This is a genomic window from Pseudescherichia vulneris (assembly GCF_902164725.1).
Classification (GTDB): domain Bacteria; phylum Pseudomonadota; class Gammaproteobacteria; order Enterobacterales; family Enterobacteriaceae; genus Pseudescherichia; species Pseudescherichia vulneris.
In genome coordinates, this window is record NZ_LR607338.1 from 4,056,125 (window position 1) to 4,102,873 (window position 46,749).

Annotated in this window: 44 protein-coding genes, 1 tRNA gene and 1 other RNA gene; 15 read left to right on the forward strand and 31 right to left on the reverse strand. The window is 58.0% G+C overall.

The window, feature by feature from the left end; all coding sequences use genetic code 11:
• Positions 1-38: 38 nt before the first annotated feature.
• The 7 genes from FN633_RS16790 to xerD form a co-directional block, all read right to left on the reverse strand.
• Positions 39-112, reverse strand: a tRNA-Gly gene (locus FN633_RS16790).
• An 80-nt stretch (positions 113-192) separates the two neighbouring features.
• Positions 193-894: an amidase activator ActS gene (gene actS, locus FN633_RS16795; protein ID WP_144818937.1), complete on the reverse strand. Its 702-nt coding sequence runs from the start codon at positions 892-894 to the stop codon at positions 193-195.
• A 189-nt stretch (positions 895-1,083) separates the two neighbouring features.
• Positions 1,084-2,601, reverse strand: a complete 1,518-nt coding sequence (gene lysS, locus FN633_RS16800) for a lysine--tRNA ligase (protein ID WP_154058510.1) — start codon at positions 2,599-2,601, stop codon at positions 1,084-1,086.
• A gap of 9 nt (positions 2,602-2,610) precedes the next feature.
• A protein-coding gene (gene prfB, locus FN633_RS16805) for a peptide chain release factor 2 (protein WP_106403885.1) occupies positions 2,611-3,709 on the reverse strand; the annotation gives its coding sequence in 2 pieces (ribosomal slippage) (positions 2,611-3,633 and positions 3,635-3,709; 1,098 coding nt in all).
• 88 nt (positions 3,710-3,797) lie between these two features.
• Positions 3,798-5,531, reverse strand: coding sequence for a single-stranded-DNA-specific exonuclease RecJ (recJ, locus tag FN633_RS16810; RefSeq protein ID WP_154058511.1), 1,734 nt, complete (start codon positions 5,529-5,531; stop codon positions 3,798-3,800).
• Between the two features lie 5 nt (positions 5,532-5,536).
• The gene (gene dsbC, locus FN633_RS16815) at positions 5,537-6,247 is read right to left on the reverse strand and encodes a bifunctional protein-disulfide isomerase/oxidoreductase DsbC (RefSeq protein ID WP_042388024.1); all 711 of its coding nucleotides are present in this window, start codon (positions 6,245-6,247) and stop codon (positions 5,537-5,539) included.
• 22 nt (positions 6,248-6,269) lie between these two features.
• Entirely contained in the window at positions 6,270-7,166 is an 897-nt protein-coding gene (gene xerD / locus FN633_RS16820; protein WP_042388027.1) for a site-specific tyrosine recombinase XerD, read from the reverse strand.
• A 100-nt stretch (positions 7,167-7,266) separates the two neighbouring features.
• On the opposite strand from xerD, the gene fldB reads away from it, so the two are divergent.
• A complete protein-coding gene (fldB, locus tag FN633_RS16825; RefSeq protein WP_042388029.1) occupies positions 7,267-7,788 on the forward strand; it encodes a flavodoxin FldB in 522 nt (173 codons plus the stop codon).
• 6 nt (positions 7,789-7,794) lie between these two features.
• Here fldB and FN633_RS16830 read toward each other — a convergent pair whose 3' ends face one another.
• A complete protein-coding gene (locus FN633_RS16830; protein WP_154058512.1) occupies positions 7,795-8,211 on the reverse strand; it encodes a protein YgfX in 417 nt (138 codons plus the stop codon).
• Positions 8,192-8,458: an FAD assembly factor SdhE gene (gene sdhE / locus FN633_RS16835; RefSeq protein WP_154058513.1), complete on the reverse strand. Its 267-nt coding sequence runs from the start codon at positions 8,456-8,458 to the stop codon at positions 8,192-8,194. The genes FN633_RS16830 and sdhE overlap by 20 nt, the downstream gene beginning before the upstream one ends.
• A 262-nt stretch (positions 8,459-8,720) precedes the next feature.
• On the opposite strand from sdhE, the gene ygfZ reads away from it, so the two are divergent.
• Positions 8,721-9,704: a tRNA-modifying protein YgfZ gene (gene ygfZ, locus FN633_RS16840; protein WP_154058514.1), complete on the forward strand. Its 984-nt coding sequence runs from the start codon at positions 8,721-8,723 to the stop codon at positions 9,702-9,704.
• A gap of 27 nt (positions 9,705-9,731) precedes the next feature.
• On the opposite strand, the gene trhA is transcribed toward ygfZ, so the two are convergent.
• Positions 9,732-10,388, reverse strand: coding sequence for a PAQR family membrane homeostasis protein TrhA (trhA, locus tag FN633_RS16845; RefSeq protein ID WP_154058515.1), 657 nt, complete (start codon positions 10,386-10,388; stop codon positions 9,732-9,734).
• Between the two features lie 289 nt (positions 10,389-10,677).
• Here trhA and FN633_RS16850 point away from each other — a divergent pair, with 289 nt between their 5' ends.
• Together FN633_RS16850 and FN633_RS16855 are read left to right on the forward strand one after the other, a co-directional pair.
• Positions 10,678-11,406 (forward strand): MurR/RpiR family transcriptional regulator, encoded by a 729-nt coding sequence (locus FN633_RS16850; protein WP_042388603.1) that lies wholly within the window; start codon positions 10,678-10,680, stop codon positions 11,404-11,406.
• A 128-nt stretch (positions 11,407-11,534) separates the two neighbouring features.
• Positions 11,535-12,968, forward strand: a complete 1,434-nt coding sequence (locus FN633_RS16855) for a 6-phospho-beta-glucosidase (RefSeq protein ID WP_154058516.1) — start codon at positions 11,535-11,537, stop codon at positions 12,966-12,968.
• Positions 12,969-13,025: 57 nt separating this feature from the next.
• Here FN633_RS16855 and FN633_RS16860 read toward each other — a convergent pair whose 3' ends face one another.
• The 8 genes from FN633_RS16860 to FN633_RS16895 form a co-directional block, all read right to left on the reverse strand.
• On the reverse strand, positions 13,026-13,769 hold the full coding sequence (locus FN633_RS16860) for an SDR family oxidoreductase (protein ID WP_154058517.1): 744 nt from the start codon (positions 13,767-13,769) through the stop codon (positions 13,026-13,028).
• Positions 13,770-13,839: 70 nt separating this feature from the next.
• Positions 13,840-16,713 (reverse strand): aminomethyl-transferring glycine dehydrogenase, encoded by a 2,874-nt coding sequence (gcvP, locus tag FN633_RS16865; RefSeq protein WP_154058518.1) that lies wholly within the window; start codon positions 16,711-16,713, stop codon positions 13,840-13,842.
• Positions 16,714-16,800: 87 nt separating this feature from the next.
• Positions 16,801-17,190 carry a glycine cleavage system protein GcvH gene (gene gcvH / locus FN633_RS16870; protein WP_042388045.1) on the reverse strand — a complete coding sequence of 130 codons (390 nt, stop codon included), beginning with the start codon at positions 17,188-17,190 and terminating at the stop codon, positions 16,801-16,803.
• A 25-nt stretch (positions 17,191-17,215) separates the two neighbouring features.
• Positions 17,216-18,310 carry a glycine cleavage system aminomethyltransferase GcvT gene (gene gcvT, locus FN633_RS16875; RefSeq protein ID WP_154058519.1) on the reverse strand — a complete coding sequence of 365 codons (1,095 nt, stop codon included), beginning with the start codon at positions 18,308-18,310 and terminating at the stop codon, positions 17,216-17,218.
• 408 nt (positions 18,311-18,718) lie between these two features.
• Positions 18,719-19,921: an FAD-dependent 2-octaprenylphenol hydroxylase gene (gene ubiI, locus FN633_RS16880; protein WP_154058520.1), complete on the reverse strand. Its 1,203-nt coding sequence runs from the start codon at positions 19,919-19,921 to the stop codon at positions 18,719-18,721.
• A 25-nt stretch (positions 19,922-19,946) separates the two neighbouring features.
• The gene (gene ubiH / locus FN633_RS16885; protein ID WP_154058521.1) at positions 19,947-21,125 is read right to left on the reverse strand and encodes a 2-octaprenyl-6-methoxyphenyl hydroxylase; all 1,179 of its coding nucleotides are present in this window, start codon (positions 21,123-21,125) and stop codon (positions 19,947-19,949) included.
• Entirely contained in the window at positions 21,122-22,438 is a 1,317-nt protein-coding gene (pepP, locus tag FN633_RS16890) for a Xaa-Pro aminopeptidase (RefSeq protein WP_154058522.1), read from the reverse strand. Before pepP ends, ubiH begins: the two co-directional genes overlap by 4 nt.
• A 31-nt stretch (positions 22,439-22,469) precedes the next feature.
• Positions 22,470-23,048: a YecA/YgfB family protein gene (locus tag FN633_RS16895; protein ID WP_131405985.1), complete on the reverse strand. Its 579-nt coding sequence runs from the start codon at positions 23,046-23,048 to the stop codon at positions 22,470-22,472.
• Between the two features lie 262 nt (positions 23,049-23,310).
• Here FN633_RS16895 and zapA point away from each other — a divergent pair, with 262 nt between their 5' ends.
• The 3 genes from zapA to FN633_RS16910 all read left to right on the forward strand — a co-directional run bounded on the left by zapA (position 23,311) and on the right by FN633_RS16910 (position 24,481).
• The gene (gene zapA, locus FN633_RS16900; protein WP_103818422.1) at positions 23,311-23,640 is read left to right on the forward strand and encodes a cell division protein ZapA; all 330 of its coding nucleotides are present in this window, start codon (positions 23,311-23,313) and stop codon (positions 23,638-23,640) included.
• Between the two features lie 41 nt (positions 23,641-23,681).
• Positions 23,682-23,865, forward strand: a non-coding RNA gene (ssrS, locus tag FN633_RS16905) — 6S RNA.
• A gap of 19 nt (positions 23,866-23,884) precedes the next feature.
• The gene (locus FN633_RS16910; protein WP_154058523.1) at positions 23,885-24,481 is read left to right on the forward strand and encodes a 5-formyltetrahydrofolate cyclo-ligase; all 597 of its coding nucleotides are present in this window, start codon (positions 23,885-23,887) and stop codon (positions 24,479-24,481) included.
• A 28-nt stretch (positions 24,482-24,509) separates the two neighbouring features.
• Here the strand turns inward: FN633_RS16910 and serA are convergent, their stop codons facing one another.
• Positions 24,510-25,742, reverse strand: coding sequence for a phosphoglycerate dehydrogenase (gene serA / locus FN633_RS16915; protein WP_154058524.1), 1,233 nt, complete (start codon positions 25,740-25,742; stop codon positions 24,510-24,512).
• 254 nt (positions 25,743-25,996) lie between these two features.
• The gene (rpiA, locus tag FN633_RS16920; RefSeq protein ID WP_154058525.1) at positions 25,997-26,656 is read right to left on the reverse strand and encodes a ribose-5-phosphate isomerase RpiA; all 660 of its coding nucleotides are present in this window, start codon (positions 26,654-26,656) and stop codon (positions 25,997-25,999) included.
• A 175-nt stretch (positions 26,657-26,831) separates the two neighbouring features.
• On the opposite strand from rpiA, the gene argP reads away from it, so the two are divergent.
• Positions 26,832-27,725 (forward strand): DNA-binding transcriptional regulator ArgP, encoded by an 894-nt coding sequence (gene argP / locus FN633_RS16925; protein ID WP_042388065.1) that lies wholly within the window; start codon positions 26,832-26,834, stop codon positions 27,723-27,725.
• 48 nt (positions 27,726-27,773) lie between these two features.
• On the opposite strand, the gene FN633_RS16930 is transcribed toward argP, so the two are convergent.
• The 6 genes from FN633_RS16930 to epd form a co-directional block, all read right to left on the reverse strand.
• A complete protein-coding gene (locus FN633_RS16930) occupies positions 27,774-28,550 on the reverse strand; it encodes an oxidative stress defense protein (RefSeq protein WP_042388066.1) in 777 nt (258 codons plus the stop codon).
• 105 nt (positions 28,551-28,655) lie between these two features.
• A complete protein-coding gene (gene argO, locus FN633_RS16935; RefSeq protein ID WP_154058526.1) occupies positions 28,656-29,285 on the reverse strand; it encodes an arginine exporter ArgO in 630 nt (209 codons plus the stop codon).
• 133 nt (positions 29,286-29,418) lie between these two features.
• On the reverse strand, positions 29,419-30,288 hold the full coding sequence (locus tag FN633_RS16940; protein WP_042388069.1) for a small-conductance mechanosensitive channel MscS: 870 nt from the start codon (positions 30,286-30,288) through the stop codon (positions 29,419-29,421).
• 216 nt (positions 30,289-30,504) lie between these two features.
• The gene (gene fbaA / locus FN633_RS16945) at positions 30,505-31,581 is read right to left on the reverse strand and encodes a class II fructose-bisphosphate aldolase (RefSeq protein WP_042388071.1); all 1,077 of its coding nucleotides are present in this window, start codon (positions 31,579-31,581) and stop codon (positions 30,505-30,507) included.
• Positions 31,582-31,647: 66 nt separating this feature from the next.
• Positions 31,648-32,811 (reverse strand): phosphoglycerate kinase, encoded by a 1,164-nt coding sequence (gene pgk, locus FN633_RS16950; RefSeq protein WP_154058527.1) that lies wholly within the window; start codon positions 32,809-32,811, stop codon positions 31,648-31,650.
• Between the two features lie 49 nt (positions 32,812-32,860).
• A complete protein-coding gene (gene epd / locus FN633_RS16955; RefSeq protein WP_154058528.1) occupies positions 32,861-33,880 on the reverse strand; it encodes an erythrose-4-phosphate dehydrogenase in 1,020 nt (339 codons plus the stop codon).
• Between the two features lie 365 nt (positions 33,881-34,245).
• Between epd and FN633_RS16960 the strand changes: the two genes are divergently transcribed.
• Genes FN633_RS16960 through FN633_RS16980 form a run of 5 tightly spaced genes read left to right on the forward strand, consistent with a single transcriptional unit; the run spans position 34,246 to position 37,309 of the window.
• Positions 34,246-34,674: a PPC domain-containing DNA-binding protein gene (locus FN633_RS16960; protein ID WP_154058529.1), complete on the forward strand. Its 429-nt coding sequence runs from the start codon at positions 34,246-34,248 to the stop codon at positions 34,672-34,674.
• A gap of 24 nt (positions 34,675-34,698) precedes the next feature.
• Positions 34,699-35,277 carry an ECF transporter S component gene (locus FN633_RS16965; RefSeq protein ID WP_154058530.1) on the forward strand — a complete coding sequence of 193 codons (579 nt, stop codon included), beginning with the start codon at positions 34,699-34,701 and terminating at the stop codon, positions 35,275-35,277.
• On the forward strand, positions 35,278-35,985 hold the full coding sequence (locus FN633_RS16970; RefSeq protein WP_154058531.1) for an energy-coupling factor transporter transmembrane component T: 708 nt from the start codon (positions 35,278-35,280) through the stop codon (positions 35,983-35,985).
• A complete protein-coding gene (locus FN633_RS16975) occupies positions 35,973-36,650 on the forward strand; it encodes an ABC transporter ATP-binding protein (protein WP_154058978.1) in 678 nt (225 codons plus the stop codon). The genes FN633_RS16970 and FN633_RS16975 overlap by 13 nt, the downstream gene beginning before the upstream one ends.
• The gene (locus FN633_RS16980; RefSeq protein ID WP_154058532.1) at positions 36,644-37,309 is read left to right on the forward strand and encodes an energy-coupling factor ABC transporter ATP-binding protein; all 666 of its coding nucleotides are present in this window, start codon (positions 36,644-36,646) and stop codon (positions 37,307-37,309) included. The genes FN633_RS16975 and FN633_RS16980 overlap by 7 nt, the downstream gene beginning before the upstream one ends.
• Before the next feature lie 45 nt (positions 37,310-37,354).
• Here FN633_RS16980 and tkt read toward each other — a convergent pair whose 3' ends face one another.
• Positions 37,355-39,346: a transketolase gene (gene tkt, locus FN633_RS16985; protein ID WP_154058533.1), complete on the reverse strand. Its 1,992-nt coding sequence runs from the start codon at positions 39,344-39,346 to the stop codon at positions 37,355-37,357.
• Positions 39,347-39,625: 279 nt separating this feature from the next.
• On the opposite strand from tkt, the gene loiP reads away from it, so the two are divergent.
• The gene (loiP, locus tag FN633_RS16990; RefSeq protein WP_042388086.1) at positions 39,626-40,384 is read left to right on the forward strand and encodes a metalloprotease LoiP; all 759 of its coding nucleotides are present in this window, start codon (positions 39,626-39,628) and stop codon (positions 40,382-40,384) included.
• Between the two features lie 47 nt (positions 40,385-40,431).
• Here the strand turns inward: loiP and speB are convergent, their stop codons facing one another.
• From speB to FN633_RS17010, 4 genes are all read right to left on the reverse strand, one after another.
• Positions 40,432-41,352: an agmatinase gene (speB, locus tag FN633_RS16995; protein ID WP_154058534.1), complete on the reverse strand. Its 921-nt coding sequence runs from the start codon at positions 41,350-41,352 to the stop codon at positions 40,432-40,434.
• Between the two features lie 176 nt (positions 41,353-41,528).
• Positions 41,529-42,344, reverse strand: coding sequence for a sugar phosphate isomerase/epimerase family protein (locus tag FN633_RS17000; protein WP_154058535.1), 816 nt, complete (start codon positions 42,342-42,344; stop codon positions 41,529-41,531).
• 50 nt (positions 42,345-42,394) lie between these two features.
• Positions 42,395-43,678, reverse strand: a complete 1,284-nt coding sequence (locus FN633_RS17005; protein WP_154058536.1) for an ABC transporter substrate-binding protein — start codon at positions 43,676-43,678, stop codon at positions 42,395-42,397.
• Between the two features lie 14 nt (positions 43,679-43,692).
• On the reverse strand, positions 43,693-44,871 hold the full coding sequence (locus tag FN633_RS17010; RefSeq protein WP_154058537.1) for an oligogalacturonate lyase family protein: 1,179 nt from the start codon (positions 44,869-44,871) through the stop codon (positions 43,693-43,695).
• A gap of 141 nt (positions 44,872-45,012) precedes the next feature.
• Here FN633_RS17010 and FN633_RS17015 point away from each other — a divergent pair, with 141 nt between their 5' ends.
• Positions 45,013-46,590 (forward strand): hypothetical protein, encoded by a 1,578-nt coding sequence (locus FN633_RS17015; protein ID WP_154058538.1) that lies wholly within the window; start codon positions 45,013-45,015, stop codon positions 46,588-46,590.
• The last annotated feature ends 159 nt before the right edge of the window (positions 46,591-46,749 follow it).

Genomic DNA, 46,749 nt, shown 5'->3' on the forward strand with positions numbered 1-46,749 from the left:
AAGCCAATTTTATCGAAGCATTACTACACGGGGAGTTTTGGAGCGGGCGAAGGGAATCGAACCCTCGTATAGAGCTTGGGAAGCTCTCGTTCTACCATTGAACTACGCCCGCTTTGAGGTGCGTAAGGCATTATAAACCTTACGCACCGTCTGGCAAGGCGCAAGCACGCTAACCGATGGTTAATTAATCAGTTAGCACTTCGGCGGGGTGCCCTGCGGCGGCAGGTAACGGATCGGATCGATGGCGGTGGCGCGGTAGCGCAGCTGGAAGTGCAGCTTCACCGAGTCGGTATCCGAGCTGCCCATCGTGGCAATCTTCTGCCCTATTTTTACGCTCTGACCATTATTCACCAGCAGCGTATCGTTATGAGCATAGGCGGTGATGTAGTCCTCACTGTGCTTGATCATAATGAGGTTGCCGTAGCCGCGCAGCTGGTTACCCACGTAGACCACCTTCCCTGACCCGGCGGCATAGATCGCCTGCCCGCGCGAGCCCGCAATGTCGATGCCCTTGTTACCGCCATCGGCGGAGGAGTACGGCAGTACCACGGTGCCGCTTGTCGGCCATCGCCAGCAGCGTTGCCCTACCGGTGGCCAGGAGGCTGGCGGCACGGTAACGACGCGTGAGGAGGAACCGCTGCTGCTCTTACCGGAGGTCTTTTTACCGGAACCGTTGGTTCGCAGCCGCTGGCCGATCTCAATGGTATAGGGCGGAGAGATACCGTTAAGGCGCGCCAGATCTCTGACGCTGGTGCCGGTCAGGCGCGAAATACGCGACAGCGTATCGCCACGTTTAACGACGTAAACATCTTCATCCGACAGCTTGTTCGATGAACAGGCAGCCAGCAGCATACCCAGCATCAGACAGATAATAAGGCGAAACGGTTTTCTCATCGGGCGTCCTGCGCTCAAAACGGATCCTCAGGTAATTGTTATGGGGTTGTTTATGATAGCAGCCATCCGCCGGAGGCTAAATGTCTTCACGGTGATTTACATTTCAGGGGAATGGATGCCCGGTGGCGCTACGCCATAAAAAAAGCCCCGCAGTTTATTACCGTCGGGGCCCTATTAACGTGTTACGTCTTACTTAACCGGACGCATCGCCGGGAAGAGGATCACGTCGCGGATGGTGTGGCTGTTGGTGAACAGCATTACCATACGGTCGATACCAATGCCAAGGCCTGCGGTCGGCGGCAGGCCGTGCTCTAGCGCGGTCACGTAGTCTTCATCAAAGAACATCGCTTCGTCGTCACCGGCGGCTTTCGCATCCACCTGGTCCTGGAAGCGCTGGGCCTGGTCTTCCGCATCGTTCAGCTCGCTAAAGCCGTTGCCGATCTCACGTCCACCGATAAAGAACTCAAAGCGGTCAGTGATCTCCGGGTTCTCGTCGTTACGACGCGCCAGCGGCGACACTTCTGCCGGGTACTCGGTGATGAAGGTCGGCTGGATCAGGTGCGCTTCAGCGGTCTCTTCGAAGATCTCGGTCACGATACGGCCCAGACCCCAGCTCTTCTCAACCTTAAGGCCAAGGCTTTCAGCGATGGCTTTCGCCGCGTCGAAGTTGTCCAGATCCGCCATGTTGGTTTCCGGACGGTACTTCTTGATCGCCTCGCGCATGGTCAGCTTCTCGAACGGCTTACCGAAGTCGAAGATCTCCTCACCGTAAGGCACCTCGGTGGTGCCCAGAATGTCCTGCGCCAGGGTGCGGAACAGGGACTCGGTCAGCTCGATCAGATCTTTATAATCCGCGTACGCCATGTAGAGTTCCATCATGGTGAACTCTGGGTTATGACGAACGGAGATGCCTTCGTTACGGAAGTTACGGTTGATCTCGAACACGCGATCAAAACCACCGACCACCAGACGCTTGAGGTACAGTTCCGGCGCGATACGCAGGTACATGTCCAGATCCAGCGCGTTATGATGGGTGATGAACGGACGCGCAGAGGCACCGCCCGGGATCACCTGCATCATCGGGGTTTCCACTTCCATAAAGTCGCGGTTAACCATGAACTGGCGGATACCGGCCATGATCTGGGAGCGGATCTTGAAGGTCTTGCGGGACTCATCGTTGGAGATGAGATCCAGGTAGCGCTGGCGGTAGCGCGCTTCCTGATCCTGCAGGCCGTGGAACTTGTCCGGCAGCGGGCGCAGGGCTTTGGTCAGCAGGCGCAGCTCGGTGCAGTGAATGGAGAGCTCGCCGGTCTTGGTCTTGAAGAGTTTACCTTTCGCGCCGAGGATATCCCCGAGGTCCCACTTCTTAAACTGCTCGTTGTAGATGCCTTCCGGCAGGTCGTCACGGGAGACGTAGAGCTGAATACGGCCGCCAACGTCCTGCAGGGTGATGAAGGATGCCTTGCCCATGATACGGCGGGTCATCATACGACCGGCCACGCTCACTTCGACGTTCAGCGCTTCCAGCTCTTCGTTCTCTTTCGCATCAAACTCGGCGTGCAGCGCATCGGAAGTGCTGTCACGACGGAAGTCGTTCGGAAACGCAACGCCCTGCTCACGCAGCTGCGCCAGCTTCTCACGGCGGGTTTTTAGTTCGTTATTAAGATCGACCGCCGCGTCAGCGCCCTGTGCTTGTTGTTCAGACATGTTGGTTCCTCATAGCCCTGCTTTCAAACTTGCTTCAATAAACTGGTCAAGACTGCCGTCCAGCACCGCCTGCGTATTGCGGGTTTCAACCCCGGTGCGCAGATCTTTGATACGGGAGTCGTCCAGTACGTAAGAACGGATCTGGCTGCCCCAGCCGATATCGGATTTGTTATCTTCCATCGCCTGCTTCTCAGCATTTTTCTTCTGCATCTCCAGCTCATAAAGCTTCGCTTTCATCTGCTTCATGGCCTGGTCTTTGTTCTTATGCTGGGAGCGGTCGTTCTGGCACTGAGTCACGGTGTTGGTCGGAATGTGGGTAATACGCACCGCCGATTCCGTACGGTTAACGTGCTGACCGCCCGCGCCGGAGGCACGGTAGACGTCGATACGCAGATCTGCCGGGTTGATTTCGATATCGATATCGTCTTCCACTTCCGGATAGACAAACGCCGAGCTAAAGGAGGTGTGACGACGGCCGCCGGAGTCAAACGGACTCTTACGCACCAGGCGATGTACGCCGGTTTCGGTACGCAGCCAGCCGTAGGCGTAATCGCCAATGATCTTGATGGTTACCGATTTCAGGCCAGCAACTTCACCTTCGGACTCTTCGATAATCTCGGTTTTGAAGCCGCGCGCTTCGGCCCAGCGCAGATACATACGTGTCAGCATGCTGGCCCAGTCCTGAGCTTCTGTCCCGCCGGAGCCCGCCTGGATATCCAGGTAGCAGTCGGCGCTGTCGTATTCACCGGAGAACATGCGGCGGAACTCAAGCTGCGCCAGCTTCTCTTCTAGCACGTCAAGCTCGGCAACGGCCTCGTTAAAGGTCTCTTCGTCGTCGGCTTCCACGGCCAGCTCCAGCAGGCCAGAGACATCTTCCAGGCCCTGGCGCATCTGATCCAGCGTATCGACGATGGCTTCCAGCGAGGAGCGCTCTTTACCCAGCGCCTGCGCGCGTTCGGGTTCGTTCCAGACGTCCGGCTGTTCCAGCTCGGCGTTTACTTCTTCAAGACGCTCTTTCTTGGCATCGTAGTCAAAGATACCCCCTAAGAACGTCTGAGCGCTCTGTGAGGTCCTGAATGCGGTTTTTTACAGGATTGATTTCAAACATGGCTGTATTCTTTTCTGCGCTTGTCAAAATGCGGTTATAAGGGCGGGATCTTAGCGGATTCGCGCCCCTTTTTACAGTGAAAGTGATGCTAAATCGGCCAGATATCGTCGATGATCAGCTGCACGCTGCGATTACCTCGGAACTCGTTCACATCAAGTTTATAGGCAAGGCTCACTTCACGCACGCCGTTGTCCGGCCAGATAGTGGTATCAACGTTAAAGGCGATGCCGTCCAGCAGCGGGCCGCCGCCGACCGGCTCAACCATGACCTTCAGATGGCGCTCGCCGACGATACGCTGCTGCAACAGGCGAAAACGCCCATCGAACAGCGGCTCCGGGAACATCTGTCCCCACGGCCCGGCATCGCGCAGCATCTCTGCGACCTCCAGCGTCATTTCAGCAGAAGAAAGCGGGCCGTCTGAGACCACCTCACCCTGTAACAGGGCAGGATCCAGCCACTCGGTGACCAGATCGCCAAAGCGCTGCTGGAACTCCTCGAAGCGCGATGCCTCCAGCGACAGCCCCGCTGCCATGGCGTGACCACCGAACTTCAGCATCATGCCCGGATAAAGCGTGTCGAGACGCTCAAGGGCGTCGCGCATATGCAGGCCCTGAATCGAACGGCCAGAGCCTTTAAGCAGGCCGTCCCCCGCCGGAGCGAAGGCTATCACCGGGCGATGGAAGCGCTCTTTAATGCGCGAGGCGAGAATACCCACTACGCCCTGGTGCCACTCAGGATGATACATCGCCAGCCCGCCGGGCAGCGTCTCGCTGCTGCGCTCCAGCTTCTCGCATAGCGCCAGCGCCTCGGCCTGCATCCCCTGCTCAATCTCTTTACGCGTCTGGTTGAGCGCGTCCAGCTCGCTGGCTAACACCCGGGCCTCACCGACGTTGTCGCAGAGCAGCAGCGCCACGCCTACCGACATATCGTCGAGCCGTCCTGCAGCGTTAAGCCGTGGGCCGAGGGCAAAGCCGAGATCGCTGGCTGCCAGCTTCTGTGCGTCGCGATTAGCGATCTCCAGCAGCGCTTTAATGCCCGGACGGCACTTGCCCGCACGAATGCGGCTCAGCCCCTGCCAGGTCAAAATACGGTTGTTGGCATCCAGCGGCACCACGTCGGCCACCGTGCCAAGGGCAACGAGATCCAGCAGCTCCGCCAGGTTAGGCTCGGCCAGGCCACGTGCGGCAAACCAGCCCTGGTCGCGCAGATGGGCGCGCAGGGCCAGCATCAAGTAGAACGCGACCCCTACCCCTGCCAGCGACTTCGATGGGAAGGTACAGTCGCGCAGGTTCGGGTTAACAATCGCCTCGGCGGCCGGCAGCGTCTCTCCTGGCAGGTGGTGATCGGTCACCAGCACCGGGATCCCCAGCTCATGGGCGCGATCGACGCCGGCATGGGAGGAGATACCGTTATCCACGGTCAGGATCATCTGCGCCCCGCGAGCATGCGCCTGATCGACCACCTCCGGGCTTAGCCCGTAGCCGTCGTCAAAACGGTTCGGTACCAGGCAGGTGACGTTCCCGCAGCCCAGCGCACGCAGGGCCAACACGCTAAGGGCGGTACTGGTGGCACCGTCGGCGTCAAAATCGCCGACGACGACAATGCGCAGCTCCTCTTGCAGGGCGCGATAGAGCAGCGCCACGGCTTTATCGATGCCGCTGAGCTGCTGCCATGGGAGCATCCCTCTGACGCTGCGCTCCAGCTCCCCGGCCGAACTTACGCCGCGGCTGGCATATAAGCGCCGCAGCAGCGGGGGCAGGTTCGCTGGGAGATCCGCCGCCTCATCCACCGTTCGGCGGCGAAGTTGTCTCTGATGTTTCACGAAAATTATTTACCGCTCATAGATTTCTGCTGGTCGAGGAACGCCTTCAGCTCCTGCGGGCCCTGATAGCCCGGCACGACGTAGCCGTTGCTCAGGACGATAGCCGGGGTGCCGCTGACGCCAAACTGCACGCCCAGCGCATAGTGGTTAGCAATGTCGATATCGCAGCTGGCTGGCTGTACGCCTTTGCCGTTCATCGCGTTGTCGAAGGCTTTGTTACGATCTTTCGCGCACCAGACCGACTTCATATCTTTTGCCGCATCGCTCTGGATACCCTGACGCGGGAAGGCCAGATAGCGCACGGTAATGCCCAGCGCGTTGTAGTCCGCCATCTCTTCATGCAGCTTATGGCAGTAGCCGCAGGTGATATCGGTAAACACGGTGATGACGTGCTTCTCCTGTGCGGCCTTGTAGACAATCATCTCTTTTTCCAGCGCGTTGAGATGGGTCATCAGCATCTGGTTAGTGACGTTAACCGGCTGCGCACCGCTGACATCGTACATTGGCCCCTGAATAATATGCTTACCGTCGTCGGTGACGTACAGCACGCCGCTGTTGGTCATAACGGTTTTCATACCGCTCACCGGCGCGGGCTGGATCTCGGTGCTCTGTACGCCCAGCTTCGCCAGCGACTGTTTGATTGCCGCGTCATCAGCGTGGGCCATCCCGGAGAGCGTTGCCGCCAGCAGGGTAAACATCATTAAACTCTTTTTCATAACCGTCCTTAACTGTTCAGCATCATGCCCGGGGGTGATGCTGTTGATGAAGTTGTCGCAAGCGCTCTGTGGCCACATGGGTGTAGATCTGGGTCGTAGAGAGATCGCTGTGTCCAAGCAGCATCTGCACCACGCGCAGGTCAGCGCCGTGGTTTAACAGATGCGTGGCAAACGCGTGGCGCAATACGTGCGGCGAAAGCTTTTCACTGTCGATGCCTGCCAGCAGAGCATAGTGCTTAATCCGGTGCCAAAAGGTCTGCCGGGTCATCTGCTGGGCGCGCTGGCTAGGGAAGAGCGTATCGATTGAGGTGCCGTTCAGCAACCATGGCCGCCCATGCTCAAGATAGTTCTCCAGCCAGTAGACCGCCTCTTCCCCCAGCGGCACCAGACGCTCTTTGTTACCTTTACCGATAACCCGCACGACGCCCTGGCGCAGGCTGATATCGCTCATGGTCAGCCCCACCAGCTCTGAGACGCGCAGGCCGGTGGCATAGAGCACTTCCAGCATGGCCTTATCGCGCAGCTCCAGCGGCTGATCCACCAGCGGAGCCTGTAGCAGGCGTTCAACCTGGGCCTCGCTGAGATCTTTTGGCAGCCGCTGCGGCAGCTTAGGCGACGCCAGCAGCGCGCTGGGATCGTCCGGCCGCAGCTTCTCCCGGTACAGATGCTGAAAGAGACGCCGTATGGCGCTCAGCAAGCGCGCAGAGCTGGTGGCTTTATATCCGCCTTCAATACGCTCCGCCAGCAGCGCCTGCAGGTCGTCGCTTTGTGCGCTCTGTAACGAGAGACCGCGATGGTGCAGCCACTCCGCCACCATGCTGAGATCGCGGCGGTAGGCGCTTAGCGTATTCTCCGCCAGATTACGCTCCAGCCAGAGCGCATCAAGAAACTGTTCTATGCGTGCGAGATCCTGATCCATTTGAGCCTCTTGGGGTCTGCGGCTCTCCATTATGCCTGATTGCCCACTGATTCTGGTACACTGTGCGCAAAGCCCCATCAGGAATTGAGACGTTTACGCTATGAACATTGGTCTTTTCTATGGTTCCAGTACCTGCTACACCGAAATGGCGGCGGAGAAAATCCGCGACGTTATCGGCCCGGAACTGGTTACGCTGCATAACCTGAAAGACGACGCTGTCTCCTTAATGGAGCAGTACGATGTCCTGATCCTCGGCATTCCCACCTGGGATTTTGGCGAGCTTCAGGAGGACTGGGAGGCCGTTTGGGACCAGCTCGACGGCCTCAACCTCGACGGTAAAATCATTGCGCTGTACGGCATGGGCGATCAGCTCGGCTACGGCGAGTGGTTCCTTGACGCGCTCGGCATGCTGCACGACAAGCTGGCTGCCAAAGCCGTGACCTTTGTTGGCTACTGGCCGACAGAGGGCTATGAGTTTACCAGCCCTAAGCCGGTAATTGCCGATGGTCAGCTCTTCGTTGGCCTGGCGCTGGATGAAACCAACCAGTACGATCAGAGCGAAGAGCGCATCCAGAGCTGGTGCGAACAGATCCTCAGCGAAATGGCCGAGCAGTTCGCCTGAGTTTTGTCAGCGCTCCCCTGTCGCTGGCTGCTGGAGCAGCATCCGGCGCAGGTCTCGCCACTCGCGTTCGTCCATACTGTCCGACGCCAACCACAGGTGATGCACGCGTCCGCCCTGTTTTTTACGCAGGCGCAGCATCATGCCGCTGGTCAGTATCCAGGGCGTGCCGAGAATATCCCACTCCATGCCCTGCCAGCGCAGCCGGGAATCCATCAGCAGCTTGATTTCACCGTGGCAGGCGTTAATACGCCGCTGGCTGCGTACGCAGTCAAACACCACCAGCGACAGCAGCATGAGCCACAGCGGCGTATAGCGCAGCGGCCAGGGAGCCAGCAGGATTAATGCTGCCACCAGGCCATGAAGCAGAAGAGAGAGCCACTGAGCGCGCCACGAGACGCGTAGATCAGATTGCCACAGGACCACGTTCCCGATTCCGTGTCTGAATTAACTGCACCATTCTCTGCAACTCCGTGTCGGCAGGTTCACCGTGATTCATTAACCAGTTAAACAGATCCGGATCGTCACTTTCCAGCAGGCGAACGAAGAGCCGTTTGTCGTCATCGTTCAGCGTATCGTACTCGTGTTCAAAAAAAGGCATGATGGAGATATCCAGCTCGCGCATTCCCCGGCGGCAGGCCCAATGGATGCGGGCTTTATTATTTATGTCCATGTCTTCTCCCTGCATTACGATATAGAAGTATCGATAGTGCAGACAGTGTATCGTGTTTTTTGTTCATCCCTTACTGGAAAGTTGATAATTAGGAAGGGTGCTTCCAACATAAAACATCCCGGGCGTACGTTTTGCATTTTATTGCGTGGCGCTACGCATCTTGGTGAAGTGAGCACAAATCGTATGCTTTTACCGCTTGCATTGGTCGGCGGCTCTTTTACCATTAAGCATCTAACAGCGTTAAGCAAACCAGGACACTATTATGGCCTTTACTCCTTTTCCTCCGCGCCAGCCTTCCGCCTCTGCGCGTCTGCCGCTGACGCTTATGACGCTCGACGATTGGGCGCTGGCAACCCTGACCGGTGCAGATAGCGAAAAGTATCTGCAGGGCCAGGTCACCGCTGACGTTGCCGCCCTGACCGAGCATCAACATCTGCTGGCAGCGCACTGCGATGCCAAAGGCAAAATGTGGAGCAACCTGCGCCTGTTTCGCCGCGATGGCGGCTTTGCCCTGATTGAGCGCCGCAGCATTCGTGATGCTCAGCTGACCGAGTTAAAAAAATACGCGGTCTTCTCTAAGGTCACTATCGCGCCGGATGACGAGCACGTGCTGCTGGGCGTGGCCGGTTTTCAGGCCCGCGCCGCGCTGGCGAACGTATTTACCACCCTGCCCGACGCTGAAAAGCAGGCCGTACAGGAGGGGGCAACCTCTATTCTGTGGTTCGCGCACCCGGCAGAGCGTTTCCTGCTGGTCACCGACGTGGCCACAGCAGAGCTGATTAGCGAGAAGCTACGCGGTGAAGCGCAGCTGAACAACAGCCAGCAGTGGCTGGCGCTGAACATTGAAGCGGGCCTGCCGGTGATCGACGCCGCTAACAGCGCCCAGTTCATCCCTCAGGCAACTAACCTGCAGGCGCTCGGTGGCATCAGCTTTAAGAAAGGGTGCTATACCGGCCAGGAGATGGTCGCTCGGGCGAAGTTCCGCGGTGCTAACAAGCGTGCCCTGTGGTATCTGGCGGGCAAAGCGAGCCGCCTGCCGGAAGCGGGAGAAGATCTTGAGCTGAAGATGGGTGAGAACTGGCGGCGCACCGGGACTATCCTGGCCGCAGTACAGCTTGATGATGGTCGCCTGCTGGTACAGGCAGTGATGAACAACGATATGGAGCCGGACAGCGTCTTCCGCGTGCGCGACGATGCCAATACGCTCAGCATCGAGCCGCTGCCCTACTCCCTTGAGGAAGCTTAAGCGCTGATTGCCGCCCGGCGTGACAGTTTACTGGCCAACGTAGAAGTAGATGGCGAGGAAGTGGCACAGACTGCCGCCCAGCACAAAGCCGTGCCAGATTGCGTGGTTGTAGGGGATGCGCCTGCACACGTAGAAGATCACCCCCAGCGAGTAGACGATGCCCCCGGCGGCCAGCAATATGAGCCCGCCCATAGAGAGCCTGACGGCCAGCTCATAGATGACCACCAGCGACAGCCAGCCCATCGCCAGGTAGGTCACCAGCGAGAGCACCTTAAAACGGTGGGCAATGGTCAGTTTGAACAGGATCCCGAGCAGCGCCAGGCTCCAGATGACAACCATCAGGCCGCGTGCCAGCGGCGAATCCAGCCCTACCAGTAAAAAAGGCGTATAGGTACCGGCTATCAGTAGATAGATAGCACAGTGGTCGAATTTCTTCAGCCACGGCTTTGCGCGCGGATGGGGAATAGCGTGATAGAGCGTTGAGGCCAGAAACAGCAGGATCATGCTGCCGCCGTAAAGGCTGTAGCTGGTAATGGCCAATGGGCTGGCATGATTATCCATTGCCTGCATCAGTAAGAGCACCAGTCCCACCACACCGAATATCAGTCCAATACCGTGACTAATGCTGTTGGCTATCTCCTCAGCCAGTGAATATCCCTGTTTTTTTAATGGCTTATCAACCATAGCTTACTCCAGAAAACAGAGGCTTGCGCCGGGTCACTCAGTAGCCGATTGCTGTCTGAATGATAACCACCCTAGAGTAACTGAGAATGATTCCAGTGCACACCTGTTAGCTAAAATAAATAATCCCGTTCAAAAGTGTAGCTAACTCACGCTTCGTTCGGCCTACAGATGTTTCTCTTTTTTGTTAACACCCCGCTGCGCCGCCGTTTCCCGTTTCGGGCAAAATGTGGCAGCATAGAGAGGTGCCGCACCGTGCAGATAACCGTCTGAAAAAGGAAGCCTCGTGACCCTGTTTAACCACTCCGCTGTTGCCAGCCTCAACAACCTTGAGATGATGGTCTACAACGTGGTCATTAAAAATCGCGACAAGGTGATGTACATGACCATTCGCGAGCTGGCCGATGCCGCAGGCGTCTCTACCACTACTGTGCTCCGCTTCTGCCGCAAGCTGGAGTGCGAAGGCTACTCCGAATTTCGCGTGCGCTTTAAATTATATTTAGCACAAAGTGAACCGCAGCCCGCTAATTTTGGTGCCAGCGAAATTATTAGCTTTTTTAAAAGCGTTAATAACGATGAATTCGATCGCCTGTTGGATCAGGCTACCGATATTATTTTAGCTTCCGAGCGTATTATTTTTGTCGGCGTCGGCACCTCCGGCTCGCTGGCTAAATATGGCGCACGCTTCTTTTCCAACGTGGGTAAATTCAGTAACCACGTTGACGATCCCTATTTCCCCGTCACCAACGATATGGCAAAAAACGCGCTGGCAATTGTCCTCTCCGTCTCCGGCGAGACGGAGGAGATCCTGCGCTTCGCCAGCCAGTTCAGCCTGCATCACTGCAAGGTGATGTCAATTACCAGCCACGAGCACTCGGCGCTAGCTAAACTGGCGGATTTTAATCTCTCCTGGCATATTCCCCAGACGCGCATTTCAGGGGGCTACGATCTGACTACCCAAATTCCCGTGATCTATATTCTTGAAACCCTGGGCCGCAAGCTGGCGAAAAAATTAGCCTAAAAAAACAGGTTGTTTTTTCCCTGTAACATATTACCGAAGCGGCAACGTGTTATATCGTGACTTTCGATTGGGCTTTGCTAGACTCGGCGTAAACCTATTTTCTGTCGGTTACAGCGGGATAAATAAGCATGAAAAAGATCACCTTACCAAAAGACTTTTTATGGGGCGGCGCGGTTGCTGCGCATCAGGTTGAAGGCGGCTGGAACAAAGGCGGCAAAGGCCCGAGCATCTGCGACGTGCTGACCGGCGGCGCGCACGGCGTACCGCGTGAGATCACCCAGGAAGTTGTGCCCGGCAAATACTATCCGAACCACGAAGCCGTTGAGTTCTACAGCCACTACAAAGAAGACATCAAGCTGTTTGCCGAGATGGGCTTTAAGTGTTTCCGTACCTCTATCGCCTGGACCCGTATCTTCCCGAACGGCGACGAGCAGACGCCGAACGAAGAGGGTCTGAGATTCTATGACGATATGTTCGATGAGCTGCTGAAATATAATATCGAGCCGGTGATCACCCTCTCCCACTTTGAGATGCCCCTGCATCTGGTGCAGGCCTACGGCGGCTGGACCAACCGTAAAGTGGTGGACTTCTTTGTGCGCTTCGCCGAAGTGGTCTTCGAGCGCTATAAGAGCAAAGTCAAATACTGGATGACCTTCAACGAGATCAACAACCAGCGTAACTGGCGCGCGCCGCTGTTTGGCTACTGCTGCTCCGGCGTGGTCTATACCGAGCATGAAAATCCGGAAGAGACCATGTACCAGGTGCTACACCACCAGTTCGTTGCCAGCGCGCTGGCGGTGAAGGCTGCGCGCGAGATCAATCCAGAGATGCAGGTTGGCTGCATGCTGGCCATGGTGCCGCTCTATCCATTCTCCTGTAAGCCGGAAGACGTGATGTATGCTCAGGAGTCAATGCGCGAGCGCTGGGTCTTTACCGACGTGCAGCTGCGCGGCTACTACCCTTCCTACGTTCTGAACGAGTGGGAACGTCGCGGCTTTGATATCAAAATGGAAGCCAATGACGAGCAGATCCTGCGCGAGGGTACCTGCGCCTACCTCGGCTTCAGCTACTACATGACCAACGCGGTGAAAGCGGAAGGCGGCAGCGGTGACGCGATCTCTGGCTTCGAAGGCAGCGTGCCGAATCCACACGTTAAAGCCTCTGACTGGGGCTGGCAGATTGACCCGGTCGGCCTGCGCTATGCCCTGTGCGAGCTGTACGAGCGCTACCAGAAGCCGCTATTTATCGTAGAAAACGGCTTCGGCGCGTACGATAAAGTGGAAGAGGATGGCAGCATCAATGACGACTACCGCATTGATTACCTGCGCGCTCACGTGGAAGAGATGATCAAAGCCGTGACTTACGACGGTGTTGATCTGATGGGCTACACCCCGTGGGGCTGCATCGACTGCGTATCGTTCACTACCGGCCAGTACAGCAAACGCTATGGCTTTATCTATGTGAACAAGCACGATGACGGCACCGGCGACATGTCCCGCTCCCGTAAGAAGAGCTTTAACTGGTACAAAGAGGTGATCGCCAGCAACGGTGAGAACCTGTAATCGTTAAATGCCGGGTGGCGGCTCCGCCTTACCCGGCCTACTTGACGTGGTCGGCGGCTACTTGCCGCCCGCCATCTCAATAAAACTGCCTGTCACGTACGACGCCTTCTCGCTCAGCAGCCAGACTATCGCCTGCGCCACCTCTTCCGGCTGTCCGCCACGCTGCATCGGCAGCACTGATTTAACCCTATCGACCCGTCCTGGCTCACCGCCATCGGCATGCATTTCGGTATAGATAAAACCTGGCCGCACACCGTTAACGCGAATGCCCTGCGCCGCAACCTCCAGCGACAGCCCGGTAGTCAGCGTATCGACGGCTCCTTTCGAGGCGGCATAGTCCACGTACTCGCCGGGCGCGCCCAGCCGCGACGCCGCTGAGGAGACGTTAACGATAGCCCCACCCTTGCCGCCGTGCCGGTGCGACATCCGCTTTACCGCCTCGCGACAGCAGAGAAAATAGCCCGTCACGTTAGTCGCCAGCACGCGGTTAATACGCTCGGCGGTGAGGTTTTCCAGCGTGCTCTGCGTAAACAGAATGCCCGCGTTATTGACCAGCGCGGTCAGCGGCTCGCTCTCCTCGTCGATACGGGCAAACATCGCCAGCACCTGCGCTTCATCACTGATGTCCGCCTGTACTGCGAACGCTCTGCCGCCCGCAGCGACAATCGTGTTCACCACCTCGGTTGCCGCATCCACGTTGTGATGATAGTTAACCGCTACGCCGTAGCCTTCACGTGCCAGCTCCAGCGCCGTGGCCCTGCCAATCCCCCGGCTTGCGCCGGTTACCAGTGCAATACCCATACTGTTCTCCCAATAAAAAAGCCGGGTAGCGGCTTCGCCTTACCCGGCCTACGTTATCACGCCAACAATATTACTGATATTCGCTCATCGGCACGCAGGAGCAGAACAGGTTGCGGTCGCCGTAGACGTCATCAAGACGTTTCACGGTCGGCCAGTACTTGTTCGCAGACCCTGCCGGGAAGACTGCCAGCTCGCGGCTGTAGCCGTGGCTCCACTCCGCCACCAGCTCGTGCTGGGTATGCGGGGCGTTAACCAGCGGATTATCTTCCAGCGTCCACTCACCGTCCTGCACGCGATCGATCTCCATGCGGATAGCCAGCATCGCATCAATAAAGCGGTCCAGCTCGGCTTTGCTCTCGGACTCCGTTGGCTCCACCATCAGCGTACCCGCAACCGGGAAGGACATGGTTGGCGCGTGGAAGCCGTAGTCGATTAGACGCTTGGCGATATCCAGCTCGCTAATACCGCTTTGCTCTTTCAGCGGACGAATATCCAGAATGCACTCGTGCGCCACGCGACCATCGCGGCCGGTATAGAGCACCGGGAAGGCAGACTGCAGGCGGGTAGCAATGTAGTTAGCATTGAGGATTGCCACCTGGCTGGCTTTCTTCAGCCCTTCCGCGCCCATCATGCGGATATACATCCAGCTGATTGGCAAAATAGAGGCGCTGCCGAACGGGGCGGCAGAGACCGCGCCCTGACGGGTCAGCATCCCTTCAATCTGTACTACGCTGTGGCCCGGTACGAAGGGTGCCAGATGCGCTTTCACGCCGATAGGTCCCATACCTGGACCGCCGCCGCCGTGCGGGATACAGAAGGTTTTATGCAGGTTGAGGTGCGACACGTCCGCACCGATAAAACCAGGGGAGGTGATCCCCACCTGGGCGTTCATGTTCGCGCCGTCGAGGTAGACCTGACCGCCGTACTGATGGACGATTTCGCACACCTCGCGGATCGTCTCCTCATAAACCCCATGAGTAGACGGGTAGGTCACCATGATGCAGGAGAGGTTATCCCCCGCCTGCTCGGCTTTGGCACGCAGATCGGCCAGGTCGATGTTGCCGTTTTTATCGCAGGCGACCACAACCACCTGCATGCCAGCCATCTGCGCCGACGCCGGGTTGGTGCCGTGGGCGGAGCTGGGGATCAGGCAGATATCGCGGTGGCCATCGTTGCGGCTCTCATGGTAGTGGCGGATCGCCAGCAGGCCTGCGTACTCGCCCTGCGCGCCAGAGTTCGGCTGCATGCAGAGGGCGTCGTAGCCGGTCAGCTTCACCAGCCACTCAGAGAGCTGGTTGATCATCTGATGATACCCTTCCGCCTGGTCTGCCGGGCAGAACGGGTGCAGCTCGGCGAATTCCGGCCAGGTGATAGGGATCATCTCTGCGGCGGCGTTCAGCTTCATGGTGCAGGAGCCAAGCGGGATCATCGCCTGGTTCAGGGCCAGATCCTTACGCTCCAGCGAGTGCATGTAGCGCATCATCTCGGTTTCGCTGTGGTAGCGGTTGAATACCGGATGGCTCAGGATAGCGTCATCACGCAGCATACTCGGCTGAATTGAGCGGCTGTCGTGGGCCACCTCTTTATCCAGCGCGTCGATATTCAAGCCATGACCGTCGCCGACGATCGCGTCAAACAGCATCGCCACGTCTTCACGGGTAGTGGTTTCGTCGAGGGTGATGCCTACGGCGTTATGGATGTCGCTGCGCAGGTTGATCTCTGCCGCTTCGGCACGTGCCAGCACGGCGGCTTTATCGGCAACCTCCACGCAGAGGGTGTCAAAGAAGTGCGCATGGCGCAGCTTCAACCCTTTCTGCTGCAGGCCGGTGGCCAGAATGTCAGCCAGGCGGTGGATACGGCCCGCAATGCGTTTCAGCCCAACCGGGCCGTGATAAACGGCGTAGAGGCTGGCGATATTCGCCAGCAGCACCTGCGAGGTACAGATGTTGGAGTTCGCCTTCTCGCGGCGGATATGCTGCTCGCGAGTCTGCATCGCCATGCGCAGCGCGGTGTTACCGGCAGCATCTTTCGATACGCCGATAATACGGCCAGGCATGGAGCGTTTAAATTCATCTTTGGCGGCAAAGAAGGCCGCATGCGGACCGCCGTAGCCCATCGGCACGCCGAAGCGTTGTGCAGAGCCGAAGACGATATCCGCCCCCTGCTTGCCCGGCGCGCTGAGCAGCACCAGCGCCATAAAGTCGGCCGCGACGCTTACCACAACCTTACGCGCTTTCAGCTCGCTAATCAGCGCGCTGTAGTCATGCACTTCGCCGGTGGTGCCTGCCTGCTGAAGCAGCACGCCGAAGAGATCCTGATGATCCAGCGCCTTGTCGGCGTCGTCGACCACGATTTCAAAGCCAAAGGTTTCCGCGCGGGTGCGCACCACGTCCAGGGTCTGCGGATGCACGTCGGCGGCAACAAAGAAGCGGTTAGCCCCTTTCAGCTTGCTCACGCGTTTGGCCATCGCCATCGCTTCGGCCCCTGCGGTCGCTTCATCAAGCAGCGACGCGGAGGCGATATCGAGACCGGTCAGATCCAGCGTGACCTGCTGGAAGTTGAGCAGTGCCTCAAGGCGGCCCTGAGAAACTTCCGGTTGATAAGGGGTATAGGCGGTGTACCAGCCTGGGTTTTCCAGCATATTGCGCAGGATCACCGGCGGCAGCTGCACAGCGGTATAGCCCATGCCGATGTAAGACTTAAAGCGCTTGTTGCGCGCGGCGATGGCTTTCAGCTCGGCCAACGCGGCAAACTCCGTGGTCGCTTCGCCAATCTGCGGCGGTGTTGCCAGCTGAATGTCCTGCGGGACAATCTGACCAATCAGGGCGTTGAGTGAGTCTGCGCCAACGGTTTTCAGCATCTCTTGCTGCTGAGCAGCGTCCGGCCCGATGTGGCGATCGATAAAAGCGTCGCGGTGTTCAAGCTGGCTTAAAGTCTGGGTCATGAGCGATGGTTCCTGAAACGTGCGGTGAATCGTGGTTGTTCGTGCTTAATTGCCCGGTGGCGCTGACGCTTACCGGGCCTACAGGCTTTACTCGTCTTCTAACAGAGATTCATAGGCAGTTGCGTCTAATAACGCTTCAACCTCTGCTTCGTCGCTGGCCTTGATTTTAAAGATCCAGCCGCCAGCGTACGGCTCGCTGTTGACCAGCTCTGGGTTGTCGCTGAGCGCATCGTTGACTGCCACGATCTCGCCGCTCACCGGGGCATAGATGTCAGAGGCCGCCTTAACGGATTCTGCAACGGCACAGTCATCGCCCGCGCTGACGGTTGCGCCCACGTCCGGCAGGTCAACGAACACCATATCGCCCAGCAGCTCTTGCGCATGTTCGGTGATGCCAACGGTGTAGGAGCCGTCTGCTTCTTTGCGCAGCCATTCATGTTCTTTACTGTATTTCAGATCGCCAGGTACATTGCTCATTAACATTTCTCCACAATAGATTAGGTTACGCGACGGCTTTACCAGCGCGTACAAAAACAGGTTTCGTTACCTTCACCGGCATTTCACGGTTGCGGATCTGCACGATAGCCGTGTCGCCAATCCCAGCCGGTACGCGGGCCAGCGCGATGCTGTAGCCCAGCGTCGGCGAGAAGGTGCCGCTGGTGATAATGCCTTCCTGCGAGTTGCCGCTGGCGTCGGTGAAACGCACCGGCAGTTCGTTACGCAGGACGCCTTTTTCGGTCATGATCAGGCCAACCAGCTGTTCGGTGCCTCTTTCACGCTGTACTTCCAGCGCTTCGCGGCCAATAAAATCGCGATCGGCTGGCTCCCAGGCAATGGTCCAGCCCATGTTCGCCGCCAGCGGCGAAACGCCTTCGTCCATCTCCTGGCCATAGAGGTTCATACCCGCTTCCAGACGCAGCGTGTCGCGTGCGCCGAGGCCGCAGGGCTTCACGCCTGCGCCAACCAGCGCCTGCCAGAAATCTGCCGCCTGCTCACTCGGCAGCGCAATCTCATAGCCTGCCTCGCCGGTGTAGCCGGTGGTGGCGATAAACCAGCCGTCCGACTCCACGCCAAAGAAGGGCTTCATGCCAGCCACAGCCTGACGCTGGGCATCGGTAAACAGACCTGCTGCTTTCGCCTGGGCGTTCGGCCCCTGAACGGCGATCAGCGCCAGATCGTCACGCACGGTAATGTCGATATCAAAAGGTGCTGCGTGCTGGGTGATCCAGGCAAGATCTTTTTCGCGGGTGGCAGAGTTCACCACGAGGCGGAAGTGTTCTTCGGTAAAGAAGTAGACGATCAGGTCATCAATGACGCCACCGGAGGCGTTAAGCATACCGCTGTAGAGTGCCTTGCCCGGCAGGGTCAGTTTAGCCACGTCGTTGGCCAACAGATGGCGGAGAAACGCCCGGCAGCTGCCGCCGCGCAGATCGACGATGGTCATATGCGAGACATCAAACATACCGGCATCGGTACGCACCGCGTGGTGCTCATCGATCTGTGAGCCGTAGTGCAGGGGCATCATCCAACCATGGAAATCCACCATGCGGGCACCGCACAGCGTGTGTTGTTCGTATAAAGGGGTTTGCTGAGCCATCTTTTCCTCATTGAATAAGCGGGGCCAGGATAAATAAGGCGAAGTCGTAAGCACGTAAGCCTCGGTTCCAGACGGCGACGCAAACGTTACCTTTCGCCTGAACTTATCATCGAACAGCGGGCATAACCATAAGCAACAATGTTCCATCACATTAGCTTATGACCTAAAAGCCTGAAGCGGGCGGCAGGATATTACACTGGTATAGGCCTGTTAGTTTGCGATAAACATCATAAAACAGACGATGGATACCCAATAAGCCAGCGCATTACGCGGCAAAGCGCGCAGATTTCAAGAGGGAGAAATTTCAGTAGATGAGAAAAAGTAATCCGAAAACAGGGGTGAAATTAGAATATTTCAAATGAGCGAGCACGTCCCTCTCCACGGTTGGAGAGGGAAAGTGTGATCGAGTTAACGTAACCACTCTGGCAGATCGTTCAGGCCCATCGCCTGGCGAATAAGCTGCGGCTTAACCCCCGGCAGCGTGTCGGCCAGCTTCAGGCCGAGATCGCGCAGCAGCTTTTTCGCCGGGTGCGTACCGGCAAACAGCTCGCGGAAGCCCTGCATACTCGCCAGCATCACTCCGGCGCTGTGTTTACGGCTGCGTTCATAGCGACGCAGGTAGAGGTGCTGGCCGATATCTTTGCCTGCCCCGTGCAGACGTTTCAACTCGTTGACCAGCTCAGCGGCATCCATAAAGCCAAGGTTTACGCCCTGCCCCGCCAGCGGATGGATGGTATGCGCTGCATCACCCACCAGCGCCAGCCGATGTGCGGCAAACTGGCGTGCATAGCGCCCCGTCAGCGGAAACACCAGCCGCTCGCTCTCAACGTGGCAGAGACCGAGGCGGTTATCGAACGCCATGTCCAGCGCCTGGTTGAAGGTCTCTTGCGTCGCCTCCTGCATCCTTGCCGCTTCGAGCGGCGGCAGCGACCAGACAATAGAGCAGAGATGCGGATCGCTCAACGGCAGGAAGGCCAGGATGCCGTCGCCGTGGAAGACCTGACGCGCCACCGCTTCGTGAGGCTCGTCGGTGCGGATAGTCGCGACCAGCGCATGATGACGGTAGTCCCATGAGGTGAGCGCAATATCGGCTTTTTCGCGCAGCCACGAGTTAGCCCCATCCGCGCCGATCACCAGACGTGCCGTCAGCATGCCGCCATCCTTCAGGGTTAAAAAGGCTTCGTTTTCGCCCCAGGCGACCTGCTGTACGCCAGTGGGTGCCATGAGCGTGACGTCCTGACACTGCTGCGCTTTCTGCCACAGTGCCTGATGGATCACATCGTTCTCAATAATGTGCCCAAGGTGGCTGTAGCCCATGCTGCGGTCGTCAAAGGCGATGCGTCCAAAGCTGTCTTTGTCCCACACTTCCATACCGTGATAGCAGCTGGCGCGGCTCGCCACGATGGATGACCAGACGCCAAGACGCGTCAGCAGCTTTTCACTGGCGGCGTTGATGGCCGAGACGCGGAGCGCAGGCGGCGCACTCTCCGGCAGCGGCTGAGGCGGGTTTTGCTCCAGCACCGCTACGCGCAGGCCGCTCCCCTGCAATCCGCAGGCTACCGCCAGACCAACCATACCGCCGCCAACAATTGCTACATCTACACTCTGCAAAATACGCTCCTAAAGCTACGGCCTGTTATCGTGCGACCCATCCAAGGGTTCGCTGCGCCAGCACGTCGCGTGCTGGAGTAAAAAGTTCCATTGCCATCAGACCGGCGTTGCGACCCGCAACCAGCGGCGACCAGCGGTTAGCAAACAGCTGCACCAGCCCGTCGGTAACGCCGATTGTCGCCTCTTTGTCACTCTGGCGGCGCTGCTGGTAGCCGTGCAGCACGGACCAAGATCCGATGTCGGTATTCTCTGCCCGCGCATCAGCCAGCGTCTCGGCCAGGCTCATCACATCGCGCATGCCGAGGTTGAACCCCTGCCCGGCGATGGGGTGCAGCGTCTGGGCGGCGTTGCCCACCAGCGCCACGCGGTGCGATATCGGCGACGAGGCGGTAGTTAACGTCAGCGGATAGGCATTGCGGGTGCCCGTGTGGACAATGCGCCCAAGCCGCCAGCCGAACGCGCTTTGCAGCTCGTGGCAGAAGCGTTCATCGGACCAGGCCATCACCTCATCGCGCTTCTCCAGCGGATGACACCAGACCAGCGAGTAGCGCCCCTGCGACATAGGCAGCAGCGCCAGTGGGCCGTGCTCGGTGAAGCGCTCGAAGGCTCTCCCCTGACCAGCAACCGACGTCGTGACGTTGGCGATAACAGCTACCTGATGATACGGCGTCTGCTGCCAGCCGATACCGCACTGCGCTGCCAGCGCCGAGCGTGAGCCATCCGCCGCCACCAGCAGGCTTCCCTGCAGCGTTTTACCGCTCTCCAGGGACACGCTGACGCCCTCCTCGCTGCGGGTAAAGTCGCTAACCCGATCGGGACAGTGCAGCGTGACGCCGGGCGCGCGGCGTAGCAGCGAAAACAGCCGTTGCCCCACCTCGTGCAGCTCTACGACGTGCCCGAGCGCGTCGACGCGGTAGTCCTGCGCCTCAAGGGTCACGAAACCCGCATGACCGCGATCGCTCACGTGAACGGTGGTGATGGGCGTGGCGCACTGGGCAATATGCTGCCAGATGCCGAGCCGCGCCAGATGCTGGCAGGTGCCCTCGGCCAGCGCAATGGCTCGCGCATCAAAGCCAGGATGCGCCTGCGCTTCCGGGGCGGTAGCTTCGATAAGGTGCACCGGCAGCGTGCCGTGCGTCAGGCGCGAAATGGCCAGCGCAAGCGTAGCGCCGGTCATCCCGCCGCCGACGATAATTACGCTCATGAATGTTTCGCCGCCGCCATCAGCGCCTCGATCTCATCGGCCTTCTTGACTACGCTGGCGGTCAGGTTCTCGTTGCCGTTTTCGGTGATAAGAATGTCATCTTCGATGCGGATGCCAATGCCACGGTACTGGGGCGGCACGTCGGCATCCGGGGCGATATAGAGACCCGGTTCGACGGTCAGCACCATGCCCGGCTCAAGCGTGCGCGAGCGGTCAGGCCCGTAGACGCCGACGTCATGGACGTCCAGCCCCAGCCAGTGGCTCAGGCCGTGCATGAAGAAGGCGCGGTGGGCGTTGTCAGCCATCAACTGGTCAATGTCCCCCTTCAGGATACCGAGCTTGACCAGCCCGGCGATCATGATCCGCACAACGTCGCTGGTAACGTCTTGAATGGAGGTCCCCGGACGGAACAGGGTCAGCGCGGCGTCGAGCGAGGCCAGCACGATGTCATAGATCTCGCGCTGGGCTGGGGTAAACTTGCCGTTAATCGGGAAAGTACGGGTAATATCCCCCGCGTAGCCCCGATACTCGCACCCGGCATCAATCAGCACCAGCTCACCGTCGCGCAGCTCGCTTTCGTTCTCGGTGTAGTGCAGGATGCAGCCGTTTTCCCCACCACCAACGATGGTGTTGTAAGACGCAAAGCGCGCCCCGTGGCGGTTGAACTCGTGCAGGATCTCGCCTTCGAGTTGGTATTCGAACATGCCCGGACGGCAGGTCTGCATCGCTCGCGTATGGGCCAGAGCGCTGATCTCACCTGCGCGGCGCAGGACGTCAATCTCTTCCTGGGATTTAAACAGGCGCATCTCATGGACGATAGGACGCCAGTCGGTAATGGAAGCCGGCGCGGTGAGATTCTGCCGGGATCCTTTGCGCAACTTATCCAGCGCGGTGAAGAGGATCGTATCCGCATAGGGATATTCGCCCTGGGCGTGGTAGACCACGTCAAGGCCGTTAAGCAGCTGGTAGAGCTGCTCGTCGATTTCACTGAACGCCAGCGCCCGATCCACGCCCAGCTTCTCTGGCGCGGCCTCCTGGCCCAGCCGACGGCCAAACCAGATCTCTGCGGTTTTATCCCGCAGGCGGTTAAACAGGACGCTGTGATTGTGGGTGTCATCGCTCTTGATCAGCACCAGCACCGCCTCGGGCTCGTTAAAGCCGGTGAAGTACCAGAAGTCGCTGTTTTGACGGTAGGGATATTCACTGTCGGCGCTGCGGGTCGCCTCCGGAGCGGAGAAGATCAGCGCCGCGCTGGCCGAGGCCATCTGCGCAAGCAGCGCCTGGCGGCGGCGAAGAAACTCAGACTGGGTCATGACACCTCCTTTTTAGCATTCAGTACGACGCTTAATGTAGCGTTGGCTTACGCACTTCCGGTGCGGTCGGCTGTGGGCGGGTAAACGTATCATGGCAGAGCAGCGCTGCCACGCGGACGTACTCCACGATCTCTTCGAGCGACATCTCCAGCTCTTCCTGGTCTTCGTCCTCCTCGTAGCCGAGCTGCGCGATGTTGCGCAGATCGTCGATAGCCTCGCCGGTATCGCCGGTGATCTTATCGAGTTTCGGCTGCGTGACGCCCAGTCCCAGCAGGAAGTGGTTCACCCAGCCCGCCATGGCGTCGGCCCGGTCAAACACGCTGACCTCGTCGCCGTCCGGCAGAAAGAGCTGGAACTGGAAGCCATCGTCTTCCAGCGCGTCGCTGGTGGCAGCGTGCATCTTACGCAGCGCCTCGGCCAGCTCATGACCAAACGCCAGACCTTCGTTGGTGAGATCGTGTAACAGCGGCTGCCACGAGCTGTCGTTATTACCGCCGCAAAGCATCCCGCCGATCAGACCGTGCATCTCGGCTGGCGTTAAGCCAACACCCTGTTGGGTGAGTAACTGGTTCAATTCATTGTAACCAGGCATTTCGTTCTGTATTGACATGCGCATTCGTCGTCGTTGGGAGAAAGATTCATGGTATGCTACCACTTTGGACCCTGGTGATATAGCCGTCAGCTTTCGCCAAACATGCGTTTGCGACCTTTACGTATAGGTTTCTTTTTACGGCTATGTTAAGAGAATAGGCTAAGAGTTCAGGTTATGAGAATCTGCTTGAATCCTCTAACCAGGGTAGCTATAGTGTCGCCCCTTCGCAGCCAGGACTCGGTTGCCAAGGTAGAGCGCAGTCAAACAGCAGGAAGGTGTCATGTCTGCACAACCCGTCGATATCCAAATTTTTGGCCGTTCACTGCGCGTGAACTGTCCGCCTGAACAGCGGGACGCTCTCAATCAGGCTGCAGATGATCTGAATCAGCGGTTGCAAGATCTGAAAGTACGCACTAGAGTCACAAATACTGAGCAGCTAGTTTTCATCGCCGCGTTGAACATTAGCTACGAACTGGCTCAGGAAAAGGCGAAAACCCGCGACTACGCATCCAGCATGGAGCAGCGTATTCGACTGTTACAGCAGACCATCGAACAGGCATTGCTTGATCAGGGTCGCATAAACGAAAGACCGGGGCCTAAGTTTGAATAACACTTCAATGTCGACTATGGTAGAGTGACAGTGAAGAAAAAATTTCTCTGAGATGTTCGCAAGCGGGCCAGTCCCCTGAGCCGATATTTCATACCACAAGAATGTGGCGCTCCATGGTTGGTGAGCATGCTCGGTTCGTCCGAGAAGCCTTAAAACTATGACGACATATTCACCTTGAACCAAGGGTTCAAGGGTTACAGCCTGCGGCGGCATCTCGGAGATTCCCCTTCCTCTACCTGATACCATGACATCACTCGCGCTATCCGCTTCACCCCGACAGCTCATTCGCCAGCAAATCCGACAGCGTCGCCGTGCCTTAAGCCACGACGAGCAGCGTAGCTACGCCCAACAGGCCGCTAACCGCATGATGGCGTTTCCGCCGATGGTATTGGCCCACACCGTGGCGCTGTTTCTCTCGTTTGACGGTGAGCTTGATACCCGTCCGCTGATTGAGCAGCTCTGGCGCAGCGGCAAACGCGTCTGCCTGCCGGTTTTGCACCCCTTCAGCCCCGGTAATCTGCTGTTTCTGCACTACCATCCCGAGAGCGAGCTGGTGGTAAATCATCTGAAAATTTATGAGCCCAAGCTCGATCTGCGCGACGTCACGCCACTCGACACGCTGGACGTGTTGATCACGCCGCTGGTGGCTTTTGACACTCAGGGGCAACGGCTGGGGATGGGCGGCGGCTTTTACGATCGTACGCTACAGAGGTGGCAGCAGCACGGCTTTACGCCGGTAGGCTACGCCCATGACTGCCAGCAGGTCGATACCCTGCCGGTAGAGGAGTGGGATATTCCCTTGCCTGCGGTGGTGACGCCAACGCAGACATGGCAGTGGTAGGCCCGGCAGGCGCGCCGGGCAACACGGATCAGTAGAGCAGGCGCGCGCGGATAGTGCCGGCAATGCCCTTCATGCTCTGCAGCGCCTTCTGCGCCACCTCTTCTTCCGCTTCGATATCGATCACCACGTAGCCCATCTGCGGCGTCGTTTGCAGATACTGGGCGGCAATGTTGACCCCCTGCTCGGCAAAGATCTGGTTGATGGCGGTCAGCACGCCAGGGCGGTTCTCATGGATGTGCAGCAGGCGACGACCGCCGTGCAGCGGCAGCGAGACTTCCGGGAAGTTCACGGCAGAGAGCGTCGAGCCGTTGTCTGAATATTTCGCCAGCTTGCCTGCCACTTCAAGACCGATGTTCTCCTGCGCTTCCTGGGTAGAGCCGCCGATGTGCGGGGTTAGGATGACGTTGTCGAACTCACACAGCGGGGAGTCAAACGGATCGCTGTTGGTCGCCGGCTCGGTCGGGAAGACGTCGATAGCCGCGCCCGCCAGATGCTTGTTACGCAGCGCGTCGCACAGGGCCCGAATATCGACAACCGTACCGCGTGCGGCGTTGATCAGCAGCGAGCCCGGCTTCATCAGGGCCAGCTCTTCAACGCCGATCATGTTCTTGGTCGAGGCATTTTCCGGCACGTGCAGGCTCACCACGTCGCTCATGTTCAGCAGGTCAGAGAGGTGCTGAACCTGGGTAGCATTGCCCAGCGGCAGCTTGCTTTCGATATCGTAGAAGAAGACATTCATCCCCAGCGACTCCGCCAGAATGCCCAGCTGGGTACCGATGTGGCCGTAGCCGATAATACCGAGCTTCTTGCCACGCGCTTCATAGGAGCCGGCGGCAAGCTTGTTCCACACGCCACGGTGTGCCTTGGCGTTGGCTTCCGGAATGCCGCGCATTAGCAGCAGCAGCTCGCCGATCACCAGCTCCGCTACCGAGCGGGTATTGGAGAACGGCGCGTTGAATACCGGCACGCCGCGCTTAGCAGCCGCGTTAAGATCAACCTGGTTGGTGCCGATGCAGAAGCAGCCGACGGCAACCAGCTTCTCTGCGGCAGCGAAAATCTCTTCTGTCAGATGGGTACGGGAGCGCAGGCCGATGAAATGGGCATCACGGATCGACTCTTTCAGCTGGGCGCTGTCCAGCGCGCCTTTGTGGTACTCAATGTTGGTGTAACCCGCTGCACGAAGGCTCTCTATTGCTTTCTGATGAACGCCTTCAACCAGCAAAAACTTAATTTTGTCTTTTTCCAGTGATACTTTTGCCATTTCCCCGACCCTGTTATTTTCTTAATCAGTGTGTGTTCGCTTTAGCCAACATATCAAAAAAAACTATTGCGGCAATATGAACGTTTGCGTCGGCGGTATGAAGAAAAGTCACGCAGCGAAGTTTGACAGAGGAAAATGCTAGCAAAGCGGCAAAACCGCGGCAGGATCGTCAGCCGCTGGCTGAAAACGTGACACAAGTCACCAAATTCAGCCAGGGGAAATTTTTTCTACGGCGAGCGCGTCTCGCCGTCAGATCATTTTACGATGGTTTTCACACCGTCGGCGGTACCGATCAGCGCCACGTCCGCACCACGGTTGGCGAACAGGCCGACGGTAACCACTCCTGGAATGCCGTTAATCGCATTTTCAAGCGCCACAGGATCGATAATCTCCAGACCGTGCACGTCGAGAATGACGTTACCGTTGTCGGTCAGCACGCCCTGACGGTATTCAGGACGGCCGCCCAGCTTCACCAGCTGACGGGCAACGGCGCTACGGGCCATGGGGATCACCTCTACCGGCAGCGGGAAGCTCCCCAGAATAGCGACCTCTTTTGACGCATCGGCAATACAGATAAACTTATCCGCCACGGAGGCGATGATCTTTTCGCGAGTCAGCGCCGCGCCGCCGCCTTTGATCATCTGCATCTGGCCGTTGATCTCGTCAGCACCGTCAACGTAGACGCCCAGACGATCGACCTCGTTGAGATCGAACACGGTGATGCCAAGGGATTTCAGCTTTTCGGTGGAGGCGTCAGAGCTGGAAACGGCCCCTTCAATCTGCCCCTTCATTGTGCCCAGCGCATCGATAAAGTGTGCAGCCGTTGAACCGGTGCCGACCCCAACAATGGTGCCTGGCTCAACGTATTTTAGCGCCGCCCAGCCTACTGCTTTTTTTAGTTCATCCTGCGTCATGATCGTTTGCCTGTGGTGTGGAGACTGAGCGCGCATTATAAGGCATCGATCGTTAAAATGTCCCTGTGATCAATGTCACAACTCTTAGTGAAAAACGCAGGCGCGCATTTCGTCTGTATCGAACCAAAATTTATGTCATAGTGCTGTTAATCACACTTTGGAGCACCTCTTAGCAATGAAACGTCCGGACTACAGAACATTACAGGCGCTTGATGCGGTCATTCGTGAACGCGGGTTTGAGCGCGCCGCGCAAAAGCTGTGTATTACCCAGTCCGCCGTCTCACAACGTATTAAACAGCTGGAAAATATGTTCGGCCAGCCACTGCTGGTTCGTACCGTGCCGCCGCGTCCTACCGAACAGGGTCAAAAGCTGCTGGCGCTGCTGCGTCAGGTTGAGCTGTTAGAAGAGGAGTGGCTGGGGGATGAGCAGACCGGCTCTACGCCGCTGCTGCTCTCGCTGGCGGTCAACGCCGACAGCCTGGCCACCTGGCTGTTACCTGCCCTGGCTCCGGTACTGGTTGACTCACCGATCCGCCTTAATCTCCAGGTGGAAGATGAGACCCGTACCCAGGAGCGTCTGCGTCGGGGTGAAGTGGTCGGCGCGGTCAGTATCCAGTCCCAGGCGCTGCCAAGCTGCCTCGTGGATCGGCTCGGCGCGCTCGACTATCTGTTTGTCGGTTCAAAAGCTTTTGCCGAACGCTACTTCCCCAACGGCGTTACCCGCTCGGCGCTGCTGAAGGCCCCGGCGGTAGCGTTTGACCATCTCGACGACATGCACCAGGCCTTTTTGCAGCAGAATTTCGATCTTCCGCCGGGCAGCGTACCGTGCCACATCGTTAACTCGTCCGAAGCCTTTGTGCAGCTGGCGCGCCAGGGAACGACCTGCTGCATGATCCCGCACCTGCAAATTGAACGCGAGCTGGACAGCGGCGAGCTGATTGATCTGACGCCGGGCCTGTTCCAGCGACGGATGCTCTTCTGGCACCGTTTCGCGCCGGAGAGCCGCATGATGCGCAACGTTACCGAAGCGCTGCTGGCCCACGGTCGCCGCGTGCTGCGTCAGGATTAAGACAGGAAGGTATCCGGCCAGGTTTGATCCCGGCCGGATAAGAGAAGGTTACTGCTGGGCTGGCTGCGTTGACTGAGCGGGTGTCGACTGCGCTGGCGTAGACTGAGACGTCTGACCCGCCTGCGGTTGCAGTTCAAACACCACGTCAACCTGATCGTCGAACTGGATCGTTGGCTGCTCGTAGGTTTCCTGAGCCGACGCCGTTGCCGCGTCCGCCTTCATCATGCGCACCATCGGGGTAGGCTGATAGTTAGAGACGTGGTAGCGCACGCTGTACACCGGCCCCAGGGTGGACTTAAAGCCCGCCGCCAGCTGCCCGGCCTGACGCACGGCGTCATCGATCGCCGCTTTACGCGCCTTGTCTTTATAGGCTTCCGGTTGCGCAACGCCCAGGGTAACCGCACGGATTTCGTTCAGCCCCGCCTTCAACGCGCCGTCCAGCAGCGAGTTAAGCTTATCCAGCTCGCGCAGCGTCACCTCGACCGTACGCACCGCCCGGTAGCCTTTCAGAATGCTTTTGCCATTCTGATAGTCATAGTCCGGCTGGGTACGCAGGTTAGCGGAGTTGATATCCTTCTTCGCCACGCCGTTCTGCTCAAGGAAGCTCAGGTATTGCGCAACGCGATCGTCGGCCTGCTTCTTCGCCGAGGCGGCATCTTTTGCTGCAACGTTAACTTCAATCGCCAGGGTGGCGATATCCGGCACGGCATCAACGCTCGCCGTACCCGAGGTCACAATATGCGGGCCGTTTGGCAGCTCATTTGCCTGAACCGACAGCGCACCTAATCCAACTAATGCCGCAAGGGCCATCACTTTGAACTTCACCGTAGCTTCTCCTTGTCTGAATATTCGCCGCGGACGCGGACGTTTGGCTGCAAGCTTAACGTTTCCGGCGCGGTTGTCCATCGGACTTAGCCTGGTAACGCTGTGCTACAGCACCTGCAGATGATGAATACCTTCCTTCGCCAGCTGAAACGCGATAAACCACATGATCACGCCAACGACGACGTTGATAATACGCTGCGCCTTAGCAGTACGTAGGCGAGGCGCAAGCCAGGCTGCCAGCAGCGCCAGGCCGAAAAACCAGATAAACGAGGCGCTAATCGTCCCGAGCGCAAACCACCGCTTCGGCTCTGCCGCCAACTGCCCACCCAAACTGCCGAGCACCACAAAGGTGTCGATATAGACGTGAGGGTTGAGCCAGGTCACTGCCAGCATCGTGGCGATTATCCGCCAGCGCCCCTGTTTTAACACTTCTGCATTAGCCAGCTCAAGCTGCTGGCTAAAGGCCGTTTTTAGCGCGCCAAAGCCATACCAGAGCAAGAATGCGACGCCGCCCCAGGTGACCAGCGCCATGAGCCACGGCGACTGCATCAGCACCGCGCTGCCGCCGAAGATCCCGGCGCAGATCAGAACCAGATCGCTAAGGGCGCACAGCCCAGCCACCATCAATGGATACTGACGGCGGATCCCCTGATTCATCACAAACGCATTTTGCGGGCCCAGCGGCAGGATCATCGCCGCACCTAACGCAACCCCTTGAAAATAATAACTTAACACCGTGATAGCCTCTACCTAATCGTTCATGGCGGAGACTATACCGTGCCCTTATTATAAGCGGAAATTTAAAATTCTAATCAGTAATCAGTAGTGCTAATAAGAAGCAGGGCCAGCAGTGCTGGCCCTAAAGAGGTTATTGCTGCTCGGCAGGCTCAGCGGCTTTCTCGCGCTTGAAGTGCACGTCCATCTGCGGATAGGGGAAGCCAATGCCGTGGGCATCGAACGTCTTCTTGATGCGCTCCAGCACGTCCCAGTAGACGTTTTGCAGATCGCCGCTATTGCTCCAGGTGCGGATCACAAAGTTAACGGAGGATGCGCCCAGCTCATTCATGCGCACGGTTCTTTCGCGATCTTTCAGAATACGATCGTCAGACTCGATAATCTCGGTGAGCAGCTGCTTCACCAGATCGATATCCGCATCGTAATCAACGCCGATAATAAACTCGTTACGGCGAACCGGTTCGCGGGAGAAGTTAATGATGTTCCCGGCAATGATTTTGCCGTTGGGGATCACAATGTAGCGACCATCTGCGGAACGCATGGTGGTAGAGAAGATCTGCACATGCAGAACGGTCCCTGCCACGCCGCCTAAATCCACATACTCGCCGGCGCGGAAAGGACGGAAGGTCACCAGCAGTACGCCTGCAGCGAGGTTAGAGAGCGAGCCCTGAAGCGCAAGGCCAATGGCCAGACCCGCGGCACCCAGCACGGCAATCACCGATGCGGTCTGCACCCCTATCCGTCCCAGCGCGGCGATCAGGGTAAAGGCAATAATGCCGTAGCGCACCAGTGCAGAGAGAAAGTCAGCTACCGTAGGATCGATATGCCGGGCGACCATCACCCGATTGAGCGTTTTAGAAATGGCCTTCGCCACCACCATCCCGATAGTGAGGATGACAATCGCAGCAACGATGTTGACGGCATAGCTCAGCAGCAGCGCCTGGTTGCGCACCAGCCAGCCGCCGGCGTTGTTTATGCTACCTAGCACATTAAGATCGTCCATTCACTGTTCCTTATGCTTACCTAAATGGGTTAAAAATCACGTAAAACGTGAAGCAGGTCAGCAAAGCGTAAACAAAAAACGACACCTCTGCCAAACCCTAAACGCACCGGTCGCACAAAACGTCCGCAATAAGTTAACTTTTCGGACTCTGTTCACCCTATACAGGCAAAAAAAATGGCCCCCCGGAGGGAGCCACTCACTTTTACACGCTTTAAGTTACAGAACGTCGATCGCGTTCAGCTCTTTAAATGCCTGCTCCAGACGCGTCACCATGCTGGCCTGTGCGGCACGCAGCCATACGCGCGGATCGTAGTATTTCTTGTTCGGCTGGTCTTCGCCTTTCGGGTTGCCCAGCTGAGACTGCAGGTAAGCTTCGTTCTCTTTGTAGTACTTCAGGATACCTTCCCAGTTCGCCCACTGAGTATCGGTATCGATGTTCATTTTGATTACGCCGTAGCTTACGGAATCCTTGATCTCCTGAGCAGAAGAGCCGGAACCGCCATGGAACACGAAGTTCAGGCTGTTGTGCGGCAGGTTATGTTTCTTAGAAACATACTCCTGAGAGTCGCGCAGGATGGTCGGGGTCAGCTTAACGTTGCCCGGCTTGTACACGCCGTGCACGTTACCGAAGGACGCCGCAATGGTGAAGCGCGGGCTGATCGCGTTCAGCTTGGTGTACGCGTAGTCAACGTCTTCCGGCTGGGTGTACAGGGCAGATGCGTCCATATGGCTGTTGTCCACGCCATCTTCTTCACCGCCGGTGCAGCCCAGTTCGATCTCCAGGGTCATGCCCATTTTGGACATGCGCTCCAGGTATTTAGAGCAGATCTCGATGTTCTCTTCCAGGGACTCTTCAGAGAGGTCGATCATGTGGGAAGAGAACAGCGGTTTACCGGTCGCGGCAAAGTGTTTTTCACCTGCGTCCAGCAGACCGTCGATCCACGGCAGCAGTTTCTTCGCACAGTGGTCAGTGTGCAGGATCACCGGCACGCCGTAGTGCTCAGCCATCTGGTGAACGTGGTGCGCACCAGAGATAGCACCCAGAATAGCCGCCTGCTGGCCTTCGCCTTTAAAGCCTTTACCGGCGATAAACGCAGCACCACCGTTGGAGAACTGAACGATAACCGGCGCTTTTACCTTCGCAGCAGTTTCCAGAACGGCGTTGATGGAGTCGGTACCCACGCAGTTAACGGCTGGCAGAGCAAAGTTGTTCTCTTTAGCTACCTGGAATACTTTCTGAACGTCATCACCGGTGATCACGCCTGGTTTTACGAAATCAAAAATTTTAGACATGGTGTAAATCCTGTATTTACAGAAAACGGGTCTGAAATCAGGCGGAGCGATCCGCCTGCTCAGGCATTACTTCTTAGCGCGCTCTTCGAGCATCGCTACGGCTGGCAGCACTTTGCCTTCCACGAACTCAAGGAACGCGCCGCCACCGGTGGAGATGTAGGAGATTTTGTCAGCGATGCCGAACAGGTCGATCGCCGCCAGGGTATCACCGCCACCTGCGATAGAGAACGCGTCGCTGTCAGCGATGGCGTTGGCTACGATCTCAGTCCCTTTACGGAAGTTCGGGAATTCAAAAACACCAACCGGGCCGTTCCACAGAATAGTTTTGGCGTTTTTCAGGATTTCAGCCAGTTTCTCAGCGGACACGTCGCCCAGATCCAGAATCTGCTCTTCATCTTTGATGTCGCTAACAGATTTCAGGGTCGCGGTCGCAGTTTCGGAGAACTCGGTGGCTACGCGCACGTCAGTCGGGACCGGAATATCGCAGGTCTGCAACAGACGTTTCGCTTCGTCAACCAGGTCAGCTTCGTACAGGGATTTGCCCACGTTGTGGCCCTGAGCGGCTACGAAGGTGTTAGCAATGCCGCCACCGACGATCAGCTGGTCAGCGATTTTAGACAGGGAGTCGAGCACGGTCAGCTTAGTGGAGACTTTAGAGCCGCCAACGATAGCCACCATCGGGCGAGCCGGCTCTTTCAGCGCTTTACCCAGCGCGTCCAGTTCCTCTGCCAGCAGCGGGCCTGCGCACGCTACGTCAGCAAACTTGCCGACGCCATGGGTAGAGGCCTGCGCACGGTGTGCAGTACCAAATGCGTCCATGACGAAGATGTCACACAGGGCAGCATATTTTTTCGCCAGGGTTTCGTCGTCTTTCTTCTCGCCTTTGTTGAAGCGAACGTTTTCCAGCACGACCAGCTCACCCTCAGCCACTTCCACGCCGTCCAGGTAGTCTTTTACCAGACGTACCGGATTGGAGAGTTTGTCTTTCAGGTAGTTAACAACCGGCAGCAGAGAGAATTCTTCGTTGTACTCGCCTTCGGTCGGACGACCCAGGTGAGAGGTGACCATCACTTTTGCACCCTGTTTCAGGGCCAGTTCGATAGTCGGCAGGGAGGCACGGATACGCGCATCGCTGGTTACTTTACCATCTTTAACCGGTACGTTCAGATCCGCACGGATAAAAACGCGTTTACCAGCTAGATCCAGATCGGTCATCTTAATTACAGACATGGTGAATCCTCTCGTTGATTCTTAAAGTTTTGCAGACGCAAGACGCGTCCTACCTAAAACCTTTCGCGGCCATCGCTAACGTCGTGTCGAGCATTCGGTTAGCGAAACCCCATTCATTATCACACCAGACCAGCGTTTTGATCAGATGTGCACCGCTGACCCGCGTCTGTGTGCCATCGACAATGGCACTGTGCGGATCGTGGTTAAAATCAGTTGAGACCAACGGTAATTCCGTATAGTCAACTATACCATGAAATGCTTCCCGTGACGCCTTTTGCAGCAAGTGGTTGACTTCGTAGGCATTTACCGGACTGTTTACCGTTACGCTGAGGTCGATTGCCGTGACATTGATTGTCGGTACGCGCACGGCAATGGCTTCAAATTTATCGTTAAATTTTGGAAAGAAGCGCGTAATGCCCGCCGCAAGCTTGGTATCTACCGGAATGATCGACTGGCTGGCAGCACGCGTACGCCGCAGATCCGGATGGTAAGCGTCAATGACCTGCTGATCGTGCATCGCCGAGTGGATGGTGGTGACCGTCCCGGACTCAATGCCAAAGGCATCATCAAGCAACTTGATGACGGGAATAATGCAGTTGGTGGTGCAGGAGGCGTTAGAGACGATGCAATCGTCCGCACGCAGATCGTCCTGATTGACGCCGAAGACCACGGTGGCGTCAAGATCGCTGCTGCCCGGATGGGAAAAGAGCACCTTCTTTGCCCCGGCGGCCAGGTGCGCTTCGCCGTGCTGACGGTTGCCGTAGACGCCGGTGCAGTCCAGCACGACGTCGACTTCAAGCTCGCGCCAGGGCAGCGCGTCAAGGGTTGGCTCGTGCAGGAGACGGATCGCGTCATGGCCGACAAATAGCTGTCCGCCCTCGTGATGAACACGCTGGCTAAAGCGGCCGTGGCTGGTGTCATACTTCAACAGATGCGCAATGCCTGCGTCATCCGCCAGCTCGTTAATGGCCACTACGGCGATCTCCGCCCGGCGTCCGGATTCATACAAAGCACGAACCACGTTACGCCCGATGCGACCAAAGCCATTTATCGCGATGCGTAGGGTCATAAGTCTCCTGCAAAGCTATCCCTGAGTCGATGGCTGACAGAGTAATGCAGCGGCATAGTCAGGGAAACCTCGCCTGTCACAAACTGTGACTAAGTGGTTAAATGTCGAACGGAATTTCGACTGAAACGCTTCAGCTAGGGTAAGCGAAACGCGGAATAAAGGGAATCTGTCGCCGTGGGGTTAAGCCAGTTATCTGATCTGCGTCACACTTTACCGCCAACCTACGGCAGAATTATTCCATTGCCGGGATCCGTATTCCTTTATACGGAAAACTGCCATCGGCCGCGGTCTTTTCCTGATATACATCATTAAAACGAATTGCTGTCGCTCTTATGATCGCTGCCACTTTGGCGTTTACGAGGCCTATGACCATGATCCCCGGCACCTCTCCATCCAGCGCGCGTTTCTATGCCCTGCGTCTGCTTCCCGGCGATGAGCTGCTCACTGCCCTGCGTGCGTTTACTCAGCGTCACGCAATCCAGGCGGCATGGATTGCTGGCTGCACCGGCAGCCTGACGGACGTGGCGCTGCGCTTCGCCGCCCGCGAAGAGACGACCTATTTAAGTGGTACCTTTGAGGTCATCTCCCTTGGCGGCACGCTGGAGCTGGCCGGTGAGCATCTGCACCTCAGCGTGGCCGATGAGCATGGTGCAATGACCGGCGGGCACGTGATGCCTGGCTGTACCGTGCGCACCACGCTTGAAGTGGTGATTGGCGAGCTGACCACGCTTGCTTTTAGCCGCCAGCCCTGCCCCGTTTCCGGCTATGACGAGCTGGTTATTAACCCGCGCTAATTTTCCTAACCCAACGAGGTCGCTATGGCACGTCGCCAACTCACCAGCCAGACGCTGGCACTGATCGTTATCTCCATCGCCATCAATATGATCGGCGGCCAGCTGATTAGCCTGCTGAAGCTGCCGATTTTTCTCGACTCCATCGGCACGCTGATTAGCGCCGTGCTGCTGGGGCCGTTTATCGGTATGCTTACCGGCCTGCTGACCAACCTGCTCTGGGGACTACTCACCGATCCGATTGCCGCTGCCTTTGCCCCGGTGGCGATGGTGATTGGCCTGGTAGCCGGCTGGCTGGCACGGCTGGGCTGGTTTCGCACCCTGCCAAAGGTAGTCGTCAGCGGCGTCATCATTACGCTTGCGGTCACGGTGGTGGCCGTACCGCTGCGTACCGCCCTGTTTGGCGGGGTGACCGGCAGCGGAGCCGATCTCTTTGTCGCCTGGATGCACTCCATGGGCCAGGATCTGCTTGAGTCCGTGGCGATCACCGTGCTCGGGGCCAACCTGGTGGATAAGATCCTCACGGCGATCGTGGTCTGGATCCTGCTGCGCCAGCTGCCCCTGCGCACCACACGCCACTTCCCCACCATGGCCGCCGTACGTTAAATGCACCCCTTTACGTCGCTCACGCTGTGGGGGCTCGCCGCATTCTCTACGCTGCTGCTGCCCGCAGGCGTGGCGCTCACTGCCTGGAGCGCAGCCGCCTTTGCCAGCCTGCTGCTTTTTCGCGCTACCCGCAGGCGAGCGCGCTACGTCGGCTGGCTGATGTTTTCTCTGGGCGCAGGGCTCTGGCTGGTGCACGGCGGTTGGCTGACCGAATGGCTTAGCGGGCAGCCGCGCGATCCCCAACGCTGGGCGCAGGCCATTACGCTCTGGCTGCGTATTCTGGCAATCGTCTCGACCGCCCAGCTCTGGATGCACTGTGTGCCGGTCCGGCAGTTTATTCGCGCGCTGTTTGCCAGCCGCCTGCCGCCGGGTCTCGCCTACCTGCTTTCAGGCCCCCTGCTGATCGTCGAGCAGCTTAAGCATCGGCTAGCCAGCATTCATGAAGCCCAGCGCGCCCGGGGCGTGCCGCTGGACGGGCGCTGGTACCAACGGCTGCGGGCGATCCCGGCCCTCGTGCTACCTCTGACCCAGGGCGCGCTTAACGATCTCGCCGTGCGCGGTGCGGCGTTGGATATGCGGGCCTTTCGCCTGCATCGTACCCGCACCACGCTGTGGGCACCGAAGGACAGCGTTCTTCAACGTGCCGTGCGCTACAGCATGGTGGCGCTGATCGTTGCGGAGGCTGGCGTATGGCTATGGTTACGTTAGAGGGATTCTGCTATCAGCCGTTGCACGCCAGCGCCGCCCCGCGAACGTACGATTTTCATTATGCGCGGCCCGGTATGGTGGTGATTATCGGCGACAACGGCAGCGGAAAAAGCACGCTGGCGCAGCTGATGGCGGGCTGGTATCCGGACTTTCTTCCCGGCACCGTTAGCGGCGCGGGCAGCCTGCTTGGGCAGCCGATCGGCTTGCTTTCGCTTGCCGCGCAGGCGCAAACCATTCAGTTGGTGCAGCAGTCGCCCTATCTTCAGCTCTCGGGCTGCACCTTTAGCGTGGAAGAGGAGATTGCCTTTGGTCCGGAAAATCTCTGCCTGAGCGAGGAGGCGATCCTTGCCCGCATCGACGCGGCGCTGACCCTGACCGACTGCCAGCCGCTGCGCCACCGTCACCCGGCGACGCTCTCCGGCGGAGAGACGCAGCGCGTGGTGATTGCCTGCGCGCTGGCGATGCAGCCCAAAATCCTGCTGCTGGATGAGGCCTTCAGCCGCCTGACGCCCCAGGCCACGCAGCAGATGCTTGAACGCCTTGCCGCCTGGGCTACGGCACAGCAGGCGCTGATCGTGCTGTTCGAGCGCAGGTTTGAGCCGGTACGCCATCTCTGCCAGCAGGCCTGGCAGCTCACGACCGAGGGCCTGGAGCCGCTATGCTGAAAGTAGAAAACGTCGATTTTCGCTGGCCGAAGGCGGAGCTGCGCTGTCTGCACGAAGTATCGCTCCACCTGACGCCGGGCGAGTTTGTGGCCCTGATTGGCGATAACGGCGCGGGTAAATCGACGCTGCTGCGCATTATGGCCGGGTTGCTTGCCCCCGATGCGGGAAGCGTTTCGATCCAAAGCCATGTGCTTTCACGCCTGAAGGCACAGGAGCGGGCAAGGCTTATCGGCGTGCTGTTTCAGGAGGCGGAAAATCAGATTGTGCAGAGCGAAGTCTTTGCCGAGGTGGCGTATGGCCTGCGGTTGCAGAGGTTGCCCCAGGATGAGATCCAACGAAGAGTCGAAGAGGCGCTAACGCTGTGCCATCTTGCAGAGGTAGCCGAGGCGCATCCGCTCGATCTCCACGTTGCCCAGCGCCGGATGGTCGCCGTGGCAAGCCTGGAGGCACTGTCGCCGCCGATGCTGCTGCTTGATGAACCCAGCCGCGATTTTGACGATCGCTGGCTGGGTATATTCGAAAGCTGGCTGGCACTTTGCCGCCAGCGTGGCACCACGGTGCTCGCTATCAGCCATGACTACGATTTTATCCGCCGCAACTTCCCGCGGATCGTGCGTCTGGCTGACGGTCGCATTGCCGAAGACTACGGTAGCCTGTAATCGCTCGTAGACCCGGCCAGCGCAGCGCCGCCGGGCGTTAACGGATTACAGCAGCTCTTTCGCCTTCGCCACCACGTTTTCCACGGTGAAGCCGAACTCTTCGAACAGCTGCTCTGCCGGAGCAGACTCACCGAAGGTGGTCATCCCGACGATAGCGCCGTTCAGGCCGGTGTACTTGAACCAGAAGTCAGCGATACCCGCCTCGATGGCCACACGCGCCGTAACTGCTTTCGGCAGCACGGACTCGCGGTACGCCGCATCCTGCTTGTCGAACGCGTCGGTAGACGGCATAGAAACCACGCGCGCCTTCACGCCTTCGGCAGTCAGCTGTTCCCATGCGGCAACAGCCAGCTCCACTTCAGAACCGGTGGCGATGAAAATCAGCTGTGGCTGACCGTCGCTGTCCTTCAGCACGTAGCCACCGCGGGCGATGTCTGCCAGCTGCTGCTCGGTACGCTCCTGCTGGGCCAGATTCTGACGGGAGAGGATCAGTGCGGTCGGGCCGTCATGACGCTCTACGCCATACTTCCACGCCACTGCAGATTCAACCTGGTCACACGGACGCCATGTGCTCATGTTCGGCGTCAGGCGCAGGGAAGCCACCTGCTCTACCGGCTGGTGAGTCGGGCCGTCTTCGCCCAGACCGATGGAGTCATGGGTATAAACCAGCACCTGGCGCTGCTTCATCAGCGCAGCCATACGCACCGCGTTACGGGCATACTCCACGAACATCAGGAAGGTGGAGGTGTACGGCACAAAACCGCCGTGCAGGCCAATGCCGTTGGCAATCGCGGTCATGCCGAACTCGCGCACGCCGTAGTGAATGTAGTTTCCTGCCGCATCTTCGTTGATGGCTTTAGAGCCAGACCAGATGGTCAGGTTAGACGGTGCCAGGTCAGCGGAGCCGCCGAGGAATTCTGGCAGCAGCGGGCCAAAAGCTTCGATGGCGTTCTGAGACGCTTTACGGCTGGCAATTTTGGACGGGTTAGCCTGCAGCTTAGCGATGAACTCATTCGCTTTCGCGCTGAAGTCAGCTGGCATGTCGCCTTTCATGCGGCGAGTAAACTCGGCGGCTTCCTGTGGGAAGGCGTTGGCATAGGCAGCGAACTTCTCGTTCCACGCGTTCTCTTTCGCCGTGCCAACTTCTTTCGCATCCCACTGGGCGTAGATGTCAGACGGAATTTCGAACGGCGCGTGTTTCCAGCCCAGCTGCTCGCGGGTCAGAACGATTTCCGCGTCGCCCAGCGGCGCGCCGTGGGAGTCGTGGGTGCCCGCCTTGTTCGGGGAGCCGAAGCCGATCACGGTTTTGCACATCAGCAGGGACGGCTTGTCGGTAACGGACTGGGCTTCTTCAACGGCGCGCTTAATCGCGTCGGCATCGTGGCCGTCTACGCCACGTACGACGTGCCAACCATAAGCTTCAAAGCGTGCTGCGGTATCGTCGGTGAACCAGCCTTCAACGTGGCCATCGATAGAGATGCCGTTGTCGTCATAGAACGCCACCAGCTTGCCGAGCTTGAGGGTACCGGCCAGGGAGCACACTTCGTGAGAAATGCCTTCCATCATGCAGCCATCGCCCATGAACGCGTAGGTGAAGTGATCAACGATGTCGTGGCCAGGACGGTTGAACTGTGCCGCCAGGGTTTTCTCGGCAATCGCCATGCCTACGGCGTTGGCAATGCCCTGGCCCAGCGGGCCGGTGGTGGTTTCAACGCCAGCGGTGTAGCCCACTTCCGGGTGGCCCGGGGTTTTTGAGTGCAGCTGACGGAAGTTCTTCAGCTCTTCGATCGGCAGGTCATAGCCGGAGAGGTGCAGCAGGCTGTAAATCAGCATGGAGCCGTGGCCGTTGGACAGCACGAAGCGGTCGCGGTTGGCCCAGGCTGGGTTAGCCGGGTTGTGGTTCAGGAAATCACGCCACAGGACTTCGGCGATGTCTGCCATACCCATCGGGGCACCCGGGTGGCCGGATTTGGCTTTCTGTACTGCGTCCATGCTCAGCGCACGAATAGCATTGGCAAGCTCTTTACGTGAGGACATTTTGACTCCAGATCGGACTGTTAAAGGCCATGCCCGTAGCGACTTGACTACAGCGCAATATGGGCTACGCCGGAAAAAAGTGTCAACAATGTAACCCAAGCGGCTAGCCATGTACATGGACCATCCTTTTGCCATTTCAGAAATCTCTGGAAGCCGCTCGCAGGTTGCGCAAACACTCGCCCACGGCTTGCTATTTTCTTTATACTCAGAGAAGGTTCCCGCCTCCCTGCGTCGGGAAGACCATTAAAATTATCAATATATTGATGCGGAAGATAACCAATGAAAATTCGGCAAGCATTGCTCGCTCTGGGTGTGGCAGCGGCATTAACCGGCTGTCAGAACATGGATTCAAACGGTTTATTAAGCTCGGGCGCTGAGGCATTCCAGGCCTACTCACTTTCGGATGCACAGGTAAAAGCGCTGAGCGACGAATCCTGTAAAGAGCTGGACAGCAAAGCAACGCTTGCGCCTGCCAATAGCCCCTATCGCCAGCGACTGGATAAGATCGCCTCTGCGCTGGGCGACAATATCAATGGCCAGGCGGTGAACTACAACGTCTATATCACCAAAGACGTTAACGCCTTTGCGATGGCCAACGGCTGCATCCGCGTCTACAGCGGACTGATGGATATGATGAATGACAATGAGGTCGAAGCGGTGATCGGCCACGAAATGGGCCACGTTGCGCTCGGCCACGTGAAGCGCGGTATGCAGGTTGCCTTGGGCACCAATGCCGTACGCGTTGCCGCCGCCTCGGCGGGTGGCGTGGTGGGTAGCCTCTCCCAGTCGCAGCTTGGCGATCTCGGCGAGAAGCTGGTGAACGCGCAGTTCTCCCAGCGCCAGGAAGCAGAAGCGGATGACTACTCCTACGATCTGCTGCGCAAACGCGGCATCAATCCGTCAGGCTTAGCCACCAGCTTCGAGAAGCTGGCCCAGCAGGAAGCGGGCCGTCAAAGCACCATGTTTGACGATCACCCGGCTTCCGAAGCCCGCGCACAGCACATTCGCGAACGTATGGAAGCAGACGGCATTAAGTAAATCTCAGCAGGCCGGGTAGTGGCTTCGCCATACCCGGCCTGAATCACTTACGCTTCTTTCTTAGCAGCCTGGATGTAGAGCATCTCTAATGCCAGGGTCGCTGCGGCCAGGGCAGTAATGTCCGACTGGTCGTACGCCGGGGCGACTTCCACCAGATCCATCCCTACGATATTCAGATCTTTCAGGCCGCGTACCAGCTTAATTGCGCGATCGGAGGTCAAGCCACCAATCACCGGCGTGCCGGTACCCGGAGCAAAGGCCGGATCCAGGCAGTCGATATCAAACGTCAGATAGACCGGCATGTCGCCGACGATCTGCTTCACCTGAGCGATAATGTCGTCAACGGAACGATCGTTGACCTGGCAGGCGTCGAGCACGGTAAAACCGTTGTCTTTATCAAACTCGGTACGGATCCCGATCTGCACCGAGTGGTTCGGATCGATCAGACCTTCTTTCGGCGCGGTATAGAACATGGTGCCGTGATCGAACTCGCAGCCGTTGGAGTAGGTGTCGGTGTGAGCATCGAAGTGCACCAGCGCCATCTTACCAAAGTGTTTTGCGTGCGCGCGCAGCAGCGGCAGCGTGACAAAGTGGTCGCCGCCAAAGGAGAGCATACGCTTACCCGCCGCCAGCAGACGCTCGGCGTGGGCCTGCAGCTTCTCGCTCATCTCACGGGCATCGCCAAAGGCGTAGACCAGGTCACCGCAGTCAACCACGCTCAGGCGCTCGCGCATGTCGAAGTCCCACGGGAAGCGGCAGTGCTCCCACGCCAGGTTGGTAGAAATCTGACGGATAGCGCCCGGGCCCTGACGGCTACCGGAGCGTCCGGACGTCGCCATATCAAACGGCACACCGGTAATAACCCAGTCAGCATCGCTGTCGTACGGCTGGAAGTTCAGCGGCAGGCGTAAAAAACCAAATGCGTTAGATACCAGAGAGTTATCGTATTGATGACCTAAGGTGCTCATGGCTATGACCTCTTTTTCGTCGATAAAAAAACCCCTCCGCGTCGTTAGCCCGACGAGGAAGGGTTTGAATGGGGGGACTGCTTGTCTGACGCGGATTATCGCCGTTAATCTGTACGGGTTCAAGTAAGTCCAAAATAATCTGCCCACGCCCCCTTCGTTTACGTCTCTATTGACGATTATAGTTCACGCAGACGAGCAATGAGCGGCCCGGCCTCCTCAATCAGCGTTTGTGTCGATGGGACGCAGAGGCACTCCAGCGAGATGGCGTGGTCATAGCCAGCACGTTTTAGCGCCCGGTAGATATCGTCCACCGGAAGATGGCCATACCCTGGAAACGCGCGGTTGGAGTCGGCAAAGTGGACGTGCTTGAGACGCGATCCGAGGGTAGCAATCGCCTCCGTAAAGTCGCGATCCTCAATGTTGGCGTGGAAAATATCCCACAGCACGCCGACGTTTTCTGGCGCATCGCTGAGGGTTAAAAACGTCATCATATCCTCTGCGCTGTGCAGGTGAGCCATCTCGTACCGGTTAAGCGCTTCAACGATCAGCGTCACCCCGCACCGCCTGGCCTGCTCAACGCAGGGCAGCATCGCCTCGGCCAGCTCATGCATATACTGCGTTTTGCTCATGTTGCGGTCCGTTGCCCGCAGCGAGCCAATCGTAACATGGCTCCCCAGCTGGGCGGCGACATCAATATGCTCAGAGAGGCGCTGCCGGGTGCGCTCGACAATCGCCCTTCCGCTGGCCAGCAGCGACAAACCGTCACGCTTGCGAGCCTGACCAGTCGCGATGGTGGTACAGCCCAACCCGTAATGGTCCAGCCGCTGTTTCAGCTTGGGAATATTCATCCCTGCGTAATCATTAATACAGAGTTCGGCGGCGTCGAAACCGCTCTGCGCCAGCCATGCCAGGCCCTGCTCCAGCTCATTTGCGGTAAAAGGCGAAAAGAGCGTGTCGTACCGGCACGTTAGCGTCGCGCTAAATTTAATCATTTATCCACCCTGATAGCGTGACCGGAACGTGGGGGTTCCGGTCCGGCATATTACTTAGCGGCTTTACTTAAGATACGTCCGGCATTGCGCGGGAACTGCTCCGCCGCCTCTTTCACCGTCAGCTTGCCATGATCGATGTTCTCGATGGTGTTGCGCCACAGCTCAACGAATTTTGGGTTATCGAAATAGGGTGAGGTGGGAATGGCATGGGGCAGCGCCAGTGAGGATTTAATCCCGGCTACGGTGATATTGTCCTCCTGAATAACGCCCTCCTCGCTCAGCTGTTGGTAAGCCTTTTTACTCAGCGGCGTGCCGCGCTCCAGCCCCATGGCCTTAACGCCCTGTGGATCGTTCATCAGGAAGTCGATCAGCTTCGCGGCCTCCGCCGGGTGCTTGGTCGATTTGCCGATGCTGAACATCATTGTCGGTTTAAAGAACAGCCCAGCGTCTTTGGCTCCCGGCAGCATAAAGAACGGCCCCAGCTCCAGCTTGTCGTAAGGCGCGGTCAGGTTGTTCTCATACATCACGGCGTTGGTGTTCCACATATAGACGCCGCCCCACTTGCCCTGGATCCACGGCCTCATTTCCCAGGTATTGGTTTTGCCGTACGAGGTCAGCACCCGCATGGAGGGGAAGACGTGGCTATCCACCAGATCCTTATAGATCTGGAAAAAAGCCTCCCACTGCTGCGGGGTGTAGGTGAATTTACCCGTGCTCTCGTCGATGGCCGGGATGTTGTACTTCTGCACCATCCAGGACTGCACCAGCGTCAGCGACTCCATGTAGTCGAGAATCAGCGGGTATTTCTCTTTATCTTTTGCCTCGAACGCTTTTCCGGCAGCCATCAGCTCCGTCCAGCTCTGCGGATAGCTAACGCCCATCTCTTCCCACAGCTTTTTGTTGTAGTAGAAGCTGCGGGCGGTGACCGCCACCGGCAGGCCGTTAAGCTTGCCGTTGACCGTGGTGCTGCTTAACGACTGCGGATCGTACTGCTGGAGATCGATCACCGCCTTTTGGCTATAGAGATCGTAAAAACCGTTGCCGTCCTTTGAGAAGAGCGGTAACCAGTTCCAGTTGGTCTGGATCACATCCGGCTCGTTTCCTCCGGCTATCTGCACCGTCAGGCGCGAGAGATAGCCTTCCCAACCCGCGTACTCCGCCTTTACCTTGATATCCGGATACTTCTCTTCAAACAGTTTGATGGCCTCCAGCGTGGCCTGGTGGCGGCTGTTACCGCCCCACCATGAGATACGGATCTCCGCGGCCTGGGCAGCCGTAAGACAGGAGCACGCCAGCAAAAACGACGCGGCAACGGGGGCGATAAGCTTATGCATGGGAAGCTCCTTGTTTAACCATGGATCTGGCGTAAGACGTCTTCTGGAATTTCGGCCAGGTAGAGCGCAGGCTTGCCGTCTTTATCGGTACTGAACAGAACCGCTTTCTCATCGGGAGTAAACGACGGATGCGGGTGGGTCACCTGCCGGTCGCCGTCCAACACCTGCCATGACGAGCCGTGGCGGGCGATTTTGTGGGCCTGCTTGTTCTTTAAATCAAACAGCCAAAGCCAGGGGTCGCTGGTATCGCCGTAGCCCGCGTTATCCGCGATATCAATGGGCACTCCGGAGCCGTCCCCTACCGCCAGCGAACCGCTGTCGTTGCTCATGACGTGCGAGCAGGGCGGCATGGCCATCAGACGCTCATCTTTACCGGTCTCACCGTCGATGCGGCAGAGATAGCGTACGGGGCTGTTTTTGACATAGGTGACATACATCAGGGCCGAACCATCCGGCACCCAGAACTCATGGGTGTAGCTCTCCCCCTGCGCGGGCTCCCGGGCCTTGCGGATGTTGCTGCCATTCTCATTCATCAGCCACATGCGGGCGTCGACGCGATCGAGCGGCCCCTCGTGGCAGAAGGCCACGGTATTATCATCGAACGGCCGGTAGATGGGGTGCCCCAGCCACTGGTTCTCCTCCAACAGCGTCTCCCGCTCCCCGGTGCGCAGATCGATGCGGATCACCCGACAGCGCGGCGCTTCAGCATAGAACTCTTGAAAAACGGTCCAGTCGCTGATGGGCCGCCAGCTGTCGCGATGGATCTCTACCCCAACCAGTTTGTCGCAGGCGGAGTTCGCCACCCAGGTCCCGTACCCTACCCACTCATCGGGAACGCGGTATACCGCTTCTTCCTGGAGCGTCTCCAGGGTAACGCGCATTAAATTGCGCTCCCCTTTAACGTAATAGAGATAGTTTTCATCTGGAGATAAAAAGCCGCCAAAGGTATTATCCCCTGCCCCTTCGGTTATTTGCGTGGCAACGCCGGTAGCCAGGTCGAGTAGATAATAATTACGATGGGTATCAAACTCGCCGGCAAAAATAAGTTTCTTGCCGCCGTCAATAAAGCACTTCTGATAAAAGTAGTTGCGATGGCAAATAACATCCGTTGGCGTAAAACGGGTCACATTTGCACCGGTGTCTTCATCAATATAGCGCTCATAGTTCAGTTGTAGCGTTGTACCTTTAGCCATACCTTCCTCTCATTGATACGCAATCAGCCTGGCCGTCTTCGAGCAGGCTCACACTTTCTGGTTTACCCACGCAGCGATGTTTGACCTTTCACCGCGCCGCCCCTAGCATTCCCGCTCAACGTTGCTAGCGGGATAGGCGTAATGACAACCACGAAGCCATATCTGTTAATGGAAATTAACGCCCCTGAAATATGGCGCTGGTCCTGTTTAGAAAAAACCGTAGAGATGGCGCTACGCTATGGTTTTCAGGGCCTCGTTATTCATCAGCAATCGTTATTAGCCCGCCTGGCCGCACCGTCACCGCGCTGTCATAGCGCCGAGTTAATTAACCTGAAGCTGGCTCAGGAAAATGCGCTTATTTATCTGCAACGAGCCGGGGAATATTTACAGCGCCGCGGCTTACAGTTTTGGTTGCAGGGCGAAGCGACGCCCGATAGCCATGAATTAAAGGCAAAGTTCCCGGAGTACTTTCTCTCTGAAAATAGCGCAAGCGAGTTTATTGACTATTTCTTTCAGCACAGCATTCCGCAGATCCTGGCCGCGCTGCCAGCCGTGCGCGGTCTGCGCCTCTCGCTATCGACTCCCGACGTCAGCAGTGAGCGCTGGAAAACGTCGTTAAAAACGTTGTACCAGGGCATCCGCCAGCTGGGGCGTCAGCTGATCCTGCGTGATTACCAGGACAAAAGCTGGCCCCGGCAAATGCTGCGCGTCGCCCTGGAGGCGCTTCCTGATGATGTCCGCGCCTCGGTTAAGGCTACCGAGCTTGATTACCGCCCGGGCTTTGCCAATAACCCCAACCTGCTTAATATCCTCGACAACCGAAAATGGCTGGAGCTGGATCTCTGGGGCCTGGAGTATGGCTGGACCCTGCTGCCCTGCTATCTGCTGGAGGAGATCCAGCAGCGCCTCGCCTGGCTTAGCCAGCACGCCAGCAGCGCTCCCGAGGCCATTACCGTACGCGTCGACTGGGAGTGGCTGCCCGATCTGCCGCTATCGGGTTCGCTCAATGAACTTAATCTGTCCGGCCTATCCCGCCTGGTTAATGAGCCGGACGTGCCTCCCCGCCAGATTGTGAGCCACTGGCTGCAACAGCGTGCCTCGGCGTCTGTCTCTTCCTACGATCTCAGCGCGATCGGCGATATTATCGTTGCCAGCCACGAGTGGAGCTGTAAGACACCGACTCTGCTGGGTCGCGTCTTGCAGAGCCATAGCCGTCTTCCTACGGATTTTGCCCATGCCCTGCACCTGCTTCATCTCGATACCCGCAGCGCCAACTGGACGCAGTCCTTTCAGCCTCTGATGCCCAGCGACGATCCTGACCTGGGGTATCAGCAGCGCCAGCTGATCGAGCTGGAGATCCAGCGCAGCCGCTTTCTTGCCGACTACATGTACAGCCGCTCGCTTAAGCTCCTGCCCGACTGCCCGCTGGCGGATGAAACCCGGCAGGCCATCAGCGGCAGCGTTGTCCGGGCGCTGAAGTACACTCACCTCTACAGCGCGTTTACTCAGGCGCTCACGCTCAAGCTCTGGCTGCGTAAATATGGTGATCGGGCGGAGATCCGCTCCCAGCTCAATGCCGCCCTGCACGAATTCAGTCGTCACAACCGGGAGCTTGCAGCGTGGTTTGAGCAGCACGGCGCGCAGCATCCGCTTGCCTTCGAAACGCTGCTCAACCCGCAGCGCATCGCTACCCTGATTACCAGCCTGCAACACGATTAAGCGATGGTGTAAGCATGGCGGTACCACAGCGGGAAGTAAATTGCCGGGGATGGCAGAAAAAGACACGGAAGCCGAATAACGGGAGAAAAAGCGAAGGCGGTCACGACCCGGGAAGATTTCAGGTGATGCTGCTCACACTCTGATATCAGGGTTTTGTGA

Excerpts from the sequence above, each read along its gene's own strand:
- trhA (WP_154058515.1), bottom strand. The coding sequence starts at position 10,388 with ATGGTTGATAAGCCATTAAAAAAACAGGGATATTCACTGGCTGAGGAG.
- sdhE (WP_154058513.1), bottom strand. The coding sequence starts at position 8,458 with ATGGACATAAATAATAAAGCCCGCATCCATTGGGCCTGCCGCCGGGGA.
- FN633_RS16860 (WP_154058517.1), bottom strand. The coding sequence starts at position 13,769 with ATGGGTATTGCACTGGTAACCGGCGCAAGCCGGGGGATTGGCAGGGCC.
- argP (WP_042388065.1), top strand. The coding sequence starts at position 26,832 with ATGAAACGTCCGGACTACAGAACATTACAGGCGCTTGATGCGGTCATT.
- dsbC (WP_042388024.1), bottom strand. The coding sequence starts at position 6,247 with ATGAAAAAGAGTTTAATGATGTTTACCCTGCTGGCGGCAACGCTCTCC.
- gcvT (WP_154058519.1), bottom strand. The coding sequence starts at position 18,310 with ATGGCTCAGCAAACCCCTTTATACGAACAACACACGCTGTGCGGTGCC.
- FN633_RS16855 (WP_154058516.1), top strand. The coding sequence starts at position 11,535 with ATGAAAAAGATCACCTTACCAAAAGACTTTTTATGGGGCGGCGCGGTT.
- xerD (WP_042388027.1), bottom strand. The coding sequence starts at position 7,166 with ATGGATCAGGATCTCGCACGCATAGAACAGTTTCTTGATGCGCTCTGG.
- zapA (WP_103818422.1), top strand. The coding sequence starts at position 23,311 with ATGTCTGCACAACCCGTCGATATCCAAATTTTTGGCCGTTCACTGCGC.
- FN633_RS16960 (WP_154058529.1), top strand. The coding sequence starts at position 34,246 with ATGACCATGATCCCCGGCACCTCTCCATCCAGCGCGCGTTTCTATGCC.
- epd (WP_154058528.1), bottom strand. The coding sequence starts at position 33,880 with ATGACCCTACGCATCGCGATAAATGGCTTTGGTCGCATCGGGCGTAAC.
- FN633_RS17015 (WP_154058538.1), top strand. The coding sequence starts at position 45,013 with ATGACAACCACGAAGCCATATCTGTTAATGGAAATTAACGCCCCTGAA.
- speB (WP_154058534.1), bottom strand. The coding sequence starts at position 41,352 with ATGAGCACCTTAGGTCATCAATACGATAACTCTCTGGTATCTAACGCA.
- serA (WP_154058524.1), bottom strand. The coding sequence starts at position 25,742 with ATGGCAAAAGTATCACTGGAAAAAGACAAAATTAAGTTTTTGCTGGTT.
- fldB (WP_042388029.1), top strand. The coding sequence starts at position 7,267 with ATGAACATTGGTCTTTTCTATGGTTCCAGTACCTGCTACACCGAAATG.
- FN633_RS16975 (WP_154058978.1), top strand. The coding sequence starts at position 35,973 with ATGGTTACGTTAGAGGGATTCTGCTATCAGCCGTTGCACGCCAGCGCC.
- FN633_RS16970 (WP_154058531.1), top strand. The coding sequence starts at position 35,278 with ATGCACCCCTTTACGTCGCTCACGCTGTGGGGGCTCGCCGCATTCTCT.
- pgk (WP_154058527.1), bottom strand. The coding sequence starts at position 32,811 with ATGTCTGTAATTAAGATGACCGATCTGGATCTAGCTGGTAAACGCGTT.
- FN633_RS16910 (WP_154058523.1), top strand. The coding sequence starts at position 23,885 with ATGACATCACTCGCGCTATCCGCTTCACCCCGACAGCTCATTCGCCAG.
- pepP (WP_154058522.1), bottom strand. The coding sequence starts at position 22,438 with ATGACCCAGTCTGAGTTTCTTCGCCGCCGCCAGGCGCTGCTTGCGCAG.
- gcvP (WP_154058518.1), bottom strand. The coding sequence starts at position 16,713 with ATGACCCAGACTTTAAGCCAGCTTGAACACCGCGACGCTTTTATCGAT.
- actS (WP_144818937.1), bottom strand. The coding sequence starts at position 894 with ATGAGAAAACCGTTTCGCCTTATTATCTGTCTGATGCTGGGTATGCTG.
- FN633_RS17010 (WP_154058537.1), bottom strand. The coding sequence starts at position 44,871 with ATGGCTAAAGGTACAACGCTACAACTGAACTATGAGCGCTATATTGAT.
- FN633_RS16895 (WP_131405985.1), bottom strand. The coding sequence starts at position 23,048 with ATGTCAATACAGAACGAAATGCCTGGTTACAATGAATTGAACCAGTTA.
- FN633_RS16940 (WP_042388069.1), bottom strand. The coding sequence starts at position 30,288 with ATGGACGATCTTAATGTGCTAGGTAGCATAAACAACGCCGGCGGCTGG.
- ubiH (WP_154058521.1), bottom strand. The coding sequence starts at position 21,125 with ATGAGCGTAATTATCGTCGGCGGCGGGATGACCGGCGCTACGCTTGCG.
- rpiA (WP_154058525.1), bottom strand. The coding sequence starts at position 26,656 with ATGACGCAGGATGAACTAAAAAAAGCAGTAGGCTGGGCGGCGCTAAAA.
- tkt (WP_154058533.1), bottom strand. The coding sequence starts at position 39,346 with ATGTCCTCACGTAAAGAGCTTGCCAATGCTATTCGTGCGCTGAGCATG.
- gcvH (WP_042388045.1), bottom strand. The coding sequence starts at position 17,190 with ATGAGCAATGTACCTGGCGATCTGAAATACAGTAAAGAACATGAATGG.
- fbaA (WP_042388071.1), bottom strand. The coding sequence starts at position 31,581 with ATGTCTAAAATTTTTGATTTCGTAAAACCAGGCGTGATCACCGGTGAT.
- FN633_RS17000 (WP_154058535.1), bottom strand. The coding sequence starts at position 42,344 with ATGATTAAATTTAGCGCGACGCTAACGTGCCGGTACGACACGCTCTTT.
- FN633_RS17005 (WP_154058536.1), bottom strand. The coding sequence starts at position 43,678 with ATGCATAAGCTTATCGCCCCCGTTGCCGCGTCGTTTTTGCTGGCGTGC.
- loiP (WP_042388086.1), top strand. The coding sequence starts at position 39,626 with ATGAAAATTCGGCAAGCATTGCTCGCTCTGGGTGTGGCAGCGGCATTA.
- FN633_RS16965 (WP_154058530.1), top strand. The coding sequence starts at position 34,699 with ATGGCACGTCGCCAACTCACCAGCCAGACGCTGGCACTGATCGTTATC.
- ygfZ (WP_154058514.1), top strand. The coding sequence starts at position 8,721 with ATGGCCTTTACTCCTTTTCCTCCGCGCCAGCCTTCCGCCTCTGCGCGT.
- FN633_RS16980 (WP_154058532.1), top strand. The coding sequence starts at position 36,644 with ATGCTGAAAGTAGAAAACGTCGATTTTCGCTGGCCGAAGGCGGAGCTG.
- lysS (WP_154058510.1), bottom strand. The coding sequence starts at position 2,601 with ATGTCTGAACAACAAGCACAGGGCGCTGACGCGGCGGTCGATCTTAAT.